56 protein-coding genes are annotated in these 56,879 nt (G+C 63.0%); 12 read left to right on the plus strand and 44 right to left on the minus strand.

Annotated elements, in window-relative coordinates; genetic code table 11:
* Nucleotides 1-203: 203 nt before the first annotated feature.
* From AAG799_RS05145 to AAG799_RS05165, 5 genes are read left to right on the plus strand one after another with little or no spacing between them, the layout of a single operon-like run.
* Complete coding sequence (locus tag AAG799_RS05145; protein WP_341894728.1) at nucleotides 204-1,250, plus strand: 2,5-dihydroxypyridine 5,6-dioxygenase; 1,047 nt, start codon at nucleotides 204-206, stop codon at nucleotides 1,248-1,250.
* Nucleotides 1,247-2,038 carry an alpha/beta fold hydrolase gene (locus AAG799_RS05150; protein WP_341894729.1) on the plus strand — a complete coding sequence of 264 codons (792 nt, stop codon included), beginning with the start codon at nucleotides 1,247-1,249 and terminating at the stop codon, nucleotides 2,036-2,038. Before AAG799_RS05145 ends, AAG799_RS05150 begins: the two co-directional genes overlap by 4 nt.
* A 13-nt stretch (nucleotides 2,039-2,051) precedes the next feature.
* The gene (locus tag AAG799_RS05155) at nucleotides 2,052-3,320 is read left to right on the plus strand and encodes an acyl-CoA dehydrogenase family protein (RefSeq protein ID WP_341894730.1); all 1,269 of its coding nucleotides are present in this window, start codon (nucleotides 2,052-2,054) and stop codon (nucleotides 3,318-3,320) included.
* Entirely contained in the window at nucleotides 3,317-4,849 is a 1,533-nt protein-coding gene (locus AAG799_RS05160) for an AMP-binding protein (protein ID WP_341894731.1), read from the plus strand. Before AAG799_RS05155 ends, AAG799_RS05160 begins: the two co-directional genes overlap by 4 nt.
* Nucleotides 4,846-5,346: a flavin reductase gene (locus tag AAG799_RS05165; protein ID WP_341894732.1), complete on the plus strand. Its 501-nt coding sequence runs from the start codon at nucleotides 4,846-4,848 to the stop codon at nucleotides 5,344-5,346. Before AAG799_RS05160 ends, AAG799_RS05165 begins: the two co-directional genes overlap by 4 nt.
* Nucleotides 5,347-5,352: 6 nt before the next feature.
* Here the strand turns inward: AAG799_RS05165 and AAG799_RS05170 are convergent, their stop codons facing one another.
* The 4 genes from AAG799_RS05170 to AAG799_RS05185 form a co-directional block, all read right to left on the minus strand.
* A complete protein-coding gene (locus tag AAG799_RS05170; RefSeq protein WP_341894733.1) occupies nucleotides 5,353-5,865 on the minus strand; it encodes a 2,4'-dihydroxyacetophenone dioxygenase family protein in 513 nt (170 codons plus the stop codon).
* Between the two features lie 11 nt (nucleotides 5,866-5,876).
* Entirely contained in the window at nucleotides 5,877-6,587 is a 711-nt protein-coding gene (locus AAG799_RS05175; RefSeq protein ID WP_341894734.1) for an SDR family oxidoreductase, read from the minus strand.
* Nucleotides 6,588-6,707: 120 nt separating this feature from the next.
* Entirely contained in the window at nucleotides 6,708-7,514 is an 807-nt protein-coding gene (locus AAG799_RS05180; RefSeq protein WP_341894735.1) for a DUF2182 domain-containing protein, read from the minus strand.
* Nucleotides 7,502-8,302 carry a DUF899 domain-containing protein gene (locus AAG799_RS05185; RefSeq protein WP_341894736.1) on the minus strand — a complete coding sequence of 267 codons (801 nt, stop codon included), beginning with the start codon at nucleotides 8,300-8,302 and terminating at the stop codon, nucleotides 7,502-7,504. Before AAG799_RS05185 ends, AAG799_RS05180 begins: the two co-directional genes overlap by 13 nt.
* A 124-nt stretch (nucleotides 8,303-8,426) precedes the next feature.
* Here AAG799_RS05185 and AAG799_RS05190 point away from each other — a divergent pair, with 124 nt between their 5' ends.
* Together AAG799_RS05190 and AAG799_RS05195 are read left to right on the plus strand one after the other, a co-directional pair.
* Complete coding sequence (locus AAG799_RS05190; RefSeq protein WP_341894737.1) at nucleotides 8,427-9,647, plus strand: hypothetical protein; 1,221 nt, start codon at nucleotides 8,427-8,429, stop codon at nucleotides 9,645-9,647.
* A 9-nt stretch (nucleotides 9,648-9,656) separates the two neighbouring features.
* A complete protein-coding gene (locus AAG799_RS05195) occupies nucleotides 9,657-10,298 on the plus strand; it encodes a hypothetical protein (protein ID WP_341894738.1) in 642 nt (213 codons plus the stop codon).
* A 121-nt stretch (nucleotides 10,299-10,419) separates the two neighbouring features.
* On the opposite strand, the gene AAG799_RS05200 is transcribed toward AAG799_RS05195, so the two are convergent.
* The 10 genes from AAG799_RS05200 to AAG799_RS05245 all read right to left on the minus strand — a co-directional run bounded on the left by AAG799_RS05200 (nucleotide 10,420) and on the right by AAG799_RS05245 (nucleotide 20,382).
* A complete protein-coding gene (locus AAG799_RS05200) occupies nucleotides 10,420-11,088 on the minus strand; it encodes an aspartate/glutamate racemase family protein (protein WP_341894739.1) in 669 nt (222 codons plus the stop codon).
* Nucleotides 11,075-11,875 carry an ABC transporter permease gene (locus AAG799_RS05205; protein ID WP_341894740.1) on the minus strand — a complete coding sequence of 267 codons (801 nt, stop codon included), beginning with the start codon at nucleotides 11,873-11,875 and terminating at the stop codon, nucleotides 11,075-11,077. Before AAG799_RS05205 ends, AAG799_RS05200 begins: the two co-directional genes overlap by 14 nt.
* Nucleotides 11,868-12,716 carry an ABC transporter permease gene (locus AAG799_RS05210; RefSeq protein ID WP_341894741.1) on the minus strand — a complete coding sequence of 283 codons (849 nt, stop codon included), beginning with the start codon at nucleotides 12,714-12,716 and terminating at the stop codon, nucleotides 11,868-11,870. Before AAG799_RS05210 ends, AAG799_RS05205 begins: the two co-directional genes overlap by 8 nt.
* Before the next feature lie 2 nt (nucleotides 12,717-12,718).
* Nucleotides 12,719-13,759: an extracellular solute-binding protein gene (locus AAG799_RS05215; protein ID WP_341894742.1), complete on the minus strand. Its 1,041-nt coding sequence runs from the start codon at nucleotides 13,757-13,759 to the stop codon at nucleotides 12,719-12,721.
* Between the two features lie 26 nt (nucleotides 13,760-13,785).
* Nucleotides 13,786-14,895, minus strand: coding sequence for an ABC transporter ATP-binding protein (locus AAG799_RS05220; RefSeq protein ID WP_341894743.1), 1,110 nt, complete (start codon nucleotides 14,893-14,895; stop codon nucleotides 13,786-13,788).
* On the minus strand, nucleotides 14,892-16,394 hold the full coding sequence (locus AAG799_RS05225; RefSeq protein ID WP_341894744.1) for an amidohydrolase family protein: 1,503 nt from the start codon (nucleotides 16,392-16,394) through the stop codon (nucleotides 14,892-14,894). The genes AAG799_RS05220 and AAG799_RS05225 overlap by 4 nt, the downstream gene beginning before the upstream one ends.
* A gap of 63 nt (nucleotides 16,395-16,457) precedes the next feature.
* The gene (locus AAG799_RS05230; protein WP_341894745.1) at nucleotides 16,458-17,468 is read right to left on the minus strand and encodes a 2-oxoglutarate and iron-dependent oxygenase domain-containing protein; all 1,011 of its coding nucleotides are present in this window, start codon (nucleotides 17,466-17,468) and stop codon (nucleotides 16,458-16,460) included.
* On the minus strand, nucleotides 17,465-18,397 hold the full coding sequence (locus AAG799_RS05235; RefSeq protein WP_341894746.1) for a polysaccharide deacetylase family protein: 933 nt from the start codon (nucleotides 18,395-18,397) through the stop codon (nucleotides 17,465-17,467). Before AAG799_RS05235 ends, AAG799_RS05230 begins: the two co-directional genes overlap by 4 nt.
* A gap of 4 nt (nucleotides 18,398-18,401) precedes the next feature.
* Entirely contained in the window at nucleotides 18,402-19,298 is an 897-nt protein-coding gene (locus AAG799_RS05240) for a phytanoyl-CoA dioxygenase family protein (RefSeq protein WP_341894747.1), read from the minus strand.
* Nucleotides 19,291-20,382 carry a ring-opening amidohydrolase gene (locus AAG799_RS05245; RefSeq protein ID WP_341894748.1) on the minus strand — a complete coding sequence of 364 codons (1,092 nt, stop codon included), beginning with the start codon at nucleotides 20,380-20,382 and terminating at the stop codon, nucleotides 19,291-19,293. Before AAG799_RS05245 ends, AAG799_RS05240 begins: the two co-directional genes overlap by 8 nt.
* Nucleotides 20,383-20,691: 309 nt before the next feature.
* Between AAG799_RS05245 and AAG799_RS05250 the strand changes: the two genes are divergently transcribed.
* On the plus strand, nucleotides 20,692-21,981 hold the full coding sequence (locus AAG799_RS05250; RefSeq protein WP_341894749.1) for a Zn-dependent hydrolase: 1,290 nt from the start codon (nucleotides 20,692-20,694) through the stop codon (nucleotides 21,979-21,981).
* Nucleotides 21,968-22,765: a GntR family transcriptional regulator gene (locus AAG799_RS05255; protein WP_341894750.1), complete on the plus strand. Its 798-nt coding sequence runs from the start codon at nucleotides 21,968-21,970 to the stop codon at nucleotides 22,763-22,765. The genes AAG799_RS05250 and AAG799_RS05255 overlap by 14 nt, the downstream gene beginning before the upstream one ends.
* Before the next feature lie 129 nt (nucleotides 22,766-22,894).
* Here AAG799_RS05255 and AAG799_RS05260 read toward each other — a convergent pair whose 3' ends face one another.
* From AAG799_RS05260 to AAG799_RS05350, 19 genes are all read right to left on the minus strand, one after another.
* On the minus strand, nucleotides 22,895-23,245 hold the full coding sequence (locus AAG799_RS05260) for a hypothetical protein (protein ID WP_341894751.1): 351 nt from the start codon (nucleotides 23,243-23,245) through the stop codon (nucleotides 22,895-22,897).
* Between the two features lie 110 nt (nucleotides 23,246-23,355).
* Nucleotides 23,356-24,381: a hypothetical protein gene (locus AAG799_RS05265; protein WP_341894752.1), complete on the minus strand. Its 1,026-nt coding sequence runs from the start codon at nucleotides 24,379-24,381 to the stop codon at nucleotides 23,356-23,358.
* 308 nt (nucleotides 24,382-24,689) lie between these two features.
* Nucleotides 24,690-25,913, minus strand: coding sequence for a beta-ketoacyl-ACP synthase (locus AAG799_RS05270; RefSeq protein ID WP_341894753.1), 1,224 nt, complete (start codon nucleotides 25,911-25,913; stop codon nucleotides 24,690-24,692).
* Nucleotides 25,913-26,638: a 3-ketoacyl-ACP reductase FabG2 gene (locus AAG799_RS05275; protein ID WP_341894754.1), complete on the minus strand. Its 726-nt coding sequence runs from the start codon at nucleotides 26,636-26,638 to the stop codon at nucleotides 25,913-25,915. Before AAG799_RS05275 ends, AAG799_RS05270 begins: the two co-directional genes overlap by 1 nt.
* A complete protein-coding gene (locus AAG799_RS05280) occupies nucleotides 26,635-27,111 on the minus strand; it encodes a hypothetical protein (protein WP_341894755.1) in 477 nt (158 codons plus the stop codon). The genes AAG799_RS05275 and AAG799_RS05280 overlap by 4 nt, the downstream gene beginning before the upstream one ends.
* The gene (locus tag AAG799_RS05285; protein WP_341894756.1) at nucleotides 27,108-28,316 is read right to left on the minus strand and encodes a beta-ketoacyl-[acyl-carrier-protein] synthase family protein; all 1,209 of its coding nucleotides are present in this window, start codon (nucleotides 28,314-28,316) and stop codon (nucleotides 27,108-27,110) included. Before AAG799_RS05285 ends, AAG799_RS05280 begins: the two co-directional genes overlap by 4 nt.
* Nucleotides 28,313-28,906 (minus strand): DUF3261 domain-containing protein, encoded by a 594-nt coding sequence (locus tag AAG799_RS05290; RefSeq protein WP_341894757.1) that lies wholly within the window; start codon nucleotides 28,904-28,906, stop codon nucleotides 28,313-28,315. The genes AAG799_RS05285 and AAG799_RS05290 overlap by 4 nt, the downstream gene beginning before the upstream one ends.
* On the minus strand, nucleotides 28,903-31,206 hold the full coding sequence (locus AAG799_RS05295; RefSeq protein WP_341894758.1) for a hypothetical protein: 2,304 nt from the start codon (nucleotides 31,204-31,206) through the stop codon (nucleotides 28,903-28,905). The genes AAG799_RS05290 and AAG799_RS05295 overlap by 4 nt, the downstream gene beginning before the upstream one ends.
* The gene (locus AAG799_RS05300; protein ID WP_341894759.1) at nucleotides 31,206-31,829 is read right to left on the minus strand and encodes a LolA-related protein; all 624 of its coding nucleotides are present in this window, start codon (nucleotides 31,827-31,829) and stop codon (nucleotides 31,206-31,208) included. The genes AAG799_RS05295 and AAG799_RS05300 overlap by 1 nt, the downstream gene beginning before the upstream one ends.
* Nucleotides 31,826-32,233 carry an acyl-CoA thioesterase gene (locus AAG799_RS05305; protein ID WP_341894760.1) on the minus strand — a complete coding sequence of 136 codons (408 nt, stop codon included), beginning with the start codon at nucleotides 32,231-32,233 and terminating at the stop codon, nucleotides 31,826-31,828. Before AAG799_RS05305 ends, AAG799_RS05300 begins: the two co-directional genes overlap by 4 nt.
* Nucleotides 32,230-33,906 (minus strand): glycosyltransferase, encoded by a 1,677-nt coding sequence (locus AAG799_RS05310; protein WP_341894761.1) that lies wholly within the window; start codon nucleotides 33,904-33,906, stop codon nucleotides 32,230-32,232. Before AAG799_RS05310 ends, AAG799_RS05305 begins: the two co-directional genes overlap by 4 nt.
* Complete coding sequence (locus tag AAG799_RS05315; RefSeq protein WP_341894762.1) at nucleotides 33,903-34,274, minus strand: hypothetical protein; 372 nt, start codon at nucleotides 34,272-34,274, stop codon at nucleotides 33,903-33,905. Before AAG799_RS05315 ends, AAG799_RS05310 begins: the two co-directional genes overlap by 4 nt.
* On the minus strand, nucleotides 34,271-35,632 hold the full coding sequence (locus AAG799_RS05320; protein WP_341894763.1) for an AMP-binding protein: 1,362 nt from the start codon (nucleotides 35,630-35,632) through the stop codon (nucleotides 34,271-34,273). The genes AAG799_RS05315 and AAG799_RS05320 overlap by 4 nt, the downstream gene beginning before the upstream one ends.
* Entirely contained in the window at nucleotides 35,632-36,222 is a 591-nt protein-coding gene (locus AAG799_RS05325; RefSeq protein WP_341894764.1) for a hypothetical protein, read from the minus strand. The genes AAG799_RS05320 and AAG799_RS05325 overlap by 1 nt, the downstream gene beginning before the upstream one ends.
* Nucleotides 36,197-36,442, minus strand: coding sequence for an acyl carrier protein (locus AAG799_RS05330; RefSeq protein ID WP_341894765.1), 246 nt, complete (start codon nucleotides 36,440-36,442; stop codon nucleotides 36,197-36,199). The genes AAG799_RS05325 and AAG799_RS05330 overlap by 26 nt, the downstream gene beginning before the upstream one ends.
* Nucleotides 36,443-36,447: 5 nt before the next feature.
* Nucleotides 36,448-36,708: a phosphopantetheine-binding protein gene (locus tag AAG799_RS05335; protein WP_341894766.1), complete on the minus strand. Its 261-nt coding sequence runs from the start codon at nucleotides 36,706-36,708 to the stop codon at nucleotides 36,448-36,450.
* Nucleotides 36,701-37,429 (minus strand): lysophospholipid acyltransferase family protein, encoded by a 729-nt coding sequence (locus tag AAG799_RS05340; protein WP_341894767.1) that lies wholly within the window; start codon nucleotides 37,427-37,429, stop codon nucleotides 36,701-36,703. Before AAG799_RS05340 ends, AAG799_RS05335 begins: the two co-directional genes overlap by 8 nt.
* A 37-nt stretch (nucleotides 37,430-37,466) precedes the next feature.
* A complete protein-coding gene (locus tag AAG799_RS05345) occupies nucleotides 37,467-38,207 on the minus strand; it encodes a beta-ketoacyl synthase chain length factor (protein ID WP_341894768.1) in 741 nt (246 codons plus the stop codon).
* A gap of 6 nt (nucleotides 38,208-38,213) precedes the next feature.
* Entirely contained in the window at nucleotides 38,214-38,621 is a 408-nt protein-coding gene (locus AAG799_RS05350; RefSeq protein WP_341894769.1) for a hypothetical protein, read from the minus strand.
* Between the two features lie 121 nt (nucleotides 38,622-38,742).
* Here AAG799_RS05350 and AAG799_RS05355 point away from each other — a divergent pair, with 121 nt between their 5' ends.
* Nucleotides 38,743-39,381 (plus strand): 4'-phosphopantetheinyl transferase superfamily protein, encoded by a 639-nt coding sequence (locus AAG799_RS05355; RefSeq protein ID WP_341894783.1) that lies wholly within the window; start codon nucleotides 38,743-38,745, stop codon nucleotides 39,379-39,381.
* A 13-nt stretch (nucleotides 39,382-39,394) separates the two neighbouring features.
* On the opposite strand, the gene AAG799_RS05360 is transcribed toward AAG799_RS05355, so the two are convergent.
* The 5 genes from AAG799_RS05360 to AAG799_RS05380 form a co-directional block, all read right to left on the minus strand.
* The gene (locus AAG799_RS05360; RefSeq protein WP_341894770.1) at nucleotides 39,395-39,928 is read right to left on the minus strand and encodes a hypothetical protein; all 534 of its coding nucleotides are present in this window, start codon (nucleotides 39,926-39,928) and stop codon (nucleotides 39,395-39,397) included.
* A gap of 485 nt (nucleotides 39,929-40,413) precedes the next feature.
* Nucleotides 40,414-48,927, minus strand: coding sequence for a glucoamylase family protein (locus AAG799_RS05365; protein ID WP_341894771.1), 8,514 nt, complete (start codon nucleotides 48,925-48,927; stop codon nucleotides 40,414-40,416).
* Nucleotides 48,928-48,987: 60 nt separating this feature from the next.
* Nucleotides 48,988-49,293: a hypothetical protein gene (locus AAG799_RS05370; protein WP_341894772.1), complete on the minus strand. Its 306-nt coding sequence runs from the start codon at nucleotides 49,291-49,293 to the stop codon at nucleotides 48,988-48,990.
* A 56-nt stretch (nucleotides 49,294-49,349) separates the two neighbouring features.
* Nucleotides 49,350-49,478 (minus strand): hypothetical protein, encoded by a 129-nt coding sequence (locus AAG799_RS05375; protein ID WP_341894773.1) that lies wholly within the window; start codon nucleotides 49,476-49,478, stop codon nucleotides 49,350-49,352.
* A gap of 152 nt (nucleotides 49,479-49,630) precedes the next feature.
* A complete protein-coding gene (locus AAG799_RS05380) occupies nucleotides 49,631-49,843 on the minus strand; it encodes a cold-shock protein (RefSeq protein WP_341894774.1) in 213 nt (70 codons plus the stop codon).
* A gap of 384 nt (nucleotides 49,844-50,227) precedes the next feature.
* Here AAG799_RS05380 and AAG799_RS05385 point away from each other — a divergent pair, with 384 nt between their 5' ends.
* Together AAG799_RS05385 and AAG799_RS05390 are read left to right on the plus strand one after the other, a co-directional pair.
* Nucleotides 50,228-51,958, plus strand: a complete 1,731-nt coding sequence (locus AAG799_RS05385) for a Na/Pi cotransporter family protein (protein WP_341894775.1) — start codon at nucleotides 50,228-50,230, stop codon at nucleotides 51,956-51,958.
* Between the two features lie 99 nt (nucleotides 51,959-52,057).
* Nucleotides 52,058-52,531, plus strand: a complete 474-nt coding sequence (locus AAG799_RS05390; RefSeq protein WP_341894776.1) for a hypothetical protein — start codon at nucleotides 52,058-52,060, stop codon at nucleotides 52,529-52,531.
* Here the strand turns inward: AAG799_RS05390 and AAG799_RS05395 are convergent.
* The 6 genes from AAG799_RS05395 to AAG799_RS05420 form a co-directional block, all read right to left on the minus strand.
* A complete protein-coding gene (locus AAG799_RS05395) occupies nucleotides 52,518-53,753 on the minus strand; it encodes an MFS transporter (protein WP_341894777.1) in 1,236 nt (411 codons plus the stop codon). The genes AAG799_RS05390 and AAG799_RS05395 overlap by 14 nt on opposite strands.
* A 43-nt stretch (nucleotides 53,754-53,796) precedes the next feature.
* A complete protein-coding gene (locus AAG799_RS05400) occupies nucleotides 53,797-54,126 on the minus strand; it encodes a DHCW motif cupin fold protein (protein ID WP_341894778.1) in 330 nt (109 codons plus the stop codon).
* 88 nt (nucleotides 54,127-54,214) lie between these two features.
* Nucleotides 54,215-54,682, minus strand: a complete 468-nt coding sequence (locus tag AAG799_RS05405) for a hypothetical protein (RefSeq protein WP_341894779.1) — start codon at nucleotides 54,680-54,682, stop codon at nucleotides 54,215-54,217.
* Nucleotides 54,683-54,684: 2 nt separating this feature from the next.
* Nucleotides 54,685-55,827, minus strand: coding sequence for an acyl-CoA dehydrogenase family protein (locus AAG799_RS05410; RefSeq protein ID WP_341894780.1), 1,143 nt, complete (start codon nucleotides 55,825-55,827; stop codon nucleotides 54,685-54,687).
* Nucleotides 55,828-55,829: 2 nt separating this feature from the next.
* A complete protein-coding gene (locus AAG799_RS05415) occupies nucleotides 55,830-56,366 on the minus strand; it encodes a GNAT family N-acetyltransferase (protein ID WP_341894781.1) in 537 nt (178 codons plus the stop codon).
* Between the two features lie 5 nt (nucleotides 56,367-56,371).
* A partial coding sequence (locus AAG799_RS05420; RefSeq protein ID WP_341894782.1) for a biotin/lipoyl-containing protein occupies nucleotides 56,372-56,879 on the minus strand: 508 nt, incomplete at its 5' end.

Here is a 56,879-nt window from a genome sequence, read left to right on the forward strand (position 1 = left end):
GATCCGTTGCCACCGCCCAGTACCGCAATCCGCATACCGCTCTCCTCTGGATGTCGCCGCTCTTTTATACTGTGGCCGGCTGTAGCTGCGGCCGGCTATAAACTCTTATATCGTATTATTTTAATCCTAAAAGAATTCTTTTTCATATAAATTTTCCATGCTATCGTGATCCCGAAAACACAGGTTCCGGGGAGACGAGCACCATGATCGCGGATCGCATCGAAGCCAAGTGGATTGCGGCTTTCGTTGAAGTCCTCAAGCTCTGCAAGGTGGCGCCGGGCGAGACCGCGGCGATCCTGTCGGAGACCCAGTCGCGCAGCCTGAATGTGCATCTCACCGAGCTGGCGCTGCTGCAGCTTGGCGCGCGCCCCTTCCATGTCATCCTGCCGACACCGGCGCAGACCGCACCGGTGCCGGTGCGCTCCACCGGCGCCAGCACGGCCATTCAGGGGCTTGAGCCCGCAGTGGCGGCACTGTCGGCCAGCGGCATCGTGCTCGACCTCACCGTCGAAGGCCTGCTGCATGCCAAGGAACTGCCGGCGATCCTGGGCAAGGGCGCCCGCGTGCTGATGATCTCGAACGAACATCCCGATGCACTGGAGCGTCTGGCGCCTGATCCGGCGCTGGAGGCCGAAGTCAAAGCCGCGGTGAAGGCCTGCAAGGCCGCGACCACCATGACGGTGCTGAGTGCCGCCGGCACCAACCTGACCGTGACCATGGCCGGCGCGCGCACCGCCGGTGTCTGGGGCTGGTGCGACCGGCCCGGCACGCTGGCGCATTGGCCCGGCGGCGTCGTGGTCGCCTTCCCCAAGGCCGGCTCGGTGAATGGCAAGCTGGTGCTCGATGCCGGCGACATCAACCTCACCTTCAAACGCTATCTCGAACGCCCGGTCGCCCTGACGCTGGAAAACGACTATGTCGTCGACATCGCCGGCGAGGGCACCGATGCCGAGCTGATGCGCCGCTACCTGGCCGCCTGGGGCGACCGCGAGGCCTATGCGGTGAGCCATGTCGGCTGGGGCCTCAATCCCAAGGCGCGCTACGAAGCTATGGCGATGTATGACCAGCGCGATTTCAACGGCACCGAGCTGCGCGCCTTTGCCGGCAACTTCCTGTTCTCGACCGGCGCCAACGAATTCGCCAACCGCTACACCGAAGGCCATTTCGACATGCCGGTGCGCAACTGCACGATTGCGCTGGATGGCCGCATTGTCGTCGACAAGGGCACTCCGGTCAGGCCGGCGGCATGACAGCCGAGATCTACCTGCGCGCCGGCAACGGCATCCCCGTCATCTTCCTGCATGGCATCGGTGGTGCCGCGCGGCTGTGGCAGGCGCAGCTGGAGAGCTTCTCTGCTGCCGGTTTCTCTGCGGTGGCACTTGATCTGCCCGGCTATGGCAGCCGCCCGCCGGTGGGCGATATCAGCTTCGATGCCTATGCCGAGGATCTGGAAGCCCTGGTCGCCCGGCTGGGTCTCGATCGCCCGGTGCTGGTCGGCCATTCGCTCGGCGGCATGATCGCGCAGACCGCACTGCGCCGCCGGCCGGACGGCTATCGCGCCGTGGCACTGTCTGGCACCAGCCCGGCCTTTGGCAATGCGGGCGGCGACTTCCAGAAGCAGTTCCTCGCCGACCGCCTCGGCCCGCTGGATGCCGGCCGCAGCATGGCGGATCTGGCGCCCAGCATCGTTGCCTCCATCATGGGGCCGCAACCCGATCCGGCCGGCCGCGCGCAGGCGATTTCTGCGATGGGCTCGACCTCGGAAGCCACCTATCGCGCCGCGATGCACTGCATCGTGAGGTTTGACGAACGCGCCAACCTGCCTGCCATCCACGTGCCCGTGCTGTGCCTGGCCGGCGAGCATGACCGCAACGCGCCTGCCGCGATGATGGAACGCATGGCGGGCAAGATTCCCGGCGCGCGCTATGTCTGCCTGCCCGGTATCGGCCATCTGCCCAATCTCGAAGCGCCGCAGGCCTTCGATCACGCTGTGCTCGGTTTCCTGAGCACCGCCTGTCCACCCACGCCCACGACCTGATGCAGGAGTCGCCATGAACATGTTGAGCCCTGATGTGAACCAGGATGCGCCGCTCTTCGATCCGGCTGCCTTTCGTCTCGACAGCCTGCAGACCGAACTGACTGCCCAGGCCCGCAGCTTCGGCCGCCGCGTGCTGGCACCGCGCGCCGCCGGCTATGATCGCGAAGCCACCTTCCCGATCGAGAATTTCCGCGACATGCACACGGAAAACCTGCTCGGCATCTGCATCCCGAAGGACAACGGCGGCACCGGCGCCGACTTCAAGACCTACTGCCTGACGGCTGCCGAACTGGGCCGCTATTGCGGCGCGACGGCGCTGTCGTGGAACATGCATGTCTGTTCGACCCTGTGGTCCGGCTCGCTGTCAGATGATCTCGATATGGATGCGGCGGCGCGCAAGCTGCATGCCGAGCGGCGCCGCGGCCATTACCAGCGCATCCTGAAAGACGGTGCGGTGTATTCGCAGCCGTTTTCCGAAGGCGGCGCAGCGGCGGCCGGCGGCGCGGCCTTTGGCACCGAGGCGCATCCGGTGGAGGGCGGCTTCAAGGTCAGCGGCAAGAAGATCTTCGCCTCGCTGTCCGGCTTTGCCGATTACTACGGCGTGCTGTGCACTGAGGTCGAGCCCGGCCAGAAAGCTAGCCGCCGCAACACGCTCTATCTCGCCATCCCCGCCAAGGCGCCGGGCGTCAAGGTGGTGGGCGACTGGGACCCGCTCGGCATGCGCGGCACGGTATCGCGCACGCTGATCTTCGAGGATGTGTTCGTGCCGCAGGATGCGCTGCTGATGCCGCGCGGCATGTATTTCCAGGCCGCCTCGCGCTGGCCGCATATGTTCATGACGCTGACGCCCACCTATATGGGCCTGGCGCAGGCCGCCTATGATTTCACCGTGGCCTATCTGCGCGGCGAGCTGCCCGGCATGCCGCCGGTGAAGCGGCGCATGTATCCGACCAAGCAGATCGCGGTGGCCGAGATGCATATCATGCTGGAGCAGACCAAGGCGCTGTGGTTCCAGGCAATCAGCGAAGCCGGACCCAATCCCAGCCGCGACCAGGTTCTGCGCGCCTATGCCGCCCAGTATACCGTGATGGAAAATGCCAACGCGCTGGCGGTGAAGGCGATCCGCACCTGCGGCGGCCAGGCGATGCTGAAGAGCCTGCCGCTGGAGCGCATCTATCGCGACAGCCGCTGCGGCTCGCTGATGCTGCCCTGGACGGCGGAAATCTGCGTCGACCGCCTGGGTCGCGAGGCGCTGTACCAGCCCGGTGAAACCGACGAATGACGCTCGACCGCATCATCGACCGCCACGCCGCCTTCCAGCCGGCCCAGCCGGCCCTGGCCGATGAACGGCTGTCGCTGACCTATGCCGAACTGGCCGCCCGCATCGACCGCATGGCCGGCGGCCTGGCCGGCCTTGGCGTGACCGCCGGCAAGCGCGTTGCGCATCTGGGCTACAATGCCGCCGATATCGTCGTGCTGCTGTTTGCCTGCGCGCGGCTCGGTGCCATGCTGGTGCCGCTGAACTGGCGGCTGGCGGCGCCGGAGCTGGTTTACGCCTTGCAGGATTGCGGCGCCGAGCTGCTGATCCATGATGCAGCCTTCGACGATACCGCCGAGGCGATCTGCACGGAGGCCGAGCTGCCGCGCCGGCTGGTGCTGGATGGCGCCAGCGGCACCGCCACCGCACTGGAAACCCTGCTGGCCAAGGCGCCTACCCTGCCGGCCAGCGGCAACACCGAAGCCGGTCTCGATCAGCCGCTGCTGATCGTCTACACCTCGGGCACCACCGGGCGGCCGAAAGGCGCGGTGTTGACCCAGGCGGCGCTGCTGGCCAATGCGCAGATGAGCCGGCATGCTTTCGACCTGCGCAGCACCGACCATGTGCTGACCTGCCTGCCGATGTTTCATGTCGGCGGCCTCAATATCCAGACCACGCCGGCGCTGCTCTGCGGTGCGCGCGTGACGCTGCAGAGCCGCTTCCATCCCGGCCGTTTCATCGAGGCCGTGGAACGGCTGCGGCCCGACCTGAGCGTGCTGGTGCCGGCCACCATCCGCGCCCTGCTTGATGACCCGGCCTATGCGGGTGCCGACCTGTCTGCCCTGCGCGCGGTCGGCGTCGGCTCCAGCGTGGTGCCGCCGCAGCTGATCGCCGCCCTGGAATCTCGCGGCATTCCGGTGCTGCAGATCTATGGCGCGACCGAAACCTGTCCGATGGCGGTCTATGAAACGATGGCCATGCGCGGCGCCTGCCCCGGCACCACCGGGCGCCCCGGCCTGCTCTGCGAGATCCGCATCGTCGACACCGCCGGCGCCGATGTGGCACCCGGCACCGCCGGTGAAATCTGGGTGAAGGGGCCGCAGGTGCTGTCGCAATACTGGAATGCGCCCGATGCCACGGCGGCAGCCCTGGTGGACGGCTGGTTCCGTACCGGCGACATCGCCATGCGCGATGCTGACTGGAATGTGGTGGTGCATGACCGCAAGAAGAATGTGATCATTTCCGGCGGCGAGAATATCTATCCCGCCGAGCTGGAGCGCGTTCTGGAGGAAGACAGCCGCATTCGCGAGGCCGCCGTGGTGGCCCGCCGCGATCCGCGCTGGGACGAAATCCCGGTTGCCGTGGTGGTGCTGGCCGAAGGTATCACGCTGCAGCGCGAGGATATCCTGGCGCTCTTCGATGGCGTCGTGGCGCGCTACAAACTGCCGCGCGATGTCGTCTTCGTGTCGGCCCTGCCGCGCAATGCCATGGGCAAGGTGCAGCACCACATCCTGCGCGAGCTGGTGGCGGCAGACCGGCAGAGTGCCGCATGAGCCCGGTCGGCAAGCAGCAGTTCCGCGATGGCATGGCCCGCCTGAGTGCGGCAGTGAATGTCGTCACCACCGCCGGGCCGGCCGGCCGCTGCGGCTTCACGGCTTCGGCGGTCTGCTCGGTCAGCGACGAACCACCGACACTGCTGGTGTGCATGAACCGCGCCAGCGCCATGAACCCGGTGTTCAAGCAGAATGCCGTGCTGTGCATCAACACGCTGTCGGCCGAGCAGCAGCATTATTCCGCGCTATTTGCCGGCCAGACCGATGTGGCCATGGCCGAGCGCTTTGATGATGAAGCCTGGACTGTGCTGCAGACCGGATCGCCGGTGCTGGAGAATGCACTGGTCTCCTTCGACTGCCAGATCGCCGATATCAAGGAAATCGGCAGCCACAGCGTGATGTTCTGCACGGTGCTCGGCGTTGCCGTGCGGCAAAGCCGCGAGGGCCTGGTGTATTTCGACCGCGGCTACCGGATGGTGCCAGCCGCCGGCAGCTGAGACGCCCTAGCGGATGAATTGGTCCAGATAGGTCCCGCCCAGGCCGCAGGACTCATAGTGCTTGCGGCACATCTCGATCTTGCTGAACACATCCTCGAAGCCGGTGACCTTGCCCCAGGGATCGACATAGATCATCGCGCCGGTGATATGGAACAGCGTGATCATCTCCTGGCAGTCTTCCGGCACCACCAGCGTATGCGTCTCGCCCGGCGGCTCGAACACGTAAGACCCGGTGGTCGCCACCCAGTCATGCTCCAGGTAATGCCATTTGCCACGCAGCACATGGCCATGCACCGGGCCGGGGTGGCGATGGCGGCTCAGCACGCCGGCACGGCGCACGCGCAGCAGGTTGACCCAGTAGCCCTGCCGCGTGTTGAGGCAGAGCGGGCGGAACCACACGCCATCCGCCTGCGGCACCCAGACCCGCTCGTCATCGGGAAGCGGTGAGGCGATGACAATCTCGGTTGCCGCCTCGGGTGGAAACGGCAGCTGATAGGGCATGCGGCTGGTATCGGTCATGTCTTTACGCCTCACATTGCGGCATAGCCGCCATCGACCGGCAGGATCACGCCGGTGATGAAATCGGCCTGATCGGATACCAGGAACAGTACGGCTTTCGCCACATCGGCCGGCGTGCCCCAGCGGGCCATCGGCGTGCGATCCAGGATCACCTGGCTGCGCGCGGTGTCGTCCTGCAACGCCTGGGTCAGCGGCGTGGCGATCCAGCCGGGCGCCACGGCATTGACGCGAACGCCCTCCTTGGCCCAGGCCACGGCGAGCGACTTGGTCAGCTGCATGACGCCGCCCTTGCTGGCGGAATAGGCCGGCACGGCGGGGCCACCGAAGAAACTGAGCATGGAGGCGGTATTGACGATGCTGCCGCGCCGCTGTGCCAGCAGAGGTTTGCAGGCAAGGCAGAGTCGCATGGTGCCGGCCAGATTGACATCCAGCACCTTCAGGAAAGTGGGCATCTCGTATTCGGCGCCACGCCGGATCATGCCGGCGCAGTTGACCAGGATATCCAGCTGCGTCAGCGAAGCGGCAAAAGCATCCACCGCCGCCTGGTCAGCCACATCGAGTGCCTTGAGCGTGATGCCCTTGAAGGCGGGATCCTGTGTCGCCGCATCAAGCTCAGGACTGGCGAGGCCAACCGCCGTCACGCTGTCACCACGATCGCGGAAAGCCTGGGCGATACCGGCGCCAATGCCGCTGGTGCCGCCCGATACAAGGATATTGCGCAAGGCGGCCCTCTCCACAGTCGTTTCCATACCCGGATTTTATGGCCGGCGGTCAGGCCGGTGATTCGTTGCGGTGATTGAACCCTCGTTCCACAGGATGCGCAAGCCCAAGGACGCGATGCGCTATCCGATGCCGCCGGCACAAACAATCAGCAGCAACCCTGCTCCCAGGATGACGGCACCGATGATGCGCGCGATCCGCAGGCCGCCCGGCGCCAGACGTTCCAGCGTGGTCGCCAGGGTGATGACCGCCATGGCGCGCAGATCCATGACGCCAACGACCAGCAGGGTCGCCGTCAGGCCGGCAGAGCCCTGGCTGCAATGCAGGCCGAGGCGAAGCCCATGGCGCCAGGCCATGCCGGCACCGGCCGGCAGTGGATAGCCGCGCACGGAATCAGCGCGGCAGCAAGCCAGGTGCCGCGCCTTCCACGGGCTGAACTGCAGCGCGCCAGCGAGTAGCACGACCGCACTGCCGGCGAGCGGAACGGCGCGGGCCAGATCCGGCGATTGTTGCGCGACTTCCGCCAGCGTGGCGCCGAGCGAGAACACGGCCAGACCCACCATGGCCCAGACGCAAAGATAGCCTGCACCCACAAGAGCCGTCAGCCGCGCCGCACCGGCAGCCTGATGATAGCGCCACAATACAGGCGCCAGCGACGGCAGCATCATCGCCACCATCATCACCATCCACATGCCAAGGAAGGATATGGTGGCGCCGGACCAGGTCTGCCCGCACATCGGCATCCACGCCATCGACAGCGTCCAGCCGCCGGGCATCGGAATCTCGCCCATGCTGTCCATCGACAGACCCCAGACCACTGTTCCCACCGCACTGGCGGCAAACAGCAGCGCCATGAAGCCATAAAAGATATCCCGCGCGGCGACGCTGCCGCGCGGGATCACGCCGGTTGCCCGGCTCAGCTGCAGCATGACGCGGCAGCACTCTTCGAGGCCGGTGCGTCATACTCGTCATGGCGCCGCCACCAGATGCCATCCTCGTTGCGGCCTTTGGGTGCACGGTCGAGCCACTGATACGAATTCCACAGGGCATCCAGCCCGCGGGCATAGGTGGAATAGGTGTGGTAGACCACGCCGTCCTCCAGCACGAAACTGCTCACGCCCGGCCGGTCGCGTGAATAGGTGGCGACATCGGTGCCGCATACGGCCGCGATCTTCACGACGGCATCGGGAATCACGGTCGCCTTCATCGTCTCGCGGCCACGAAAATAGTTGTAGTCGATGTCGTTCTTGCGCTGCTGTTCCTCGGTGAAGGAAACATTGAAATCGAAGTTGAAGTCGCTGCCCTGGGCAGACACCCAGGGGAAACTCCAACCCATCCGCTGCTTGTAGGCCTGCAGCTTGGCCAGCGGCGCGCGCGATACAGCCGTCAGCGCGACGTCATGGTTGGCCAGGTGTACCGCGATGCCGTTGAAGCTGTCGGCGATCATCGAGCAGGATGGACAGCCGGCCGTATAGTCCGGCCCGAACATGAAGTGATAGACCATCAGCTGCGAGCGGCCCTGGAACAGGTCGGCCAGCGATGCGCTGCCGGTCTCGGTCTCGAAACTATAGGCCTTGCCGACCCGCAGCCATGGCAGTTCCTGCCGCCGCCGCGCCAGCTCGTCGCTGCGCCGCGTGTGTTCCTTTTCCGCCTTCAGCAGCTCAAGCCGCGCGGCCAGCCAGTCTTCCCGTGTCACGGTCATATGCTTCGTCATCATTGTCTCTCCTGTGATGGCTCTTGGTCTGTGCAGCATTTTCGATACGACTTGCTGCCGGGGTGTCGTGCGATAGATTAGGCAGCGGCCGGCAAACGGCGGGAGTGACAAGTGTGACGGGATTCCGATGGATTCATTAATCACAGCGGCGGCGCGGGCCCTGGCAGCGGGCGACCCGCTCGGCGCGCTCAACCGCGTCGCCCTGCGCGACGATGCGCCGGCGCTGGCACTGCGCGGCATCGCCATGGCGCAGCTGGGTGATTTTGCCCGCGCAAAATCACTGCTGCGCCGCGCTGGCCGTGGCTTTGGCGTGAAGGAAGCCGTGGCCCGGGCGCGCTGCGTGGTGGCCGAAGCCGAGATCGCACTGGTCTCGCGCGAGCTGGACTGGCCCGCCAGGATGCTGGATGCCGCGCGCATGACGCTGGAGCAGCATGGCGACCAGGTGAATGCCGCCCATGCCCGCTATCTCGAAATTCGCCGCCTGCTGCTGATCGGACGGCTGGACGAGGCTGAGCGCCTGCTTGCCGGCCTCGCCCCCGCTGCCTTCCCGCCCGCCCTGCGGGCCGCCCATGAGTTGGTGGCGGCCGGCATCGCGATCCGTCGCCTGCACACCAAGGCGGCGCGCTCGGCCCTCACCCGTGCCGCCCGCGCCGCGCGGCTTGCCGGCATTCCCGGTCTGACAGCGGAGGTGGCAAGTGCGGTGCAGGTGCTGGAGACACCGGCGGCACGCCTGATTGAGCGCGGCGCGGAGCGCCCGCTGCTGCTGGCCGATGTCGAAGCGCTGCTGGTATCCAAACACTTCATCATTGATGCCTGTCGCCATGTCGTGCGCGACGCGAAAACCGTGGTCTCGCTGGCGCGGCGGCCGGTGCTGTTCGCGCTCGCACGTGCACTGGCCGAGGCCTGGCCCGGCGATGTGACACGCGACCGTCTGGTGGCGCGCGCCTTTGGTGCCAGGCATGCCGATGACTCGCATCGCGCGCGATTGCGCGTCGAGATCGGGCGGCTGCGCCGGATGCTGCGGCCACTGGCCGGCGTGAGCGCGACGCAGCAGGGCTTCGTGCTGATGCCACGCCATGCCCGCAGCGTCGTCGTGCTGGCACGGCCGGTGGAGGAGCGCCATGCCGACGTGCTCGCCTTCCTTGCCGATGGCGAGGCATGGTCAAGTTCGGCGCTGGCGCTGGCGCTGGATGCCAGCCAGCGCACCGTGCAGCGCGCGCTGGATGCACTGGCCGCCGGTGGCAAGGTACAGTCCTTCGGGCATGGCCGGGCGCGGCGCTGGATGACACCGCCGGTACCCGGTTTCACGACAACCTTGTTACTCCCCGCGCCGCTGCCGAATGGCTAGGATGACTGCATGAAACACGCACCTGCCGAAATCATCCGCGAATATGGACCCTTCCCGGGCGCTGCCAATGTGCATGGCGTGACCTTTGACGGCCAGCATGTCTGGTTCGGCGCCGGCGACACGATCGAGGCCTTCGATCCTGACAGCGGCAAGCCGGTGCGCCGGATCGATGTGGCCGCCCATGCCGGCACCGCATTTGATGGTCGGCACCTGTTCCAGATTGCCGAGAGCCGCATCCAGAAGATCGACCCCAGGACCGGCCAGGTGATCGCCACCATTCCGGCACCGGGCGGCGGCGGCGATTCAGGCCTGACCTGGGCCGAGGGCACGCTCTGGGTCGGGCAGTATCGCGAACGCAAGATCTACCAGATCGATCCCGAGACCGGCGCGACCCTGCGCACCATCGAATCCAACCGCTTTGTCACCGGAGTCACCTGGGTCGATGGCGAACTCTGGCACGGCACCTGGGAAGGCGAGCAGAGCGACCTGCGACGCATTGATCCGCAAACCGGCGAGGTGCTGGAACGGCTCGACATGCCGCCTGATACCATCGTGTCGGGGCTTGAATCCGATGGCGCCGACCGCTTCTTCTGCGGCGGTGGCAACAGCGGCAAGGTGCGCGTCGTCCGCCGGCCCAGACGGGTGAAGTAGCCAGAGCATCCGGGCGGGCATAAGCCTCCCGGCCGTCATCCCGCCTCCATCGCAGCGGATGTATCCATTTCTGAACTGCCCGAAAAGTCATCGGTGCAGGGGTAAACAGCCAGCGTGGCTGTCAATCCTGTAAACCCTGCATGAGGGCAGCTTCAACACTGTCGATGACAGCAGTGTCAGCCGGCGCATCCAGCCTGGCCGCCAGACCCCCAAGGCCAGCCCCACCAATGACGATGACATCGGCACCATCATGATGCCGGCACTCCCAAACCGCCCGATTCAAGGCCTGTATCGCAAGATCAGGCTGTTCGGCGATGGTGGTGCCGGTCGTATCGATGGTCTGGATTCCGACAAGAGCCATGTCGCTCTGTTGCAAAAGCGGCTCCACCATCGGCGGCAGCAGACTGCGCCATTGTGCGCCGGCAGTAACGATACCAAGCCGCCGTCCATGCCTGTTTGCAGCCAGCAACGAGGCACCGAGCAGGCTGCAGACCGAAAGACCCAGCATCTGCCGTAACGGTATGACCCCAAGCTCGGCAAAGCATCCCATGACAACGGCATCGAAGGTCTCGCCACGGTCGATACACAGATTGCGCGCCGTCGCGATTGCCGCCGCCTCACCGGCCCGCATGGTATCCAGGTCACCCAGATACGACGGCCCTCCGACGGCAGTCTCAACGTGAACGGCCGCTCGGCCGGCAAGACACACCTCGGCGACCTCCCGCAGCCGCTGGCTGACCGCGCCAGAACTGTTCGGATTGACGACCAGAAGGCGCTTAACGCGGAACATGACCCAGCATGCGGCGATCCAGCACCAGGATAACCACCAGGGTAATGGCAACGATAATGCCCGAGACCGATGCCACGCGCACATCCAGGTTTGAGTCGAGCAGAATCCACAGGTTCACCGGCAGGGTCTCGACCCGCGGATCCGACAGCATCAGCGAGACCGGCACATGGTCGATGGAGGTCAGAAAAGCGATCACGGCGCCGCCCAGCAGACCAGGCCGGATCAGCGGCAGCGTGACATTGAAGAAGGTAAAGGTTCGGCGCGCGCCCAGGCTGGCCGAACAATCCAGCAGAACCGGATTCAGCTGCTGTACCGCGGCCGAGACCATGCGGATGACAAAGGGTGTGACGATCACCGTATGGCCGACGGTCAGACTCCACAATGATGGCCGCAAACCCAGCATGGAGAGCAGCAGCAGCAGCGCCAGGCCGAGCGACATCGCCGGAAAGACCATCGGTGACATGAACAGTGAATCGAGCGCCACCGCCCAGGTCGATTTGCGTCCTGCAATGGCCAATGCCGCAAGAGTGCCGAGCGTGGTGGATGCCAGCGTGGAGATAAAGGCCACCTGCAGGCTGATCCAGGCCGAAGCGGCGATCTGCGGCGAATTCTCGAACAGCTCGACATACCAGCGCACCGACCAGGAGCGCGGCGGAAACCGCAGCAGGAAATCCCCGGTAAAGGACATCACCAGGATCACCAGCGTGGGAGCAACCAGCAGGATCACCGATGCGGCCGCAAGCAGGCCAACCACGGTTTCGTAACTCAGGTTCCGCAGTTTAAGCATCCATGCCCCGCAGGTATTTGCGCGAGTAACGGTTCATCGTGAACACAATGGCAAGGATGGCGATGGCGAAGACGATGGAGAGCGCCGCCGCGGCATTCCATTTTTGCACACCGATGGCCTGCTGGTAGATCAGCAGCGGCATGAAGATCTGGCGCCCGCCACCGACCAGGGTCTGGCTGACGAAAGCGGTGGACGAGCCTGCAAAGGTGAGCAGGAAACCGGCGATGGCGCCGGGCAACGACAGCGGCAGGATTACGGTGCGGAAAATGTAGAACCGGCTGGCACCCAGGCCCTCGGCCGCCTTCACCAGGTTGTCGTTGATGCGCGCCAGCGAGGCATTGATCGGCAGGGCCATCAGCGGCAAGAAAATCTGCACCAGTGCCACGATCAGGCCGGTGCGGGTGTAGAGCATCCGCATCGGTTCCTCGATCCATCCGATACTCAGCAGCGAAATGTTGATGACGCCTTCACGGCCCAGGATGATCATCCAGGCAAAGGTGCGCACCACCGTGTTGGTCAGCATCGGCAGCAGGATCAGGAAGACGATGATGGCACGGCCGCGCGGGCCGCAGCGCATGAACAGCAAGCCTATCGGATAGGCCGCGAGCATGGTGGCAAAGGACACCTGCAGGCCCAGCACCAGGGTATCGGACAGAATCCCCAGATTGAAGCCGTTGGTCAGCGCCTCAACGTAATGCGCCAGGGTAAAGTCGAATCCGCTGGTCGATGCCGACAGGCTGACAATGACCAGGATGCCCACCGGCACCAGATAGGCGACAGTGAAAAGCAGCGCGAGCGGCGCAGCCGAGAGATATCCCGATGCCGTGCCGCTCGCCCGCATGATCAGACCCGGATTTCCCGATTGAACCGTTCGACCCAGCCCGGGCGGCTGGCGATGAACTTGGTCCAGTCAAGGAAGATGCCGCGCTTCAGCACCTCGCCGACAGTGGCGCCGACATCGCGGTTGAAACCGGTCAACGCAACTTTTGGATTGGCCGGCATCATGATCCAGGGCGCTGCCTCCAGCTGCGCCTGCACAGCCGGATCGATCAGCAGGTCGACAACCTTCTGGGCCAATTCGGCGTTGCGGGCATTCTTGATCACCGCGGCCGTAACCGTCTGCAGCGGCAGGCCGCTGGACGGTACGGCAAAGGCGATATCGGCCCCACGCGCCTTCAGGGCCGCGACATTGTTGAAGAAGTTTGGTGCGATATCGACCTGACCCTGGCTGAGCGCCGTGGTCAACGCGCCTGGATTGGGCGGGATGGCGCCAACATTGGCCAGCAGTTCCTTCAGTGCGGCAAAACCAGGCTCGACATTGGTTTCCGAACCGCCGCGCAGCTTGGCCACTTCGATCAGGAAGGTTGTGCCCAGAGTGGAAGCCGGTCCGACGATGCCGACGCGGCCCTTGTATTCAGGATTCCACAGGTCATTCCACGAGGTCGGTGGGGTTTTGATTTTCTTCGGGTTATAGGCAATGCCGATCGAGGTCAGCGCCATGGCGGGGCCGAAACCGTCCGGGTCGCGCAGGTTGGCCGGCATGCTGGCATAGTTCGGGCTGTCCTTCTCGGAGAACTTCTCGAGCAATCCATCCTGTTTCGCCGTGATGATCGGCCCGTTGTCCCAGATTGCCACGTCGAAGGGCGGGTTGTTACGCGAGGCCTGGATACGGCCGATCAGATCAGTGTTCAGCATCGGCGAGAAAGCCGACGTGGCGCCGAACTTCTGCCGGATCTGCGGTCCGACGACAGCCTTGAAACCCTCGTCAACGCTGCCCGGGTAGGTGGCAATGAATACTTCCTTCGACTGTGCCATGGCGGGAAATGCTCCGGCCATGGCGCTGCCGGCGAGTATGCTCAGCATGGTACGACGATCGATCTGCATGTGATGTCCCCTTCTTGCCTGTCTGGTTAATGGTCTGTGGAGGTGGGTTGGGTACCGGCGGAGTAAATCGTGCAGGCAGCCATATCGCGGATCGCGACATGTATCCGTTCACCTGCAATGCTGCGAATGCCGCCGCGCTGGTGCGGCTGGGTGAATTTGAGCACCGTCCCGGTTGCGGTCTCGGCCTCGATCACATCGATGGAGCCAAGCGGCAGGACCTGGCGCACTGTGGCCGTGAACAGGCCACTGTCGGTGTCGGTCAGTCGCAGATTCTCCGGCCGGACCGATAAGTAGACAGCGCTACCCGGCGCCAGCTCCTTGTCACTGGGCACCGTGCAAGCGGCGCCGGTATCGAGTTCGAGTTCGACACTGTCGCCAGCGCGGCTGCGCAGGGTGGCGCGCAGCAGATTGGCATGGCCAAGGAACTGATTGACGAACAGTGTGCGCGGCCGGTCATAGAGATCCGCCGGGCTGCCCAGTTGTTCGATGCGGCCCTGATTCAGCACCACAACCTGATCGGCCATGGAAAGAGCCTCTTCCTGGTCATGGGTCACCAGGATCGAGGTCACACCGGTCCGCTGCAACAGCGCCTTCACCTCGATCTGCATGTCGAGCCGCAGGCTCTTGTCCAGCGCCGAGAAAGGCTCGTCCAGCAGCACGATCTTGGGTTCCACAGCCAGCGCGCGGGCCAGTGCGATGCGCTGCTGTTGGCCGCCGGACAGTTCGCCAGGCAGACGGTTGCCGAATTTTTCCATCTGCACGAGCCGCAGCATCTCGGCAGTGCGTTCAGCGACCATGGCGGCGGGCTTGCCGCGGGCACGCAGGCCATAACCGACATTCCGGGTGACACTCATATGCGGAAACAGCGCGTAATTCTGGAACACGATGCCGATACTGCGTTCGGCGGCAACCATGTCGTCGATGGCTGTGCCGTCCACCAGGATCGACCCGGCCGTCTGGCGGATGAAACCCGCGATCACCCGCAGCAGTGTGGTCTTGCCGCAGCCCGATGGGCCCAGCAGCGCCGTGAGGCTGCCCGGCTGGATGTCGAGCGAAATCTCGGTCAGCGCCGGCACACCCGCATAGGCATGCGAGACTCGCGACATGGTCAGCCGATGGCCACGCGTTGTCGTCATGGCACACCCCCGGTGGCGGCAATGTTGTTGCCGGTCACCATGGCTGCGTAATAGTCATGGGCGATCGGACAGCTCAGGGATTTGAGGTAAACCGCCTCGATGGCGTGCTTGAACGGCGCCGTATCGACCTGCGACGACGTCAGTTGGTCGATCAGTTCAGCATGGGCGCTTTGCGCCTCGCGCAGGATCGCTGTCTCATCGATGGTGGTCAGGCGACCGTCACGCATCACGATCCGGCCATCGACCACGACCAGGGCGATATTGCTGCCGCGCTCACTGTAGACGATCTGCCGCACCGGGTCGTTCAGTGGCGTAAAGGTGGTGGAGTCGAGCCGATACCCGACGAGGTCGGCTTTCATGCCGATGGCGATGCGGCCGATCTCGCTGCCCATGCCGAGTGCCGTCGCGCCGCCTTCGGTGGAGGCGCGCAGGATTTCCGCGGCCGTCAACCACTGCTTCATATCCGGGCTGGCCAGATTGGGCAGCACGGCGCCCACGCCCATGGCATTCAGCATGTTGACGCCGAAGGGCAGCCCGACACCGTCGGTACCCATGCTGACATTGATCCCGGCATCCAGGCAGGCGCGCACTGGCGCGATACCCGCCCCGATGATCGCGTTGCTCCAGGGGTTGTACTGCACGGTGGCGCCAAGATCAGCGATCAGGGCGATGTCGCGCTTCGACAGCCAGACACCATGAATCAGCGTGGTGTCCGGCTTGATGAAGCCGATCTCCGCCATATGGGCGACCATCGACTTGCCGTAGAATTCATGGCCCGTCACGATCTGCATGCGGGTTTCCTGGCAATGCGTCATCACCGGCAGGGCCAGATCGTCGGCCAGGCGGCGGCAGCGCCGCAAGAAGTCGTCGGTGCAGCGATGCGGTGCCGATGGTGCCACCAGCACGCCGACACGCGACGAGGCAGGATGATGGCTGCCGGCCAGATCAGTCACCAGGTCCAGCAGGGTTTCGGCCTGCGGTCGAGGCAGGGCGCGCAGCTCGGCCAGCAGGTCAGCAGGGAAGCAGTCGTCAAGATAGGGATAACTGTCGACCACGGCGCGGTCGATCATGCTGAACCCAACCAGCGCGCGCACGCCAGCGTCTTCATAGGCCTGAAATGCGGCATCCACATGATCGCGCGAAAACGTCTGGCCCAGCGACAGATCGTCTACCAGCGTGGTGGCGCCAGTGCGCAGCGATTCGATGGCGCCGATCATGGTGCGCAGATACATCTGCCGCGGCGTGATCTGCACCGGGCGGCGCGGCCGGATCAATGCCATGGCCACTTCCATGGTCAGGTTCTCCAGGCAGCCCTTCAGGTAATGATCCCAGGAATGCAGATGGCCATTGACCAGGCCGGGTGCCAGCAGCAGGCGCGAGGCATCGACCGCTATGTCGGCGGCGCTGGACGGCACCGTCCCGGCGGGTTCGATAGCGGCAATACGGCCATCCCTGATCACCAGGTCGGCAGGCCGGGCCGCACTGCGACTGTCCGGCAATACCTGCGCTCCTGAAAGTACCGTCACTGTCACTGCGTCAGCCCTCCGGGCATGGCATTCCCATCACGAGGCGATGGCTTCAATCTTCACGTTGTTGGCCTTGGCGAATTTCATGCGTTTGTGGTCGCCCGAGGTGATCGGTGCATGGCGCGCCACGCCACCCTCGGGCTGACAGCCCGGGATGCATTCGATCACCGCGTCGTAATTAGGCTGGTGGAAAAAGGCGATCGACAGGCGGCGCGAACCGGAGCGCTGGTCGACAGGCGGATTGACCACGCGATGCAAGGTCGACACCCAGCGGTCGTTGGTCCATTGCGCCATCAGGTCGCCGATATTGATCATGAAGCCGCCGGGTGGAATCGCCGCATCGATCCAGTCGCCGTCCCGGGTACGCACTTGCAGGCCTCCCGGAGAATCGTCGCCGCGCAGGATGGTCAGCGCGCCATAGTCGGAATGCGCACCGGCCCGCAGTTGTCCCGGCAGCGGCGGCGTCGGCTGATCGGGATAGTTCTGCGCCCGCAGCAGGCTGATGCATTTGTCGGTCTTGTCGGCGAACCAGGACTCCGGCAAGTCCAGCGCCACGGCGAAAATGCGCATGATATCGTCGGCCAGCCGGTGCATAGCGCGGAAATACGCCATCCAGGCCTCGCGCAGCTCCTCGGGCCGGTCAGGCCAGATGTTGGGCAGGAAATGTGGGTAGGATTTCGGCCCGACGTAATCCGGATCGGCCGGCAGGTCGACCGGCCCGATGGCGAAGGTTTCCTTCAAGTCGAAAGGCGCGGATACATCGAGGCTGTAGGCCAGCGATTCACGGCCGACGGCGTTGTAGCCGCGGCTGGCCTCCGGCGACGGGCGTTTGACCAAATCCTTTTCATCGAACGGCAGGTCGAAGAAGCGATACGCCGCGTCATAGACAGCCTTGTAGGCACTGTCTGGCACGCCATGGCCGGTGATGGCGAAAAAGCCGATGCTTTCGTTGGCCGCCGCGATGGCTGCCGCCACGCGTGCCTTGTCTGCATCCGACCCGTTCAGGAAATCCGCTATATCCACCGTGGGAATGCTCTGGCTGCTCATGCGGATTCCTCCATGATGAGGCGCGCCTGCGCCGGGAACTGTTCGGCCCAGAAGGTCGCCAGATCGATGCGGCGTGGCACCCAGATCTGGTCGCCGTAGCTATCGAGCAATTGCAGGATGCGACGGAAAGCGGCAAAGCGGGCCGGGCGACCGATGATGCGCAGGTGAAAGCCGATATTGAGCAGTTTCGGGCGTCCCGCAGCGCCTTCGGCGAGCAGCACCTCGATGGCGTCTTGCACGTAACCCACCATCTCGTCGGCGCGCACGAAGCCATTCGGATGGAAGAACTTCATGTCATTGGTGTCGAAGGCGTAGGGCACCACCAGAAGCGGCTGCGCCGGATGCGCGTGATCCCAGTAGGGCAGGTCGTCATCCAGGCCGTTGCTGGTATAGGTGAAGCCCAGTTCGCGCAGGATATCGCGCGTCCAGCGGCTTTCGCTGCCACGACAGAAGAAACCAAGCGGTCGTTCACCCGTGGCCAGCCGTATCACCTCGACGCAACGCTTGAGGTCGGCGCGTTCTGCATCCGCGCTGTCATAATGAGCATGCGGCAGCCAGCGCCAGCCATGGCAGGCTGCCTCGTGGCCCGCAGCCACGATGCGCCGCGCAATCTCCGGCGAACGCTCGACGGCGCGCCCGCACATGTAGAAGGTGGCAAGCCGGCCATGCGCCTTCAGGGCCTCCAGCACCCGCCAGATGCCCGCCCGCATGCCATAGGCGAAAATCTGTTCGGTACCCTGGTCCCAGCGGCCTTCCGGCACCACACTGGCCACTTCGGAAATGCGTTCGCTGCTGGCATCGCCATCGCCGGCGGCCAGTTCGGCGCCTTCCTCGAAATTCACCACCAGCGACACAGCCAGCTTGGCGCCGTTGGGCAGTCGCACGGCCGGCGGCTCAGACCCATAGCCATGGAGGTCGCGTATGCTCACCGGTTTATCCATTCTTTGCGGTATCGGCGCGGAAGTAGCGCTTGGTGAACTGCTGCTGCAGGTCGTAGATCATGCCCTTGGTCTGGCGCGGATACGGCATGCGGATCGGTGTATCCGACAGGCGCGGCTCCAGGCTGGATCTGCCGCGCACCATGCGGCTTTCGTATTCATCCCAGTCCACGCCATAGAACAGCGGCCAGGCATCGGCGGCGGCATACTCGAAGAATAAAATGCGGCGCGGTCCCGTGCTGGTGTTATGCCCGGAGCCATGGATGATGAGCGGATGATGAATCGACATCGTACCAGGCGGACCGATCAGGGTTTCGGCGGCGGTGGTGTCTATATTTTCTGCGACCGTATCGATGGCGCCGAAAAAATAGCCGTCGTGATGATGGTCGCGCAGACCGGTCCGATGGGTGCCCGTCAGCAGATGCAGCGGGCCATTCTCCTCCGTGCAGGCATCGATGGCGATCGAGACGAAAGCCATGGAGGGATTGGTATGCGGCACGAAAGCCCAGTCCTGATGCCATTCCAGCGGGGATCCGACCGATGGCATCTTCACGTTGATCTTGGTGTGATGCAGGCGGATATCCGGGCCGATCAGCTGTTCGACGATGTCGAGGATTTCTGGTGCGCGCGCCAGTTCGGCAAAAAAGGGGTGGATTTCATGCGGCCGCTTAATGCGCTGGATCACCGCCTGCCCGTTCAGCTTCTCTGGCTCGAAATCGTAATAGGCATCGCCCGGCCCACGACCCGCGCCTTCGGCCATCAGGATATCGGCGGCATCGCGCATGCGCCCGATCGTCGCGGCGGAAAGCTGGTCCTGCAGGATCAGGCAGCCATTGGCCTCAAAGGCCTGGCGATATCCGGTGGTGTTTTCTACAGCGACTACGTCAGGCATCGTCTGCCTCCCTTGAAAATATCGCCAACACCCCACCCCCTTCAGGCCCCTGGTGCTCGGCGCCGCCAGCACAGAAGACGCGGGTATTGCCGAGCAGGCTGGACAGCATGCCACCGACCGCGGCGCGCACATGGCGCGGCGGCTGAACATCGCTGTCACGCCAGATCACATGACGCCGGCCACGGATAACCTCGGCAGCCGGCGGATCACCCTTGAACAGCACGCCGTCGATGCGCGCGCTTTCGGCAGCCGGTAATTGCGGATCCGGCGTAAAGCCCAACCGACGCAGCAGGCCGGTGGCTGATGTCAGGTCAATCAGGTCCTGCAACGGTGCGGCACCGACGCGATGCGGCCCAGCCCAGCCGTCGGCCTGCCCGAAGACGATGATGTCGCAGCGCATATCGGTATTGCCGGGTGTGACGATGGCCCGGTCGGTTTGCAGGCTGGCATCGTCGATGGCTGCCTCGGTCAGCAGGGCCATATCCAGTTCGCCCAGCGCTGCCGCCACGCCGATCGCGCAAGCGGCGCGGGTCAGCGGCTTCGAGGCATGGGGCCGCACCGCGCGGACGGCAACCTTGCGCTTTGCGGCATCGGCAATGGCTGCATCGGTCAGCAGGGCCGCCTTAATCTGCACGAATGCCACATCCGCGGCCGTCATGCCGGCATCCTGCATGGCCTGCGCCACTGCGTCGGCGGTCGCATGAGCCTGGGCCAGCGTGCCGATCTCTTCCGCTGCCAGCAGACGGGTGCGGGCATGGCCGATGGCCAGTGCGCGGGCAGAGGCGGCACCAGGCGCATCACCGGTGCGACGCTGCACCACGATATAATGCGGCGAGAGCACGCCTTCGCAGCCGCCTGAAGCGATCAGCACCGGCGCGGCACCGTAGCGTGAAAAAATCTCCTGCAGGGTCATCGCCGCCACGTCGCGGCTGAAGTCATTGTCCTGGCCGTTGCCCTCGGTCTTCACATAGATGCAGACCACAGCAGCCGGGTCGATCTGGCCCGCGGATATGGCGGCCGTGAGGGCCGACATATCTGCCGGTGCGGCCATCCCGAAACTGAATACTTCCCCCAGGCGCGGCATTGCGACCCTCCGCAGCAGCAATTTGCAACCGCCGTGCCAGCATTGATGGCGGACCCAAAAATGGCAGGAAGTGACTGATTCACTGGAAGATTCTGAAAAACATTGCAGCGCGGCCTGCCAGTCCCGCTTCAGCAGGCAGCCTAATATGTGCACATTTACTATCAAGATGTGCACATATATGCGACAGCGACGGCGCCCGCCGCGGCGGCAGGTCGCGTAAAGCTTGGAAAATGCACCGCCGCGCTGCGGCATGGAGATTGCAACGCCCGGTATATGAAAGAGATGCAGCAGCACGCCACTGAAACCGGGATGCCCGCCGACGGCTCAGGCGCCCATCTGGCAGCGGAAATTACCCTCGCGGCAACGCTGTTTGACCAGTTGCGCGCCGGATCGCGCAGCCGGCTGGGTGTCACGCGCGCCTCCTATGGCGAAGGCGAGCAGATGGCACATGACCTGATGAGCCGGCTGGGAGAAACATTACAGCTGGAACGACGGATCGATGCGGCCGGGAACCTGTACCTGACCCTGCCCGGCCGCGACCGCAGCCTGCCGGCCATCATGACGGGCTCACATCTCGATTCCGTCCCTGAAGGTGGCAATTATGATGGCGCAGCCGGTGTGGTCGCTGGCATGGCAATGCTGGCGTACTGGCGCCGCACCGGACGACAGCCCAACCGCGACATCACCGTAATGGGTGTGCGGGCCGAGGAGTTGTCGTGGTTCCCGGCGCCCTATATCGGCAGCCGCGCCGCCTTCGGCCTGCTGGAACCCGCAGCCCTCGATACCTGCCGGCGCCCCGATACCGGAAAGACGCTCGCTGAGCATATGGCAGAGGCCGGTTTCGCGCCCGATCGGATCCGCGCCGGCGAACCGCAGATCGCCATCGATCGCATACACTGTTTCCTTGAACTGCATATTGAACAGGGACCCGTACTGGTGCAGCGCGGCCTGCCGGTCGGCATCGTCACCGGCATCCGGGGCAACCTGCGCTACCGTCATTGCCGGATCACTGGCCGCTATGGCCATGCTGGCGCGGAGCCGCGCGAGAGCCGTCAGGATGCGCTGCTGGCCGGCGTGGACTTCATCCATCGCTTGGAAACGCTGTGGCTGGAGCATGAACAGGACGGCAAGGATCTGGTCTGTACGGTTGGCCAGTTCCACACCGATACCGCCGTGCATACCATGACCAAGATTCCCGGAGAGCTATGGTTCACCATGGATATCCGCAGCGAAGACAATGCGGTTCTACTCGCCATCGACCGGCGCCTGCGCGCCCATGCCACGGAGATTGGCCGGCAGCGACGCGTCCAGATTGAGCTGGGTGAATACACCAATGCGCTGCCCGGCCCCATTGATCCAGCCCACTTGCAGAGACTGACCCGGCTGGCTAAGACCTTATCGATTCCGGCCATGACAATGGCCAGCGGCGCCGGCCATGATGCGGCCGTCTTCGGCAACAGGGGCATTCCGACCGCCATGATCTTCATCCGCAACGCGCATGGCAGCCACAATCCGGACGAAGCGATGGAGATGGCTGATTTCGCCCAGGGCCTGACTCTCATGGTGGCCGCCGTGGAGGATATCGATGCCGCCGTCTAAGACCAAACGTGCCGTGACCGAGCCACGGAAGAAGGGCGATGTCGATACTGACGAAGCGATCTATAACGCCATCCGTCAGGCCATGCTGATGGGCAAGCTGCCGGCCGGCCTCAACCTGCAGGAGCCGACACTGGCACGCGCCCTCGGCGTCAGCCGTGAACGCGTTCGCAAGGCACTGCATCGCCTGGCACATGAGCGCTGGCTCGACATGATCCCCAATCGCGGCACCTTCGTGCCAACGCCGACGATCGAGGAGCTGCACAATATCTACGAAGCGCGCAAGATCCTGGAAGTCGGGATCGCCCGCAAACTGGCGACGCGTCGGGCCTTCATCGATACCGAACGCCTGACCCAGCATGTGGCAGCGGAGAAAAAGGCGATCAAGTCGGATGACCGCGGCCGACTGTTCAAGCTGTCGGCCGAATTTCATTTTCTGCTGGCGGAATTGAGCGGCAACGATCAACTGGTCGACATGCTGCGCGGTCTGCTGACCCGATCCTCACTGCATTTCTCGCTATTCGCGCCCAAGCGACTGCATAATTGCGCTGGCCCCCATGAGCACGAAGATATCGCAGACGCCGTGCTCAAGGGCGACACCGGCCGGGCAGCGAAGCTGATGCTGGATCATCTGGCTGGACTGGAGACGATGCTGTCGGTGCGGAACCGCGTCGACAATTTCACCAGCCTGGAAGACGTCTTCCGCTGTACAGCGGTGGACCGCGGCAAGACTGCGCCGCTTACCGGCAGAAAGCAGGGCGGCAAATCGGTTGGCCAGAAGACTTGAAACGGGTCCTCCCTACAGGCGCTCAGGCCCTGAACCGCCATGACCGGTCGGTGCAGCAGGCCATCGGCTAATGAGCCGTGGATTAACAGCCCAATTCCGAACACGTTTCTCGAACAAGTGTTCATTAAATTAGACAAGAGCTGTGCAGGCCATGAGCCATTTCAGACGCGACACCCTTGTCGCGAGCCCCATAAAATGAGCCGGTGTGCAGTAAATCGTGAGATTTTGTTCGGCACCAATGCTGCCTCCAACGATCAATCGCTTGAGTGGAATCTTCGATCGGATGCCGCCGACAACTTTAGCGCTCTGCACATGTGGCTCGAACGTGCGCTTTCGTGAGATCCCGCGCACCGCTTTGCCACTGCGGCAGAAATGCTCAATGATTTTAATCAGGCCGTGTCCGAACAGAAATCTGGAAACTCTGTCTTGGAAGGGCTCGAGAGGTTCCGCCATTGGCGCTCGCAGCGTCAGCTCTTGCAAGAGCTAAGCCTGACATCAGTTAGTTAACGACGACCTCACACACCATTTACGGCGCACCGCCTATTCCAACGCCCTCAAAGCTTCAGAACCCTTCGTTTTAGATGAATGAATCAACGAGCGCTTGCCAAAGTGCGAACAAAGAAATCCGCAATCTGCTCATTCGTCTGATTTTGAATTACTCCTCTGTTCACACCCGGAGGATCCGCGCAAACCCTCGGCACGGATGCTGCCAATTCTGGTGAGCATGGCTGGATAAAAATGAAATGTCCGCCTGGAACGGTACGATAATCCGGTCGCTGCGGCAGAGAATCCCGAATCCATTCGCCATTGAAAGCATTGGGAAGCATCTCGTCGCGTTCCGGCTGGAGCATCAGCACGGGTACTTTCACACCCGCCAATCCTGCTTTGTCGAACATTACGCCGAACGGGGCGAGCAGAACGACCGATTTAATGCGGGTTTCGGGGGGCCTGTCCCAATCGTCGAGAAACCTCAATCCCAGGCTCGTGAGCCAGCCACCCAAAGGACAGGCGGCACCATGTTCCACCGGCTGCTGGCAATGCTTGATCCAGTTTTTGCGATCAGGCTTGGCGCCGGCCATGACCAGCGCGGTATAGCCGCCGGCGGAGTACCCGAGCATGCCGATCCGGCGAGGATTAATAATCTTGGATAGCTTTGGGTTCTTGAGCACTACATCCAAGCCATATGATGCCTGGTAAGGGCGTGCGCCGAACTGCCGCGACGACCCGTGCGCCGACCTATCATCATAACTATCGCCCAGATGACGCGGCGCAGCGACCACCATCCCACGCCTTGCCAAGAGCCGGGCCAAGTTGCTGAAAGCCAGCTCGCCTCCGTCGCTGCCATGGGAGATCAGGATCAGCCGGCGGCGCCCCCGCGCTGGAGCAGCGTCCACGGCCACACTAAGCTCGGCATCCCCGATGCGCAGGGTTTTCTCGGGGGCCTTCGCCGGATACCAGACAGTAACCGGAACGCCCGGGACGATCGCGCCCGGCATCTGAACCGAGGGCAACTGCATCAATCCGGCTGTATAGGATTGCGCCGCACCAATGCTTGGCGCCACTGCCAACAGCAATACACAAACAACCAGGTCTCTTATCCGGCTCGTCACGATCATTCCTGGAATGCAAACACGCAAAAAATACCGGCAAAGCCAAATCTCGCGCAAGCAGATCCTAATTGTCAAAACGACAATCAGGTTCTCAGGAAATATCTGTGACAGTGGAATTGAGGCAGTCAGAGTTGAGTATTCTTTGAACTGCCTTTTTAAGTAGCCCCAGGAGTGAAGGCAAACATCGTCATCTTATTCTTATCGGGATTATCTACGAATAGGACTTTGCCATTGCGCTGGCTATACGTTGCCCTACCCTTGCTTTTCTTGCTCGCGTTCATTTATGAGTTTTATTGGTAGGATTCGAAATATGGTCAGACTGCTCTGAAAATCAGGGATGTATTGATCCCGCCAAATGCAAAATTATTGGACATCACGTGATCATGTGCGTGACGCCGCGCCTCCCCCATCACGTAATCCAATGGCGCGCAGCGATCATCGACATTGACGAGATTCATGGTTGGATACAGCACACCATCGCGCATCATCTCGATGGCCAGCCAGGCTTCTATCGCGCCGCACGCACCAAGCGTGTGTCCAAAATAACTCTTCAGGGAATGAAGCGGCGTCTTGTCGCCGAAAACATCGAAGGTCGCCTTCGTCTCGGCGATGTCACCCCATTCCGTCGCGGTGCCATGGCCATTCACCGCACCGATGTCACCGACTTGCAATCCGGCATCCTCCAGTGCCATGCGTAGGGCCAACTCCATTGTGGAAGCCTGTGGCTGGGTAACATGGTTTCCGTCTGAATTGGTGGCGAATCCCACGGCTTCGGCATGGATGCGTGCACCACGCGCGACGGCGCGGTCATAGTCTTCCAGGATCAGGGTAGCCGCACCCTCTCCGATCACCAGGCCGTCGCGCTCGCGATCATATGGTCGCGGCGTGGTCTGCGGACGATCATTGCGCGTCGATGTCGCAAACAGGGTATCAAAAACGGCGGCCTGAGTGACATCGAGCTCTTCTCCTCCACCGGCAATCATGACATCGGCCTTGCCGCTGCGGATCGCCTCCATGGCATAACCGATGGCCTGGCTGCCGGATGTACAGGCACTTGAAGTGGGAATAATACGGCCGGTGATTTCAAAAAAGAGGCCAATATTTACCGCCGCCGTATGGCTCATGAGCTGAATGTAGGTCGTTGCGTTAAGCGTGCGCGAATGCCCTTGAGTCATCAGCTCAGCGAAGCCGATAACCGGCGCCGGACTGCCGAAGGAAGAGCCATAAGCGATACCGGTGCGGCCGTTGCGCACCACCGGATCGCCGAGGAGGCCGGCATCCTGCAATGCGCGTTCGGTGGCATAGACGCTCATGCGCGCAACAGCGCCCATGGTGCGCATTTTCTTGCGCGGATAATGGTCGGCTCCAGTAAAGCTGGGCAGCGGGGCTGCCAGCCGTGTGTTAATACCGGCATAGCGGTCCCAGTCTGCCATGGTGCGCACGGCCGTCTCACCGCGCATCATACGGTCACGGATTCCGGCCCAATCTTCGCCCAGCGCAGTGACACCGGCCATGCCGGTAATAGCGACGCGACGCATCAGATCATTCCCCCATTCACCGAAATCACCTGGCGGGTGATATAGCTGGCCTCATCCGAGCAGAGGAAGGAAACCGCAGCAGCCACCTCTTCCGGCCGGCCGGCCCGGTTCATTGGCACCAGCTTCAGGGCTTCTGCCATCGGCACATCCTTGGTCATCTGGGTTTCCACCAGACCCGGCGCCACGCAGTTCACGGTAATATTGCGCTTGGCCAGCTCCACGGCCAATGCCTTGGTCGCACCAATGATGCCGGACTTCGCCGCACTGTAGTTCACTTGCCCGCGATTGCCGATCAGACCGGAAACCGAAGACAGCGTGACGATTCGACCACCCAGCCGCGCCGACACCATCAGCATGCTCAGCGGTTTCAGGATGTTGTAGAAGCTGTCGAGATTGGTCCGCAGGACCGAATCCCAGTCATCATCGGACAATGCGGGGAATGCGGCATCGCGGGCGATGCCGGCATTGAGCACGACACCGTAATAAACGCCATGCGCCTGCGTATCCGCCTCCAGCGCCTGCTGCGTCACCGCCCGGTCGGAAATATCGAAGCCGAGCAGACGGCCCTCGCCGCCTGCAGCCTGCAGGGTCTGCAGGGTCTCTGCGGCACCAGCGTGGTCGCCGCCGTAATGCACCACGATGCGGAAACCATCCCGGGCCAGCCGCAGGGCGATGGCCCGTCCGATGCCCTTGCTGGCGCCGGTGACAAGTATGGTTCGCGTCATGTCAGTACTCCTTCCGGCCCGTCCGGTCGCGGAACAAGGCTCCCTTCGGCAGGCTGATATACGGTCAGTTGCGCCCGGGCCAATGACAGGCCGGTCGCAGCATCTGTTACGCTGCAGTCGAAAACACCCATTTCGTCGTCGCGGAACAGCAGACGAGCATGGATATGCAGGCTCTCACCGGAGGCGAACCATGCACGATCGCACTGGAAGTCGCGCGTCCCCAGCAGGTAGCCGATCCGCACTGGCTGCTTCCGGTCGAGCGCCAGAACACCGATATAGGCACCGCAGGTCTGCGCCATCCATTCGAGAGCGACATGCGCGGGCATGCCAAAACCGGGGCGGAAGAAAAGTCCTTCCCGCACCGTAACGCCGGCCTGCATGGCCTCTTCGTCCCAGGCAATGGCCTCGTCCAGCAGCAGCATCGGCGCCGCATGCGGCAGCAACCGCGCCACCGGATAGGGACAGGGCTTCACGGCAAGCCTCCACGCGCGAACAAAAGCGCCAGATTGCTGCCGCCGAAAGCAAAGGAGTTACTGATCAGCGCCGCCGGCGCGCCGTAATTTGGCAGGCTTCCACCGACCGCTGTAAGCGCCAGTCGCGGCAACGCCGGATCGGCGATGCCATCCCACAGATGCGGCGGCAGAAAGCCTTTCGGATTCCAGTCGGGATGCAGGGTCAGCCAGAGGAAGGCTGCCTCGCAGGCACCAGCCGCCCCCAGCGTATGGCCGGTCATGCCCTTGGTGGAACTGCAAGCAATGCCGTTACCGAACACGGACTGCACAGCCTTGGATTCCATGGCGTCGTTCAATGCGGTTCCGGTGCCATGCAGGTTGATATAGGCAATGTCACCAGGCGCCAGACCTGCATCGGTCAGCGCGCGGCGCATGACCATCGCGGCCCCATGGCCTTCGGGATCGGGCGCGCTGATATGATGCGCATCGGATCCCTCGCCGATACCGCATAGCTGGACTGGCGCAGAATCACGTGTGACCAGGAAGGCCGCTGCCGCTTCGCCGATATTGATACCGTCACGATGTACACTGAAAGGGTTGCAATGGCCGGTCGCCACCGCCTCCAGTGCCGAAAAGCCGCCGATGGTCATGCGGCAGAGCGTATCGGCACCGCCGACCACGGCCGCATCGATCACACCGGCCCGGATCAGCCGGCGGGCTGACGCGAAGACCTTGCCACTGGAAGAGCAGGCAGTGACCACTGTATAGGCAGGCCCAGCCAGATCGAGAGCTGTGGCAGCGAAGCGGCCCAGGCTGCCCGCTTCCTGATGACGGTAGTGGAAACCAGCCGGCCACTCGCCATTCCGCTGATACGCCGCAAAGGCCGCTTCGCCCTCGGCGATGCCACCGGTGCTGGTCCCCATGATCACGCCAATACGGTGCCGGCCATACCGCTCTGCCGCAAGCCGAACATCGTCGGCGATTTCCTGCAGCGCGACCATCATCAGGCGATTATTTCGACAGTCCCAGGATGCCAGTGCCGCCGGCAGTGATGGCAATGCTGCCGTCACTGCACCCACATGCAGGCTACGGCCCGGCAGCAGGTCGTCACGCTGTATCAGTCCAGCGCGGGAACCCGCAAACAGCGCCACTGCATTCGTGTCCTTGCCAATGCCGAGCGGAGTCGCCACGCCGATGGCAGGAATACCCAGGGATTGCGATGTCATGGGCCAGACTCCTCGGACTGGACTTCAATCTCGTAGCCCCAGGAGAAATTGGCATAGCGCAACCGGCCGCTCCAACGCCGGCCAATGTCAAAGCCGTAACGAATGTCGAGGATCGTATTGCCGTCCAGTACGATTTGGCGCCGGTTGCTGCTCTCTATCAATTCACCGCCCGGCGGCAGGCTGGCACGGATGGCCGCTGCAGGCCAGTAAAGCAGCACGATATCCGCCAGCATGCTGCCGGGACGCACTGCTGGCGGCAGCCACGGCGCCGCCTCGGCAGTCAGGCCGGTTTCTGTCCAGGTCAGCGTCATGGTGCGCCGGCCGAGGGAATCGATACCGACCAACAGCAGCCGTTCCGGCGTGATACTGAGATGGCCTTCGAAAACCAGGGTCTGGTCGTCGCGACGGAAGGTGATCAGCTGCACGGCCTGCACGCTGCGGCCCAGATCGGCAGGCCGCGGCAAGGTCAGCATCTGCTTCGGCGCGATCATCGGCCGGGCCGCTTCCTCCGGCGAGACCGGCGGGGGCGTGGTGGCGCAACCGGCCAGCAGCAAGACCAACAGCACAGGAAAAGCAACACGCCGCATCATGTCGCCTCTACAGTCCGGCGCCGCGCCAGCGGCGCCAGGAACAGCGCGATGCACATGCCGACCAGCATGGTGAGGCCGAAGCCATGCACCACGGCGACTTCGCTGAAAGCCAGCATGCCGAAAGACAACAGCGTCGTGAAGGTGACCAGCCAGATTGCCAGCATGATGATCGAATGATGGTCGGCCTCACCCTCGGCGCAGAAGATGGCGTAATCGACGCTGATCGACAGCACCAGGATCATCGCCATGGCATGGAAAAACGTGAACCGCTGACCCAGCAGAGCGAGGACCGCCGGCGTCAGCAGCAATGCCGCGGCAGGCGGCACCATCACGCGCAGACCATCGCGCAGGCCGTAGCGCCAGAACAGCGGCAGCAGCATCAGCAGTGCAGAAATGGCGATCAGTATCACCGCGCGATCGCGATAGCGGCCGAGCAAGGCGTTGAAATCCGTCACCGGATCGACCACCCACAGATCGGCAATGCCGGCGAAAGCCGTGCGCAGCACCCCGGCATCTTTCAGGCCATGCAGGGTAATGGTGTGCAGGCCGGACGCGACGACCATGTCCTTCAGGTAAGGCACCGCATCGCGCTGCAGCGCCTCGTCCAGCGTCAACACGTCCTGCGCGGGCACAGCCTCTTCTGGCGCCGGCAGTCCAAGCCGGGAATACTGCGCCTGCCGCATGGCGGCATCGAGTTGTGTGGCGCGCAGCTGCGCATTTTCGCGCTGGCGTGCGGCCGAAGGCACATAGCTGGCCGGCGCCTGATAGCTGGAAATCTGGCCGCTGTCCCTCATCGCCTCCAGCGCCGGCATGATGGCCTCCTCACGCTGCAGTGCAGCCTCGTCATCGGCCGCCTTGATCAGCAGGAACTGCGCTGCGGGTGCCGCTCCGGTCAGGCGCTGGATATCCGCCTGCTCTTTCAGCAATGCTGGCGACAGTGCCTGCATGTGACGCACATCGTCATCGACCTCCAGCTGCAGCCAACCGATAACGCCGATCAACACGAAAATGGCCAGCAGGGCATGGTGCAACGGCCGCAGGCGCGGCGTGGCCCAGAAGCGCCACAGTGCAGAAGCGGCATGCAGCATGGCTGTGCCATGCCGCAGCGTGCGGTCGCGATCGAGCAGCGGAATCCACAGGATCACCGTCAGGAAAGCGGCGATCAGTCCAACCACTGCAAAGACTGCCAACTGATGCAGGCCCGGAAACGGCGCCAGCAGCAGCGTGGCATAGCCGATCAGTGTGGTTGCCAGGCCCAACGTGATGGCCGTGCGCACATGCGCCAGCCGCTCGGCCGGGCGTCGCATCCCGGGATCAAAGAGGCTGGCACTGTAATGCAGGCCATAATCGACAGCGACGCCGATCAGACTGGTGCCGAACAGCAGAATGGCAACATGCAATTCCTCGAAAATCAGGAAACTGACCGCCAATGCCACCGCACTGCCAACTGCAAGGGCCAGCAGATTGTGCAGCAAGGGACCGATGCGCCGAAACACCACCAGGATCAGCAGGACCGTGCCGATCAGCGACATGCCGCCTAGCCAGGATGCTTCATCCAGTGCAACGGAGGCACCGGCATGACCGAAGAAGACGGCGCCCAGGCGGCGCAACTGCAGCGCTGGCTCCGCTGCCTTGAGTTTGCCTTCTGATTCGCCCACCGCATCAACCAGGTGCTGTTGCGTAGCGAGCGCCATGGATTCGCCAGTGATCAACCCAGTGAGTGCGATCCAGGTGACACCCTGGTCGACTACAGTGAGATAGCCGTCATCCACCACCAGGCGCGAGGCCGGAAACGGCAGATCGGCAATGAAGCCTGGCAGCAGCAGGAAAGGGTCCTGCCGCAACAGCGCGGCATCGGCCATGCCGACAAAACCGAAGACCTGCGAGAGGGCACTCACCGCCAGTCGCTCGCCCTGCCCCTGCAGCAGCAATGCCCGGTGTCGTTCCGACAGCAATCCATTACGATAAGGGAAATACTGCTGCCCCAACCGGACGACGCGTTCCGCATCGAACTGTGAGTCAAACCGCTCGACGACGCCACGTGACACCAGATCGGCTGAAAACTGCAGAGCAGCAGCGCGGGCTGCCGCGCGATCGCTGTGGCCAATCATGAACAGAACACGCCGGCTCAGCGCCTTGGTGACGGTGTCACTGGCCTTCTGCAGAACCGGGTTGCGCTCGTCCTGCGGCAGCAAGGCGGTCAGGTCGGTGCGAAACAGCGCCCCTTCATGAAAGCGATAGCCAAGATACAGCCCGGACAGCAGCACAACCGCCAGCCACAGTACCGCAAACATACGCATCAACGGCGTCCCGCCATGTCGAGTAGCTGCATGTCTTCGGCCGACAACGGCTGGCCGGAAAGGCGTTGATCCAGAAAAGTCAGGATGTCACGGTCGCCATCGGGCTTCACGATCTCGACCCGATCGGCAAACTGGCCGCCCTGGATCAGAATCTCACGGAACGGAATCGCCGCGTCGCCCGCCTTGCGTGGCAGCAGCCGCAGGTTCCAGGCAGTGTCGCTGCCCTCGCGGGCCACCGTGAAGGCCTCTTCAAGCCCCTGCCAGTCGCCACTCAGTGCGCCGCCCAGCATGGCGTAAAGCCGGGCAATGAAAGGCAGCCGCGCCGCCGGCAGACGCATGGTCTCGACGCCCCCCGCCTCCTGCACCAGACCGGCCGGGCTGATCACCGTGGTGACGGCGAACGGCGTTTCCGCCTGCCAGATGAGACCGCGGCCCGCCACCAGGATGAAACGCCCCTCGCTTTTCAGCGGCGCGGGAAAGCCGCTGAGCTGGCGCAACTGCACAAAGCGGCCCTGCAGGACCTGGCCATCGGTGAAGTCGCCAAGCCGCTCGGCCGCGCGTGCGTCCGGCAAGGCCACAAGAAGCAGCAGAGTGGTTAAACAGAGGCGCAGCAGGATGCTCACAGCAGGGCCCTGACCTTTTCGACAAAGGCCGGCGGCGAGACGAATTGCAGTTCACCGGTCTCGGCCGCAACGGCGAGCTGCACCGTGCGAGCCTTGGTGACGACCTCACCACTGGCCTGATCGAGAATGCGATAATCAATGCAGGCACGATTCTCGTATTCGGTCAGCGTGGCGCGCACCACTATGGCCTGGGCGAAGCGGATCGGACGGACATACTTGATCTGCATATCGACAATCGGCCAGGCAAAGCCGGATTCCAGCATCTGTTCGTAATTGTAGCCGATCCTGTCCAGCAGGACGCAGCGGGCCTGTTCGAGGAAGCGCGGATAATTGCCGTGCCAGACCACGTTCATCGGATCGAGATCGTAAAACTGCGGCTGAATGACCACCTCGGCGGAGATCATGATGTCACTGCGTCCTTTTTCATCGCCCAGAAATCGAAGAAATTATACCACTGGAAAGGATCCAGCAGCGCCTGCTCCTCCAGCTCGCGCGCAAAGGCGCCCGCATATCCATCCAGTGCCTCCATACGCTGTCCGCGTGGCAATGTCACCCGATCGGCCAACCGCCGGCCGGTCAGGTGGAAACGCCCCCCCTCGCGCCGGCAGAACAGCGTGTAGAGCGGACACTCCATGACCGCGGCAAGAATATATGGCCCCTGTGGAAAGGCTGCCGGTTGCCCCAGAAAAGGTGCAACGCTGACCCGGTCGCCGGAAACGGGTACCCGGTCGCCGGCAATGACGATCCAGTCACCTTGGTCGACCCGCTCCTTCAGCAGCACGGCTGTCGCCGCATCAAGATCGGTCACCTGGAATGTATTGAGTGCAGTTTCCGGATTGATCTCGCGCAATACACGATTGTAGTTCGCGGCATGTTGGGTATGAACGAGCACCAGCAGCCGGCGCCGGATGGCAGGATCGATCAATGCGCGTGAAACTTCGATATTGCCGACATGGGACACGATGATCACGGCGCCACGTGGGTCAGCCATCGCCAGCCGCAGACTGTCGGCGTCGTCGCCATCCATCTTGTCCGGCGACAGACTGCCCGACCAGGCCGCCAGGGAATCCAGCGTCCGGCCAGCGAAGCTGAAGAAATGACGGTAGCCGCTCCAGAAACCGGGCTGTCGCGTTTCGCCACGCGCCGCAAACGCGCGAATCAGGAACTCTCGAGAGGTACGGCGCTGTTCGTTGCCGGTGAGATAAAAGAATAGCACGATGGGCGCTATCGCAGCATGCGACAGCCTATGACCGAGCAGCCGGTAAAGCGCTGAACAGAACCGTAGACCCCAGTACAGCCCGCGCTCAGACAAGCGTGCCCAGTGAATGGGCTCCGCGGAAAGCGGTGCAGCCCGATGCTTCAGTACCTGCGGCAGGCACCACAGCATGGTGAAGAACAGCCGCGCATGCATGGCTGAGATGCGCAGATTGTCGCGTACCACATCGAAATTTGAAGTGTTGCCAGGTGGATAGGTCACACGAACCGGCAACTGCGCCACCGGCGTGCCGCGCCAGAACAGCCGCACCATGATTTCGGTATCGAAGTCCATCCGTTGACCCAGTGTCTCGCCATCCGCCTGCAGATCCCATACGGCGGCCAGCGGATAGACGCGATATCCGCACATGGAATCGCGAATCTGGAATGACAGGGTTTCAATCCAGACCCAGACATGCGTGATCCAGCGGCCGATGGCGCGGCCCAACGGGATGGTATTGTCGTAGACCGGTACACCGGTCACCAGCGCCTGCGGATACTGCCGGGCGAGCGCCAGCAGATCAGTCAGCCTGCCGAGATCATGCTGGCCATCAGCATCGACCTGCAACGCATGCGTGAAACCGGCCTCCCTGGCCAGCGCCATACCCGCCAGCACCGCGCCACCCTTGCCCTGATTGACTGCAAGGCGATGCACGATGACATCGCGGGTAGGATCGTGTCTCGTCGCGAGGGCGCTCCGGGCCGGTTCCGCGCTGCCATCATCGATGATGAAAATTGCCAGACCGGCAGCAAGCAGCGGTGTCAGGACGCCGTCCAGCGCCGTCCAGTGATTATGGCTGGGGATGATAGCGCAGATTTTCACGTCTGAACCTGCCCTGTCGGCGGCAAGGCAATGCTGCCAGACGACAGGATGTCATCCTCGTGCCGGTATTCGAAGGTCAGACGTCCGCGCGCCGCCACATGCTGAAGGCGCAGCACGACCGTCATACCCGGTTGTGTGATACGCCGGAACTTGACTTGCAGCTTTTGTGCGACATCGACGGTCAGTCCCAGATGCCTGCCCGCCAGCATCACCGCCCAATCGACCTGCACCACGCCGGGCAACACTGGCTGGCCGGGGAAATGTCCCTCGCATTGCACGAGGTCCAGCGGGATGAACAGTGTCAGTTCGGCCACACCGTCCGCGATCTGGCTGTGTCGCAGAACCGGTTCGACAGGGCGTGCGGTCACGATGCAGTCTCCGGCTGTGCAGCATCGAACAGGGCCGCAATATCCGCCTGCCTTCGCTTCCCCAAAGCGGCAATCGGCAGGCCGGCGACAAAACGCCATCGGCGAGGCAAGCCCACCGGTTCCTGCGTTGCCGATAATTGCTTCTGCAACAGGCGGCCAAAGCGGAAAGCACCCAACTGCGCCAACTGATCCCGCCCTTCCACCGTCATCGTCACAGCGGCAGCGACGCGTCGCGTCGGTTCGTGCAGAATCACGGCCGCGTCGCTAATCCACGGCAGGCTGCGTAAAGTCTGCTCAACCAGTTTCAGATCGACGCGCTTACCTTCGATCTTGACCACGCGATCAGACCTCCCAAGGAAATGGAAACCACCGCCGGGCAAAAGCTCGACAAGGTCGGCACTCGTCTGACGGCTGTCGACATAAGGCGCCTGGACCACCATGCAGCCATCGGTGTTGGCGCCAATTTTGACACCGGGCAGCGGCTGCCAGTCGGCATCAGGCCCGTGATGGTTGCGCCAAGCAATGGCACCCGTCTCGGTGCTGCCGAAAATCTCGGTTACGGGAACACCGAAAAGCTGCGCCGTCCTTATCGCGGCTTCGGCCGCCAGCGGCGCCCCGGCCGAAAGGAGTAGGCTGGGACGGCGACTGGCCGGCAGCGGCGCTATACCTTCCAGCCGCATAAGATGCGCCGGACTGGTTACCAATACACTGCGATCGTGCAGAACAGCCATGACGCTTTCCCAGATGTCATGCGTGCGCCCTTCGAAAACACGTCCTGTTGCCAGCGGCCAGCACAGTCGAAAGGCGAGGCCATAGACATGCTGATGACTGACCGTGGCATGCACGCAGGCCGCCACCGGGACTGCAGTGCCGAATGTCGCCTCAATGGCGGCAGCCTCTTGCTCCAGTTGACGCAGGCATTTGTCGACGCGCTTGCCGGTGCCGGTAGATCCAGACGTAAAGAAAGCGATCGGCGACGCCGGATCGAGTGGACGGTCGGATGGTTTATCGAGCGGCCCGCCATCCTGCAGCACAAGGCTGGGTATGTGCGGCAGTGGTTCATCACTCACCAGGCAGTCAAAACTGCCGGCCATCGCTTCCAGTGTGCCGGGCCGGCCGTTAGGCGGAAAGACAATCTCGCAGCCGGCGTCCAGCAGGGCGAACAACCCGACTGCCGCCCAGTAACTATCCTCGGTCAGCAAGAGTCCGCGACGGCAACCGTGCTGGCGCAGACGCCCCGCATTGACGGCGACATCGGCACGAAACTGTGCCTGGCTTTTACGCTGTCCGCGACAGATGGCGATGGTCGGCGCCGGAGAAGACGCATCTATTAGCAGATGGGACAGCCGGCCTTCCATCATGCCCTACCGAAAGACCGATAAATGGTCTGTCGCAGAATGTAGTCGCCGGCGAACAGCGCCCCCATCACCACATACGAGATCAATCCGGTCCACAGCGCCCAGTATTCGTCAGCACCCATTATGGCCAGCACAGCGGCAATGGCCGCATTGGCTATCAGCCAGGCGGCCCAAATCATTGTCAGCCGACGGCAGTAGACCTGTCCTTCGGGTGGCAGCGCACCATGACGCAGGCGCGCCAGCCGCTCGATCAGGCTTGGCGGTCGCCATAACGAAACGGTAAAGACGGCTGCAAACGTCAGACTGAGCAATACCGGGTAGAAACGGCTGGCCAGTTCGGCATCGAGCATGGCGAGCAATGGCAAGAGCACCAGGGCGATCAGCAGTACCGGCCGCCACTCCCTGGCTTGATGCGCCGGCAGCGTCAAAAACCGCAGCAGGAGCAATAGCTCTGCCAGGCCGATGAAGGCCAACGGTGCCACGTGATCGCGCGTGAAATACACGATAGTGGGATAGGCAAGGCTGAGTAGAAAAATGGCTGCCAGACCTGCCGGGGCAGCCTTGCTACGCAACCAGGGCATAAACAGCATCGAGGACATCGCCCACCGTTCGGACGCTCTTAAATTCCTCTGGCTTGAATTTGCGACCCGTCAGCTCCTGAAGTTTCACCACCAGATCAACGGCATCGATACTGTCGAGATCAAGGTCTTCATACAGACGTGCACTCTGCACGATTTTTTCTGGCGGCACCTCGAACATCTCTTCCAAGTGACCCTTCAGTTTCAGGAAAATCTCGTCACGAGACAGCATCGCAATCACCCCGCCTGTTGAGCGGCAATGAAGCGGGCAAGGCTGCGCACATTGGCAAAGTGCGCCTTGACCTCCTCGGTCACCGTATCGAATTTCACATTGAAAGCCTTGCGCAACGCCACACCCAACTCGAGTGCGTCGATGGAATCCAGTCCGAGCCCGTCCGAGAACAATGCCTCTTCACTGTCTATTTCTTCCGGCCGGATATCCTCCAGTTTCAGGGAGGAAACAATCAGCTTCTTCACCTCGAGTTCCAGGTCATCCATTGGCTAGCTGTTCCGCATAATAATCTTCAAGGTGACGAACGAGCTTGCGTGTCGTGAGCGAACGATGCTCCTCAACACCGATATCCGTCGCGGTGATGGTGTTGCCGATTGTAATCTGGAAGCGTGGGCGCCGTGCGGGCACCTGCCACCATTTGTCACCCTTGAGCAGCATCGGCGGGTTGCAGCGCAGGACCACAAGCTGGATTTCAGCATTCAGCAGCGTAGCGATGTGGGCAAAGCCGCGACGGAAACGCAGCGGTTCACCAGGCCTGCTACGCGTACCTTCGGGAAAGATGATCAGGTGGTTACCCGCTTCAAGGGCCTGGCGGCAGAGCAGCAGCATCTCTTCAGCAGGCAGGGCATTGCTGATATAGCCCGCCGCACGCATGAGCTGGCCGAGCATCAGACTATCCCACAACTCGGACTTGACCACGCATTGCGCACGCGGAATGAGCGCAACCAGCAGAACGACATCCAGGAGCGTAGGGTGATTGGCGACGATCAGTCGCCCGCCGCCTTCCGCCAATTTGGCAGCGCCGGCCATCTCCACGTCGATAACGCGCAGCTTGCGAAGCATGCCGATATAGTGTTGGAACAGTCGATGGATCAGGTAACGCACGCGGGCACCGCGTTCTGGTTCTTCCAGCATCATCAGTCGGACGATGCAGAAAGCGGTCAACGCCAGGATCGGACCGCCGCCGAACAACGCGACGAAGGCCAAGCCAGTAGCCAGCATACGCCAGGTCCGATCGAGGTGCCTAAGCCGCACGGGACCACTCCCATGCCATATCTACACCGGCTGCGACCTGGTGCTTGCGATCTGACAGCAGGAAATCCAGGAAATCGCAGGCCAGGCAGGGTACGCGCGCGACACCGGGTTGTGCGGGCGAGAGGTGCAGACCAAATGCATCGCCTGCAGGAGACGGCCGGTCCAGCAGCAGGGCCAGGATAAGTGGCTGACGCAATGTATCCGCATCCTCGAAGGCCGCATAAGGTTCCGGTAAAGGCTCATCGCAATACAGCAACAGGACAGGCTCGCCAGCATCCTGTGCAATGCAGCTTATCGCCTCCAGCAGCCCGTAGCCAAAGGTGTCTGGTCCTGCGGAGACTGCCGTGTGGCCGGTCTTATTCTTGGTGTGGATCGACAGCAGGCCGAGCAAGGCATGATGCACCGATACGCTGAAATCTGCCGGCGAAGGCAGTTCATGTTGCGCCACCGCCGCCAGGATACTGAGCGTACGCGTCAATTCTCCGTCGCGGGTGGCAAGCACATAGCGGATATCCTGGCGATCACCGGCACAAGACAGCGCTGCCTTCATAAGCCTCTGTCCGGACGGTGTCAGCCTGCGTCGGAGCATCGCAGGGAGCGCAACATCTGACTCGCGTTCACCAGCGATGCTTTTGTTCTGCAACACCATTGATGCCTGCTCCGCCAGGGCGGCATGCCCGGGCGACCACGCGTAACAGTCCTGCACCGTAAAAGTCAGTTGCGCGGACATGACACTTCAAGACCCTACTTTGTACAGGCGCCTTTCGATTTCCTGTTCAAGCTTGACGACAAGAGAGTTATAGCGCCGATGAATGAAATCTTGGTCCGCCTTGAGGTTCGCCGAGCCGGCATAATTGATGCTGTAGCTTTTCTGCGAATAGACGATATCCACTGTGGCCGCATGCTCACGCCATTTCTGGGTCGCGCGCATCAGGCCGGGATTGACCTTCTCAACCAGCCAGCCAGTGGACGATGCTGCTTCGTAGATGGCCGTTTCGAGGGTCACCAGATCGGCTTTCTGCGCCGCAGCTGGAACGGGATGGTCTTCCACTTTATAAATGGGCTGTACCCGATGACAGCCGCCCACTACCAGCATGACAGCGAACACCACACCGGTGACGCCGCGAATACCCCATCGCGCCATGTTTACTTCCCCCAAAAAACCAGCCCTTAATCTGGGCGCGTTCTTACAACCCCGCATACGGTTTTAGTATAATCTTTTGATTTATTCCACAACCTAGGCGTAAGCAGGACGCGAATTGAGCGTGATTATTATTCATATAACGGGATTTAAGACGGGACTGCGATTGTTGCCGTCCTGGGGACATCCGACCGATCTGGCTATGTCCCAGGCAGGACAAGTCGCACGCGCACTTTTGCGGTACGCGGCTACGGCAACAGAGAAATTTCCAGATGCGGTAAACTGGGTTTTTTCCCGTTCACCCTCGGGCCAACCTCAAGTGGAAAACGCGGAATCCCGGAGCATCTGGATTTCCTTCAGCCATTCCGGCGATTGGATCGGTTGCGGCCTGAGTACAAGAGGTCCGATCGGGATCGATATTGAAACGCATAAAAGCGACCGAAACCTGGTCGAAATAGCCAAGCTTGGTTTTGGCCCTGGCGAGCAACAGCGCAGTCAAAACGGCATTGATGAGTTCTATCGCATCTGGACAAGCCGGGAGGCCATCGCCAAGGCGACGGGTATCGGCATGGTGCAGGTCACTGATGGCCGGGACTATGCTGCTGCCGGGCCCATGTCGGGGGGCTGGCGCATTGAGACGCCCAATCAGGTCTGGAATCTCACCCACGCATTGCCTGTGGCGGGTCTCAGCTTTGCCTGCGCTACATCAGCAGACGAAACCGCAGTTCCGGAACCGCCGGTGGTGTTTCAGCTCTTTACCTAAATAGCCGCGGAACTCAGTAGTATTTGCGCCCGTAGTCGCAAGCATTTTCCACGACACGCGTCAGCATCAGACCGTCCGTGGCCCCGAATGTCCACGCACCACCCATCGCGGCCGCTTTGGCATAGAAGATGGGCTCAGCTACGACTTGCTGCGTCGACAGATCGGTATATTTGACCTTCAGCAATACAGCCGAACTGCCAGCCAGGGCCCCGGCGAAAATGCGCTCACCGGTATTGACCTTTTTAAGATCGACGATGCTTGGCTCGATCCGAAGTCTCCCGGTATCTGTGTCAGCGACAGATTTTCCCGCTTTAATCGCGGGGAAGACCATGTTCAAGCAGCCCTCCAACTCATTTGCGATTTTTTCCACGGCCTTCTGGTCGCTGGAATCGCCCTCCATTTTTTCTACAATAAGCGGCTTGAGTTCAGCGTATTTGAATTTGCCGAGCGGCACCTTGCTGGGCTGGATGGTTTCATCCTTCGCATGAATCTGCGTAGTGCACGCAGCCAGCAGCATCCCCGCCGCAGCGACAAAAATAATCTTCATTCTTAAATTCCCCCATGAACTTACCTGTCCATCTTTATATGGGGACAGGCAGATCGATCAAGACAAACTGGGTTGTGCATTCATCGGCCCAGGCAAACTATTGGCCTGCTCTTAACAAAAAGCCGACGGTATGCGTTCGCCACGTTTGCCATCCGTGCACAAAGGCATTCCTGGCTAGGCGTCACATTTCGGCCATGTCCAACTCTTAAAGTCCCGCCGCTCGCGTTTGCACCTATTGTGTCAATCAGTTGCAGGAAATGGGCGCCTTGTTGCGGGATATGGGTGTCCCGACATTCAGAACCCCCTCCGGACTGCAGCTAGCTTTGAACGCATATTCAAAGTAAGTCATTGAAATTATTATTGATAAATCTTTCCAGATTCTCGGTATGTGCAGCCGCCGTTGTCCAAAATTTTCGGGATTGCAGTCAGACGTGCACAGCTCTGCCGCTACCCGTCTCCGCGCAAATGCAGCCGCGTACAACCAGCTAAATCGAGATCAGCAAGCTGTGCTCCCCACCATCCAAGGGCAGCTCAAAGCCTTTCCCGACACACTCGATCCGCACACCGTCGAGGATGGCGTGCGCACCGTCCCAGCCATCTGACAATGACTGGGTGGTGCGAATGTTGTAGCGGCCTGAGCCAATCGACACGGTCGCTTCGAAACCGGGCCAGCTTTCTGGCAGACAGGGCTCGACGATCAGCATGGCGCCTTCGCGGCGCAGACCCAGAATGCCCTCGATGCCGGCCCGGTACATCCAGCCAGCCGCACCGGTGTACCAGGTCCAGCCGCCACGGCCGATATGCGGCGTCACGGAATAGACGTCGGCGGCAACCACATAGGGCTCGACCTTGTAGCGCTCGGCGTCATCAGGCGTGCGGGCATGATTGATGGGGTTGAGCAGGGCGAACAGCTCGGCTGCTGCCTGACCATCTCCCAGCTTCGCGAAAGCAAGAATGGCCCACATCCCGGCATGGCTGTATTGCCCGCCGTTTTCACGCAGGCCCGGCGGATAGCCCTTGATGTAACCGGGATCGAGCGACGTCTGGTCAAACGGCGGCGTGAACAGCAGCGCCAGCCCGTCCTGCTCACGGATCAGCTGCTGCTTCAGTGACGCCATCGCTGTCATCGCGCGTGTCGGGTCGGCTTTACCGGACAGAACTGCCCAGGACTGCGCGATGGAATCGATCCGGCATTCCTGGCTGCCCTGCGATCCAAGCCATGTCCCGTCGTCGAAAGTCGCACGGCGATACCAGGCACCGTCCCAGGCCTGCCGCTCCAGCGCCGTCCGCACCGTGGCGGCATGCGCCTGCCAGCGTGCCACCCGGTCCGGATCGCGCTGCACTGCCAGTGGCGCAAAGAGATCGATGGTCCGCAGCAGCAGCCAGGCCAGCCAAACGCTTTCGCCCTGTCCGTCCTGCCCGACGCGATTCATGCCGTCGTTCCAGTCGCCTGTACCCATCAACGGCAGTCCATGTCGGCCGGTCAGCGCCACGCACTGGTCGAGGCCGCGTGCGCAATGTTCAAACAGTGAGGCCGATTCATCGGCAACCATCGGCTGGAAGAAGGCATCGTGTTCGCCTGCGCCCAGAACAGGCCCCTCGATAAACGGCACGATCTCGTCGAGAACAGCCCCATCACCCGAAGTATTCACATAGGTCGCGGCGGCAAAAGCGAGCCAGACGCGGTCATCGGATATCCGCGTGCGCACGCCCTGACCGGAATACGGCAGCCACCAATGCTGGACATCGCCTTCGACGAACTGCCGGCCGGCGGCACGCAGCAGATGACGGCGCGTTTCATCCGGCATGGCAAAGGTCAGGGCCATGCCGTCCTGGAGCTGATCACGGAACCCATAGGCACCACTGGCCTGATAGAAGGCCGACCGCGCCCAGACACGACAGGCGAGCGTCTGATACAGCAGCCAGCCGTTCAGCATGATGTCCATCGCGCGATCCGGCGTCCTAACCTGAATGGCCCCCAGCAGTGTCTGCCAGTGATCGGTCACGTCACGCAGCACCGCATCGAGATCGGCCTCGCGATAGCGCAGAACCAGGGCCCGGGCTTCGTCGGCCGATCCGCATTGGCCGAGAAACCAGGCGATCTCGACCTCCTCCCCCACACCAAGCTCCACCATGCCCTGCAGGGCCGCACAGGGATCGAGTCCCGCGCCGGTGGCGCCCGACAGCGCTGCCTTCCCGGTCAGTCCCGCAGGCACGGCAACCGACCCGTTGCGGCCGAGGAATTCGGTGCGATCCGCTGTCCAGGCGGTTTGCCTGCCGCTCAAATCGGCAAAAGCGACGCGGCCGGAGAAAGCCGTACCCCAGGGATTGCGCGCCAGCATGGCGCCGGTCGCCTCGTCGATCTCCGTGATGATGAACGGGCCGGAAGCACCACGCGCCGTGCCCAATACCCATTCGGCATAGGCCGTGACGGACAGCCTCCGCGGTTTGCCAGACAGATTCCGAAGTGTCAGACGCGATATCTTTACCGGATCGGCAAGCGGCACATATTGCAGCAGGTCGAGCGCAATGCCACCAGCTTCATGCTCGAAACGGCTGTAGCCGTAACCATGACGCGCCGTGTAAACTCCGCCATCCCGGATCGGCTGGGCCGTGGCGCTCCACAGCTCGCCACTGATCTCGTCGCGCACATACAGCATGTCTCCGGCTGGATCGCGGACGGGATCGTTCGACCAGGCTGTGATCTGGTTCTCGCGACTGTTTTCAGCCCAGATGTAGCCGCTGCCTTCCGTCGAGACCTGGAACCCGAAACCGGGGTTGGCGATCACATTGATCCATGGTGCTGGCGTAACCTGCCCGGCATCGAGAACGGTTACATACTCCCGACCGTCCTTGTCGAATCCGCCCAGGCCGTTGAAGAATTCGAGCGCAGGAGGCGGCGTCAATCGAGTCGGCTGTGCAGCATCCACCAATGAAGTCTTGCGGCTCTCGGTGATGGAGCTGATAGCTGGCGCCGGCAATCGCGCCAGCTGGTCTGCGATGGGGCCACGGCGGGCGATCAGGGCGACGCGGGCAACCGACTGCAGCAGGGCCCGGGTCTCACCGCTAATGAGATCGGCACGGAGCGTGTAAACCGACCCTCGTGCCATCTCGCCGCCAAAACGCGGTCGCGCCTGGCTGCTGCGCACGGCGGTCTCGATGGCGATCTGCAGGTCCTGCGTATAGGAGGACGCACGCTCATTGACGATGACCAGGTCGACCCTGAGGCGTTTCATGCGCCAGTATTCGTGGGCCCGCAGCAGCTGCCGGACCTGGGCGATGTCCTCGATCTCGTCGATCCGCAGCAGAATGATGGGCCAATCGCCGGAAATCCCCTGCGGCCACAGGCCCGACTGCGGACCGGCGCCGCGCAGGATCGCATCAGACGGCGCCCGGAAGCGCGGATCGGCATAGAGGATCGGTGCGGCCAGGCGCTGGAAGTCGGCGGCTTCCTCCGCGTCGATATCGAGATGTCGCAACTGGACCTGGGCCTGGGTCCAGGCCAGCGTCTTGGCCCGGTCGAAGGCGCTGCGGTCATGATGCTTGTCGATAAGATGCAGAAGTTCGGTCCGCGACGATGCGACCAGAGTCCAGAACGCCAGCCGCGCCACCTGTCCGGGCGCAATCGTCACGCGATGCCGGAGCGCGAATACCGGATCCAGAACTGTGCCCGCCGTATTGGAGAGGGTGGCGTCGCCTGTCACGGCGGCAGCAGTGCCGATGGTCCGGCCCCGACCGATGAAGCGCGCGCGGTCGGACTCATACTGCGGATCGGCGGAGACCTCGCCTTCCACAACGGCGAAATGCGCCGCCCAGACCTCGGGTTCATCCTGTGCGCGCCGGCGTCGCGTTGCGATCAGCGCACCGAATTCGGCGAGATACTCGGTCTGCACAAACATCTTGGAGAAAGCCGGATGGGCGGTGTCGGCCGCCGGTGTTGCCAGAACCAGTTCGGCATAGGAGGTGATATCGATCTCGCGCGCACGCCGGCCACTGTTGGTCAGTGATACGCGACGGACTTCACCATCATCCTCGCCGGACACCAGAACATCCATGGCGGTGACCAACGTCTCGTCGCGATAGATGAACTCGGCGCAGTTCTCGGCGAAAATGACTTCATTGCCCTCGCCGCCAACGCCCGCCGGCTTTGCGGCAGGGGACCAGGCCTTGCCGCTGCGGACATCCCGCAGGAATATGAAGGTTCCCCAGTCATCGCGGGTCACGTCCTCATGCCAGCGGGTGATGGCGATGTCGCGCCAACGGCTGTAGCCCGCCCCTGTCGCGGTCAGCATCACGGCATAGCGGCCGTTCGACAGCATGTGGGTCACTGGCGCGCCGTCCACCGCTCCGATGATGCGGCGCACCGTCTCCACTTCGGCCCTGGCCTTGGTTGCAGCGACCTTGACTTCTTCGGCGCGCGGATGCGCGATGGCTATGCCGCGCGGCATGCGTTCCTGCAGCAGCAGTTCGCTGGCCTGGATTATCGGTTCGCGATGAAAGCGGCTCCGCATTTTTCCGTCATGCAGGATATTCGCGATGCCGACGATGGTCATGCCCTGGTGATGCGCCATGAAGCTGCGCACGATGGCGGCCGTCGTGTTATCCGGCAGCCGCGACCAGGTGAAATCGAGTGCCTCGTAAAAACCGTACCGTCCGCTGGCGCCCAGTTTCTCGAGATGGCTGTAGTTCCGCAGCGCGCCGCGCGGGTCGACCATGGTGGCAAGGCCCGTGGCATAGGGCGCAATCACTACATTCTCGGCCAGGCCGCGTTTCAGGCCGAGACCGGGCACGCCGAAATTGGAATACTGATAGGTGAATTCCATATCGCGCGCGTTATAGGCGGATTCAGATATGCCCCACGGAATGTCCAGTGTACGCGCATAGGATTTCTGGCGATCCACCACCAGGGTGTTGGTCCGCTCCAGCAGGCTTCCGGCCGGCGCACGCATGACAAGCGATGGCATCAGGTATTCAAACATCGACCCGGACCACGAAATCAGCGCGGCGCCATTCCCCAGCGGCGTCGAGGCGCGACCCAGGCGAAACCAGTGCTGGGTGGCGACATCGCCCTTGGCAATCGCAAACAGGCTGGCCAGTCGCGCCTCGGATGCCAGAAGATCGTAGCAGCTGGTGTCGCGGGTGTTATCGGCAACGGAATAGCCGATCGACAGCAGCTTGCGTTCCGGATCGAGCAGGAAGGCGAAGTCCATGGCGAGCGCCATCTCGCGGGCTGCCGCCGCAATCGCCTGCAACCGGTCATTCAGGTCTTGGGGCAAAACGGCCAGTTGCAGCCTGTCGCGTTCATGCTCGCCGATGACACGCCGCAACGCCTCGATCCAGAACACCAGATCCTGGAACAGGCCTGCGCCACCCGCCGGCACAATCTCGAGCGCCGCCCTTGCCGCTTTCTCGGCGAGCCGCCTCAGGGTCGGATAAACCGCGCCAGGCGTCAGCCCGCCATTCAGATGGCCATCGATCTCGGCAAGCAGTGCAGCAATCTCCTGGCCCCGCTCGCCGCCATCGGCTGGCAGCGCTGCAAGTGCGGTCTGCGCGAGCAGCAGGGTGTCGGCGATGCCGGTGCGCACCGTCGGTGCAGCGCCAGATCCCATCCACTCCTCGCAGGCATTTGCCAAGGCGAGCAGATGGCCGGCAAGATTGCCGCTGTCAACGGAAGAAACATAGGCGGGGTCAAGCACCCGCAGATCCTGTGTGCCATACCAGTTGTAGAAATGGCCTTTGAAACGCGGCAACCGGTGCAGGGTCGCCATCGTCGCGTCCAGCCGCTCGATGGTTTCCGTTGTGCCCGCCCATCCGAAATCCCGGGCCACCACGGTGGACAACAGATAAAGCCCGATATTGGTTGGCGAGGTCCGGTGTGCGACCGTCGGCTTCGGATCTTCCTGGAAATTATCCGGCGGCAGCATAGTCTCGGACGGCGTGACGAAAACCTCGAAATATCGCCAGGTCCGTCGTGCGATGAGACGCAAGTCGCGGGCTTCAGTATCCGAGACCACGAGCCGCCGTGATGTCGATGGCGACCGGCTGACCCACAGGGCCAGCGCCGGCGCCGTCAGCCACAGCACGGCAAAGGGCAGCGCGAAGGGCCATGCCATTGGCATCAGACCAACCGCGCCACCGGCCAGAAGACCGCCCAGAATCAGACCGCCGGACATTTTTCCGTAGAAGCCGCCCAGGCTCAGGCGCGGGCTCCCCGCCGACATTGCCGCCGTCGTCCATTCCAGCAGTTGGCGATGCGTCACGAATAGCCGCGTCAGAGTCCTGACGATGGCATCGCCCATCCGCCAGGCCTGATCGGGCAGGAAGGCAATCGACAGCAGTGTCTGCGTGACCGCGATTTTCACATCGCCGCCCAGCGCACCAAGGTGATTGCGCAGGCGGATTCCGGGCCGGGGTGGCAGAAGCGCGAAGAGAACCGGCAGGAATGCCGGCACGGCGATCACCGCCAGGGCCAGCAGCAGTCCCGGCAGGATGGACGGCAGCGGCAGCAGCCAGCACAGGCCAACCAGCAGCAGCGTGAAGGGCGCCAGCAGCGAGCGCCGCAGATTGTCGAGCATCTTCCAGCGCCCGAGCGTAGGCACTGCCAGATGTCCGTCGCGCGGGCCAAATATCCAGGGCAGCAGCTGCCAGTCGCCGCGCGTCCACCGGTGCTGCCGTTTGGCGATGACATCGTAGCGGGCTGGAAAATCCTCGATGACCTCGATATCGGAGGCCAGACCGGACCGCGCATACACGCCTTCCAGCAGATCATGGCTGAGCACCTTGTTTTCCGGGATACGGCCGGACAGCGCAGCCTCGAAGGCATCAACATCGTAGATGCCCTTGCCGGTATAGGATCCTTCTCCGAACAGGTCCTGATAAACATCGGATGCGGCGGCGGCATAGGGATCGATGCCACCCGGGCTGGAAAAGATCCGCTGATAGAGCGATCCCTCGCTGCCCACCGGCAGGGACGGCGTGACACGTGGCTGCAGAATCCCGTAACCGCTGACGATACGCTGCTCGATGACACTGAACCTCGGCCGGTTCAGTGGATGCGCCATCTTGCCGATCAGGCGCATCGCGGCATCCCGCGGCAGCCTCGTATCGGCATCGAGCGTGATGACATATCGCACGTCTTCCGGCAGCTGCGAGGCCTGTCCCGCAACGGGCATGAATGTGGTATCGGGTGCGCCGCGTAACAGCCGATTCAGTTCATGCAGCTTGCCGCGCTTGCGTTCCCACCCCATCCACGTGCTTTCGCTCGCATTCACGACGCGCCGGCGATGCAGAAGATGAAAGCGGGCCCCGCCGGGCGCCGGCCCGTGACGCCGGTTCAGGTCGGCAATGGCGTCTGTGGCCAGGGCGAGCAGACGCGTATCGCTCTCAAGCATTTCTTCGTTTGCATCCGCACCATCCGACAGAAGCGCAAAATACAGATCACCGTTGACGCCGGAAAGATAGTGGACCTCCAGGCGTTCGATCTGTTCCAGCAGGTCCGCTTCATCGACCAAGAGGGTCGGCACGGCCACCAGCGTGCGCAGTGACGCGGGAATACCGGCCTTGAGTTCGAGTCCGGGCAGCGCCACGGCGCCCGCGCTCCAGATGACTGCGCGATTGACCAGCGCCGTTGCAACTTCGGATGCCGGCAGAAAACCGGCCGCCAGGAACAGCGCCATCCAGCCGGCATGCAGGCCAGGCACCTCTATCGCCAGTGCGGCCAGGCCCAGAAGCAGGCCGGTGACCAGCAGGATGGCGCCAACATAGCCGGGAATACCGAGGCGGGTGTTCAGCCGGCCGACCCAAAGCCGCGGCGATGGCCTGAATCCGATCGTCCGTTCCAGCGCAGACCGTCCCTCGGCGATCAGATGATAGCCGGGATCGCCCATGCGCTCGGCATCGGCGGGATTGATCGCATCGGTTACGGCAAGACGCGCAGCCTTCAGGGTATGATCAACAACCTCGAGTTCGGAACAGGATGAGCCACGGGCGAGCTGCTCGATGGCTTTCCGGTAGAGGTCGCGGGTCGGGAAGTCCATGGCGGCGAAATCGCTGCCGGCCCGCAGACGGTGATCGACCAGGCTGACGCTTTCGACCAGATCGGCCCAGTCGATGTCGGAGATCAGGCGCATGCTGGTGATGACATTGCGCACTGTGAGATTGGAAGCACCCTGTCTTTGCTGGGCATGCTGGACGACATCGCCGATCGTGACGTCCTGCTCTCCCAGCCGGCGCTCCAGCCATCCCAGGGCCGGCATCGCCCGGGGATCCTGGTCGCGCAGCCGCTTGGCAAGCTGGGCCGCGAACCGTTCTGACAGCGGCTCGAGCGACTGCGCCGACAAGTCTGCTTCCAGTGCCGATCGGATCCTTGCAGGATCGAGCAGCCGGTCAGCCAGAGCATCGGCGCTCGCCCGGGTTTCGCGCCCCACCGTGATCTGGTCGGCCAGCCGGCGCAGGTTTTCAATCAGGACGATGCGCAGGGTGATGGCGACGGCCCAGAGTTCGCCGATGGTCAGCGGCTGCACCCGCTGATAGGCAGCGATGAACCGGCGCAATGTATCTGGATCGAAATGACTGTCTGTATGGGCGACAAAGGCCCAGGCGAGGCCGAAGACTCTGGGGTATCCGGCGAACGGGCCTTCTGCCAGCTTCGGCAGCTGGCGATAATAACCCGGTGGCAGATCATCGCGGATTTCGCGGATCTGTTCCTCCACCAGGTGATAGTTGTCGAGCAACCACTCCGCGGCCGGAACGACATCGCCGCCTTTTTCCAATTCGGCAGCATCGGCCCGGTACGCCGCCAGCAGAACCCGGGCATTGTCATCAAGCCGTGTGCGCAGGGACAACACGACAGGCGGCCTGGCTGTTACCTGCTGGGCAAGGGCAAGGCTTTCGGCATGCTGCTCCAGCCGTTCGACGCCGAACAGCTCCTCCCTGACCGGCGCTGCGTCATGCCAGGGCAATGATCGGCGACCGAGGATATGACGAAGTCTTGCGATCATGCACACCTCTCGGCTTCGCACAGGCGAGCCGCCGCATGCAAAGCGCAGGATAAATAGGTTCTAATGGCTCCAGTCGGCTGCCGACGGAAGGTCGCCGTCGATATCGACATGGGCGGCATCGCCATCGGGCGTCAGTTTCCGCTCGCTAAAGCGCAGGCTGACGATGCGTCCGCCGTCCATCAGCAGCTGCAGGTCACGGCGGCCGAACACGCTGCGCAGGATTGCGGGCGACATCCGAATTTCGCCGTTGGCCATGACCTGACCGGTCGGGCCGATAAACCCGTCGAAGTCATAGTCGGCCTGCCCGAACACCTCTACCCCACATGCAAGCGTCGCTTGGCCATGCAGTCTGCCGAGAAAGCGCATGACGCAGCCTTACGGACTAGCCATATGAGACGACGCCATGGCCAGGACTGAAAGGGTCACTTCTTTTTCTTCGCCGGCGTGGCTGAAGCCAGCAACCCCTTCATCGGCGTCGGCTCGACCACTGCGGCGACGACTTTCTTCGGCTTCTTCATTTCACGGTTGCTGCGCTTTTGTGACTTGGCCATGACGATCTCCTGTGCTGCCCGATCCGCGGGTGCGGCTGAGCTGAAAAATCAAAAGGCCCCATCACCTCGATCAGGTGCGGGGCCCATGGGCAGTGTGTTTCATGACGATTAAACCTGACGGGCCGCTTATGGTTCCCGCCAGCATCGCCATCTCAGTCAAGATTCTTGAGATTATCGGCCGACATCTTGCCGCTTTTGCGGTCGGCAGCCAGCTCGAAGCTCAGCTTCTGGCCTTCGCGCAGGTCGTTCATGCCGGCACGTTCGACCGCACTGATATGAACAAAAGCGTCGTTCCCGCCCCCGTCAGGCGCAATAAAGCCGAAGCCCTTATTGGCGTTAAACCATTTCACGGTTCCCGTCGTCATCAGGAAACCCTTTCAAATAGAGGAGCGCGCCCGTCTGGGCGCCGTCGAAATCGCATTTTCAGGTAAGAAGATGTCAGCATAGCGCTGATGCAATCAGCGGAAGGCGGCGTCGTCCGGCCATCTATCGACATTCAGGAGATGGGAACGGCACGGCGCGCAATCAAGCCGGCCGCAAAGAAACCACCCCCATTAGCCGCATTTAAACCCTTGGGCTTTATGTCATATGGGTGTAATGAATCTGTCATAATTGAGTTTTAAACCTGAAAGCCCCCCCCAGAAAATGCCTGTTTTCCGCGATCCCGACCCCGACCCCGACGGCACCCTGGACGCGTCCGCGCCCCCCGCCAGCTTTTTCCTGGCGCGCCATGACCGGGGGGCCGCGTGATGAGCAGCAGTGCAGGCGCGACCGAACTCCTTCTCCATCTCGTCGCCGGCGTGGCGCTCCTGCTCTGGGGCGTGCGCATGGTGCGCACCGGCATGACGCGCGCCTTCGGCGCGCCGCTGCGGCGCTATCTCGGCCAGGCGATGCGCAACCGCTTCCAGGCTTTCCTCGCCGGCATCGGCGTCACCGCCCTGCTGCAGTCGAGCACGGCGACAGCGATGATCGTGTCCTCCTTTGCCGGGCGCGGCCTGATCGTGGGCGGCGCCGCCATTGCCGTGCTGCTCGGTGCAGGCATCGGCACATCGATCACCGCGCAGTATCTCTCGCTCGACCTGCACTGGCTCGGGCCGCTCTGCATCATCCTCGGCGTGATCGGTTTCTTCGTCTCCGAAAGCGGCCTGCCGCGCCATGTCGGCCGCCTGCTGATCGGCATCGGCCTGATGCTGCTGTCGCTGGAGATGATCATCAGCGCCTCGGCGCCGCTGCGCGATGCGCCCGGCCTTGCCGCCATCCTCAATCCTTTGCAGCGCGAGCCGGTGCTCGGCGTGCTGCTGTTCACCCTGCTGACCTGGCTGAGCCATGCCAGCCTCGCCACCGTGCTGCTCGCCGCCTCGCTGGCCAAGGCCGGCACCGTGGATGCGACGCTGGCGGTGGCGCTGGTGATCGGCGCCAATCTCGGCACCGCGATTTCGCCGCTGGTGGCAAGCAGCGGCCAGCCGCCGGCGGCCCGCCGCGCCCAGCTGGCCAACCTGATCACCCGCGTGATCGCCACCCTGGTGGCGATTCCCTTTCTCAGCCAGATTCCGCAGCTGCTGGCCTGGGCCGGCGAAGACGGCGCCCGCATGGCGGTGAACACCCATACCGCCTTCAACATCGCCATCGCGCTGGCCTTCCTGCCGCTTGTCGCGCTGCTCGACAAGGTGACGCATCGCCTGCTGCCCGACCTGCCCGCAGCGGAATCCGCCGGCAAGCCGCGCTATCTCGACAAATCCGCGCTGGAAACGCCGACCGTGGCGCTGGCCGCCGCCGCGCGCGAAACCCTGCGGCTCAGCGATGCCGTGGCGCGCATGCTGGACGACACCATGACGGTGTTCACCCGCGATGATTCGAAACTCGCGAAAGCCGTGGAACAGGCCGACGATGCAGTGGACGGCCTCTACGAGGCGATCAAGCTGTATCTCACCGAACTCTCCAAGCATGGCCTGGATGAAGCGGAAAGCCGCCGCTATGTCGACGTGCTCACCTTCACCACCAACCTGGAGCATATCGGCGACATCATCGACAAAAACCTGATGGAGCTGGCGCAGAAGAAGATCAAGAACAAGCTGGCCTTCTCCAAGGAGGGCCTGGCCGAGCTGACCGACTTCCACCATCGCGTCGCCGCCAACCTGCAGATGGCCTGCAACCTGTTCATGTCAGGCGATGTGAAGATGGCGCGCCAGCTGCTGCAGGAAAAGGTCGACCTGCGCGTCGCCGAACAGCGCGCGGCGGAGAACCATTACCAGCGCATCCGCGACGGCCGCGCCGAAAGCATCGAGACCAGCGCCATCCATCTCGACCTGATCCGCGACCTGAAGCGGATCAACAGCCATCTCACTGCGGTCGCCTATCCGATCCTGGAACAGGCCGGCGAGCTGACCGCGACGCGGCTGCGCGCCGATGAACGGCTCGACCGCTCCTCGCAGCTCACCGCCGACACGACCGCGAAGAACAGCCGCACCAGCCTGGCGTAAGCAGGCATCTGCATACGATTGTCATCTTTGATGGCATCTGGTTGACGCCATCATCGTCAGGCCCCTAGGTTTCCATAGGGAAACGGTGGGAGCCTGACAATGAAGAATGGAATCTGCGGCATGCTGGCGGCCATGATGCTGATGGCGGCCACGCCCGCCGTGGCACAGAATGCCGCCGCCCCGAATGAGTGGGCTATCGAGTTCATCGGCCGGGCCGCACGCAATTACGACGAGGCTTTCCAGGCCTTCAAAGCCGAGACCTATCTGGGCCAGACGGTGGCACCGGTCACCGAGACCATGCGCGATGCCTTCCGCAAGAATGTGAATGCCTATGGCCCGGTGCAGACCTATGAGGTTGTTGCCGAGCATGCGATCGGCGATCGGCTGCGGCGCGTGCATATCCTCGCCTATCACCCGAAAGGCATACAGTTCTTCACCATGGACTTCTATCGGCAGACACCGACCGATGGCTGGTATCTGCATGGCATGAAGATCGACGTCAGCGTGCAGGGTCTGCCCTGGCCACCAGTGCCGGCACCTGCTGCAGCGACCGCCGGCGTCAAGCCGCGCTGACGGTCGCCCCGGCCACCCGCCTTAAGCCACTCTGTCGCGTCAGCAGCCAGACTGCGATCAGCACATTCACCAGGTTGAAGGCGATGCCATTCAGCAGGGCGGCCTGATACGAGCCGGTGAGATCGTAGATCCTGCCTGACATCCAGCCGCCCAGCGCCATGCCGGCGAGCGTGGATGAAATCGCCAGGCTGACGCGGAAGCCCGCCTGCCCGGCGGGGAACAGCTCGCGCACGATGAAGGCATAGCTGGGCACGATGCCGCCCTGCACCAGGCCGAACACCGCCGAGATGATGTAAAGCGACATCAGCCCGTCGAATGGCAGATAGAGCGCCAGCGCCAGCATCTGCAGGGTCGAGCCCAGCAGCAGCGTCTTCAGCCCGCCGATGCGGTCGAGAATATAGCCCGAGGCCAGCCGGCTGATGATGCCAAAGCCGAGCATCAAGGAGAGCATCTCGGCGCCGCGCGCCGGGCCATAGCCCAGATCGACGCAATAGGCGACGATATGCACCTGCGGCATCGACATGGCGACGCAGCAGCAAAGCCCCATGATGACGATGCAGGCCTGGATCACATTCGGATGCAGGCCGAGCGGCCGCAGGAAGCCGGCCGCAGCAGCGGCCTCCGTGGCGGGTTTCAGCAGCGGCGGCTTCGGCCGCAGGATCAGCGCCAGCGGCAGCATGGTGACCAGGCAGAACAGGCCGGTGTAGAGATGCGTCTGGCGCCAGCCCACCTCGGCGATGAAATGCTCCAGCACCGGCGGCCAGATCGTGCCGGCGACATAGTTGCCGGATGCACAGAGCGCAATCGCCAGGCCGCGCCGCTTCTCGAACCACAGCGAGGTATCGGCCAGCAAGGGCGCGAACAGCGCCGCGCTGCCCAGCATGGCGATGGCGATGCCGGAGATGATGGCGAAGATCCACACATTGCTGGCAAAGGAGGCGGCGGCATAGCCGGCCGACATCACGACGGTGGCAATCAGCAGCGGCGTGGTGATGCCGCGCTTGTCGGCCAGCCGGCCCATCAGCACGGTGCCGAAGACGAACCCGATCATGGTCAGCGTGTATGGCAGCGCCGCGTCGGCGCGGGCAATGCCGAATTCGGCCTGCACGGCCGGCACGACAACCACCGGCGACCACATGCCGACGCCGCCGATGGTGCCGATCACCATGGCGGCCACCAGCCTGACCCAGGCATATCCGGAATCGACGCGGCTCTCGGTCACGGGCAGTCCTCCGGGGTGGCGGGTCTTTTCTTGTTTTTACAGCTTAGTCGACAATGAACAGCTTGGCACCCATGCTGGTCCGCGAGCGATGCGGTTCCGCATTGTCGGCCACCTGATAGGACTGGCCGGCTTTCATGACGAATTCGCGGCCATCTTCCAGCTCGGTGACCAGCTCACCTTCCAGCACGAACAGGATATGGCCCTTCACGCACCAGTGGTCGGCCAGATAGCCCGGCGTGTAATCGACGCGGCGCACCCGGATGCCGCCAAAGGTCTGCGTGCGCCAGGTGGCGCTGCCGGTCTCGCCCTTGTGCTGGGTCGGTTCAATCTTCGACCAGTCGGTGGTGCCGAAGGGAATGTTGCTCATCTGCATGATGGTACGGGCTCCTGAAATCCATCCGCTTCTAGGCCGGGATTCCACGCAAATCCAGCGCGGAATTGTCAGGCGACAATATCGCAGCCTAATGCGCGCCGAAAACCGCGCCGCCGATGGTGATCGTGCCGGCCAGCAGCAGGATCAGGTGCAGCCGCCAGGCCCAGGCAAAGGTCGCATCGGAATCGCGGGCGGCCCAGCGCCGGAAGGCACGGTGCAGCCACAGCGGCTCGAGGACAAAGAGCACAAAAACAAACAGCAGCCACAGCACCGCCATGGCCTGCATCCACCAGTAGGTGGCGAGATGCGCCATGGTGAAGCGATGCCACAGATCAAGCCGCCACAGCAGCCAGAAGCCGCTGGCCCCGGCGATGACCACGGCCCAGCGTGCGATCTCGCCGAACGGCCGCTCCATATTTTCAAACAGCGCCAGCCGCGCCGCAGCCAGCAACCGGCGGGCCTGCGGCAGCACCACGAAGGTCACGAAAGCGATGCCGCCGAACCACACGACAATCGACAGCACATGCAGCAGGCGGGCAAGCAGCAGATCATCCATCGCTACCAGCCGAGCTGGCGGCTGGCGAGATCCTTCATGATCTCCTCGGCGCCGCCACCGATGGCATTCACCTTCACCTCGCGATAGATGCGCTCGACGCGCGCGCCGCGCATGAAACCGGCGCCGCCGAAAATCTGCACGGCCTCGGAGGCACAGAAGGCCATGGTCTGGGTCGCCTGATTCTTCAGCAGGCAGAGCGCGGCAATCGGGCTTTCGCCCTGATCCAGCGCCCAGGCGATGCGCTCCAGCATGGCCTGGCTGGCTTCGATCCGCTGCGCCATGTCGACCAGCTTGTGGCGGATCACCTGGTGGCGGATCAGCGGCTTGCCGAAGGTCTCGCGCAGCCGCGCATAATCCAGCGCATCTTCATAAGCCACCTGGGCGAAGCCGATGGCGGATGCCGCGAGCCCAAGCCGCTCGTCGTTGAAATTCAGCATGATGCCGCGGAAGCCGGCATTCTCCTCGCCGATCAGGTTCTCTGCCGGCACGCGGCAGTCGTCGAAATGCAGCGTGGCGGTATCCGATGCCCACCAGCCCATCTTTTTCAGCGGCGTGCGGGTGAAGCCCGGCGTGTCGCGCTCGACCAGCAGCAGCGAGACGCCGGCCATGCCCGGCCCGCCGGTGCGCACCGCCACGGTGTAGTAATCGGCGCGCATGCCAGAGGTGATGAAGGTCTTCTCGCCGCGCACAATGTAATCATCGCCGTCGCGTCTGGCCGTGGTCTTGAGATTCGCCACATCGGAACCGCCGCCCGGTTCGGTGATGGCCAGCGCCGCGATCTTCTCGCCCTTCAGCACGCCGGGCAGCACCTTTTGCTGCAGAGTGCCGGACCCCAGCCTGGCGATGGGCGGGCAGCCGATGGTGTGGCTCATCAGCGACGCGGCAACACCACCCGAACCGCCGCGCGCCAGCTCCTGGCCGACAATGATGCCGTAGAAACGGTCCGCCGGCACGCCGCCATGCTCTTCCGGGAAATTCAGCTGCAGCAGGCCGATATCCGCCGCCTTCCTGTAAAGCGCGCGCGGGAATTCGCCGGCCTCGTCCCAGGCATCGGCAAAGGGCGCGATCTCTTTCGCCACAAAGCGGCGCAGCTGGTCGCGGAAAGCCTCATGGTCGGGCGTGTAATAGGGCGAGGCGCCAAGCATGCTCAGCCGCCGCTCTGTGGCGGGCGCAGCCGCGCCATCATGATGATGTCGTCGTATTCGCCATCCAGCTTGCGGGCACGGCTTTTCACGCCCTCGGTGACAAAGCCGAATTTTCGATACAGCTTCACGGCCGATTCATTGCTGGCATAGACCTGCAGCTCGACCCGCTCGATGCCGACACGGCCGGCCGTGTCGAACACGGTCTGCAGCATCCGCCGCCCCAGGCCCTGGCCGCGCCAGGCGGCATCCAGCCCCATGCCGACGGTGCCGACATGGGCAAAGCCGTTGCGATGCGGCGTCTGCGGCTGCACATGGATGTTGCACCAGCCCACCACCTGGTGCTGCGGATCGACCGCGACAATGAAGGGCAGGCCGCGCTGCAACATGGCCTTGAGATAGAATTTCACCTCCGACAGCGCCGGTGCGGCGGTGAAGGCGAGATAGCGCCGCTCGGCCGCCACGCGGTCGAGACAGGCGCGATAGCCCTCGGCATCGACCTCGGTGATCGGGCGCAGGATGGCGGTCGGCCTCTCGCTCATCGCATTCACTCCGCCGCCACGGCCGGCGTCAGCGCCGCCAGCAGCTGGCGCGTCGCCACCTGGTCGCCGACCCTGACCGGCAGGCTGTCCACCGTGGCATCCACACGCGCCACCATTTCATGCTGCATCTTCATCGCTTCCATCACCACCAGGCGCTGGCCCTTTTTCACCCGATCGCCGGCAGCGGCCAGCACGGCAACGATCCTGCCATTCATCGGCGCGCGCAGCTCGCGCTCGGCCGCACCCTCGGCCTCGGCCGGCGGGGCCCAGGTGAGATCGGCGCAACTGAGATCCTGTGTACCACAGGCCAGATGCAGCAGATCGCCGGCAAAGGCATAGACCGCATCCTGCTCGATGCCGCCGACCGCGACCCGCAGCCGGTTCTCGCCACGCGCGGTCACCCTATAGTCCGCATCGCCGATGCGATAGCGGTCCGCGCCGGTCACCGCGACCGATAGCGTCATGCGGCTGTCACCGATGCCGAGCTTGACCGGCCAGCTGAAACTGCCGCCG

Origin of the sequence: Ferrovibrio terrae (assembly GCF_943371255.1) — a bacterium.
Taxonomy (GTDB): Bacteria; Pseudomonadota; Alphaproteobacteria; order Ferrovibrionales; family Ferrovibrionaceae; genus Ferrovibrio; species Ferrovibrio terrae_B.

Excerpts from the sequence above, each read along its gene's own strand:
- AAG799_RS05145 (WP_341894728.1), top strand. The coding sequence starts at position 204 with ATGATCGCGGATCGCATCGAAGCCAAGTGGATTGCGGCTTTCGTTGAA.
- AAG799_RS05150 (WP_341894729.1), top strand. The coding sequence starts at position 1,247 with ATGACAGCCGAGATCTACCTGCGCGCCGGCAACGGCATCCCCGTCATC.
- AAG799_RS05155 (WP_341894730.1), top strand. The coding sequence starts at position 2,052 with ATGAACATGTTGAGCCCTGATGTGAACCAGGATGCGCCGCTCTTCGAT.
- AAG799_RS05160 (WP_341894731.1), top strand. The coding sequence starts at position 3,317 with ATGACGCTCGACCGCATCATCGACCGCCACGCCGCCTTCCAGCCGGCC.
- AAG799_RS05165 (WP_341894732.1), top strand. The coding sequence starts at position 4,846 with ATGAGCCCGGTCGGCAAGCAGCAGTTCCGCGATGGCATGGCCCGCCTG.
- AAG799_RS05170 (WP_341894733.1), bottom strand. The coding sequence starts at position 5,865 with ATGACCGATACCAGCCGCATGCCCTATCAGCTGCCGTTTCCACCCGAG.
- AAG799_RS05180 (WP_341894735.1), bottom strand. The coding sequence starts at position 7,514 with ATGCTGCAGCTGAGCCGGGCAACCGGCGTGATCCCGCGCGGCAGCGTC.
- AAG799_RS05185 (WP_341894736.1), bottom strand. The coding sequence starts at position 8,302 with ATGATGACGAAGCATATGACCGTGACACGGGAAGACTGGCTGGCCGCG.
- AAG799_RS05190 (WP_341894737.1), top strand. The coding sequence starts at position 8,427 with ATGGATTCATTAATCACAGCGGCGGCGCGGGCCCTGGCAGCGGGCGAC.
- AAG799_RS05195 (WP_341894738.1), top strand. The coding sequence starts at position 9,657 with ATGAAACACGCACCTGCCGAAATCATCCGCGAATATGGACCCTTCCCG.
- AAG799_RS05200 (WP_341894739.1), bottom strand. The coding sequence starts at position 11,088 with ATGTTCCGCGTTAAGCGCCTTCTGGTCGTCAATCCGAACAGTTCTGGC.
- AAG799_RS05205 (WP_341894740.1), bottom strand. The coding sequence starts at position 11,875 with ATGCTTAAACTGCGGAACCTGAGTTACGAAACCGTGGTTGGCCTGCTT.
- AAG799_RS05210 (WP_341894741.1), bottom strand. The coding sequence starts at position 12,716 with ATGCGGGCGAGCGGCACGGCATCGGGATATCTCTCGGCTGCGCCGCTC.
- AAG799_RS05215 (WP_341894742.1), bottom strand. The coding sequence starts at position 13,759 with ATGCAGATCGATCGTCGTACCATGCTGAGCATACTCGCCGGCAGCGCC.
- AAG799_RS05220 (WP_341894743.1), bottom strand. The coding sequence starts at position 14,895 with ATGACGACAACGCGTGGCCATCGGCTGACCATGTCGCGAGTCTCGCAT.
- AAG799_RS05230 (WP_341894745.1), bottom strand. The coding sequence starts at position 17,468 with ATGAGCAGCCAGAGCATTCCCACGGTGGATATAGCGGATTTCCTGAAC.
- AAG799_RS05240 (WP_341894747.1), bottom strand. The coding sequence starts at position 19,298 with ATGCCTGACGTAGTCGCTGTAGAAAACACCACCGGATATCGCCAGGCC.
- AAG799_RS05245 (WP_341894748.1), bottom strand. The coding sequence starts at position 20,382 with ATGCCGCGCCTGGGGGAAGTATTCAGTTTCGGGATGGCCGCACCGGCA.
- AAG799_RS05250 (WP_341894749.1), top strand. The coding sequence starts at position 20,692 with ATGCCCGCCGACGGCTCAGGCGCCCATCTGGCAGCGGAAATTACCCTC.
- AAG799_RS05255 (WP_341894750.1), top strand. The coding sequence starts at position 21,968 with ATGCCGCCGTCTAAGACCAAACGTGCCGTGACCGAGCCACGGAAGAAG.
- AAG799_RS05265 (WP_341894752.1), bottom strand. The coding sequence starts at position 24,381 with ATGATCGTGACGAGCCGGATAAGAGACCTGGTTGTTTGTGTATTGCTG.
- AAG799_RS05270 (WP_341894753.1), bottom strand. The coding sequence starts at position 25,913 with ATGCGTCGCGTCGCTATTACCGGCATGGCCGGTGTCACTGCGCTGGGC.
- AAG799_RS05275 (WP_341894754.1), bottom strand. The coding sequence starts at position 26,638 with ATGACGCGAACCATACTTGTCACCGGCGCCAGCAAGGGCATCGGACGG.
- AAG799_RS05285 (WP_341894756.1), bottom strand. The coding sequence starts at position 28,316 with ATGACATCGCAATCCCTGGGTATTCCTGCCATCGGCGTGGCGACTCCG.
- AAG799_RS05290 (WP_341894757.1), bottom strand. The coding sequence starts at position 28,906 with ATGATGCGGCGTGTTGCTTTTCCTGTGCTGTTGGTCTTGCTGCTGGCC.
- AAG799_RS05295 (WP_341894758.1), bottom strand. The coding sequence starts at position 31,206 with ATGCGTATGTTTGCGGTACTGTGGCTGGCGGTTGTGCTGCTGTCCGGG.
- AAG799_RS05305 (WP_341894760.1), bottom strand. The coding sequence starts at position 32,233 with ATGATCTCCGCCGAGGTGGTCATTCAGCCGCAGTTTTACGATCTCGAT.
- AAG799_RS05320 (WP_341894763.1), bottom strand. The coding sequence starts at position 35,632 with ATGGAAGGCCGGCTGTCCCATCTGCTAATAGATGCGTCTTCTCCGGCG.
- AAG799_RS05325 (WP_341894764.1), bottom strand. The coding sequence starts at position 36,222 with ATGCTGTTTATGCCCTGGTTGCGTAGCAAGGCTGCCCCGGCAGGTCTG.
- AAG799_RS05330 (WP_341894765.1), bottom strand. The coding sequence starts at position 36,442 with ATGCTGTCTCGTGACGAGATTTTCCTGAAACTGAAGGGTCACTTGGAA.
- AAG799_RS05335 (WP_341894766.1), bottom strand. The coding sequence starts at position 36,708 with ATGGATGACCTGGAACTCGAGGTGAAGAAGCTGATTGTTTCCTCCCTG.
- AAG799_RS05345 (WP_341894768.1), bottom strand. The coding sequence starts at position 38,207 with ATGTCCGCGCAACTGACTTTTACGGTGCAGGACTGTTACGCGTGGTCG.
- AAG799_RS05350 (WP_341894769.1), bottom strand. The coding sequence starts at position 38,621 with ATGGCGCGATGGGGTATTCGCGGCGTCACCGGTGTGGTGTTCGCTGTC.
- AAG799_RS05360 (WP_341894770.1), bottom strand. The coding sequence starts at position 39,928 with ATGAAGATTATTTTTGTCGCTGCGGCGGGGATGCTGCTGGCTGCGTGC.
- AAG799_RS05365 (WP_341894771.1), bottom strand. The coding sequence starts at position 48,927 with ATGATCGCAAGACTTCGTCATATCCTCGGTCGCCGATCATTGCCCTGG.
- AAG799_RS05370 (WP_341894772.1), bottom strand. The coding sequence starts at position 49,293 with ATGCGCTTTCTCGGCAGACTGCATGGCCAAGCGACGCTTGCATGTGGG.
- AAG799_RS05375 (WP_341894773.1), bottom strand. The coding sequence starts at position 49,478 with ATGGCCAAGTCACAAAAGCGCAGCAACCGTGAAATGAAGAAGCCGAAG.
- AAG799_RS05380 (WP_341894774.1), bottom strand. The coding sequence starts at position 49,843 with ATGACGACGGGAACCGTGAAATGGTTTAACGCCAATAAGGGCTTCGGC.
- AAG799_RS05385 (WP_341894775.1), top strand. The coding sequence starts at position 50,228 with ATGAGCAGCAGTGCAGGCGCGACCGAACTCCTTCTCCATCTCGTCGCC.
- AAG799_RS05390 (WP_341894776.1), top strand. The coding sequence starts at position 52,058 with ATGAAGAATGGAATCTGCGGCATGCTGGCGGCCATGATGCTGATGGCG.
- AAG799_RS05400 (WP_341894778.1), bottom strand. The coding sequence starts at position 54,126 with ATGCAGATGAGCAACATTCCCTTCGGCACCACCGACTGGTCGAAGATT.
- AAG799_RS05405 (WP_341894779.1), bottom strand. The coding sequence starts at position 54,682 with ATGGATGATCTGCTGCTTGCCCGCCTGCTGCATGTGCTGTCGATTGTC.
- AAG799_RS05410 (WP_341894780.1), bottom strand. The coding sequence starts at position 55,827 with ATGCTTGGCGCCTCGCCCTATTACACGCCCGACCATGAGGCTTTCCGC.
- AAG799_RS05415 (WP_341894781.1), bottom strand. The coding sequence starts at position 56,366 with ATGAGCGAGAGGCCGACCGCCATCCTGCGCCCGATCACCGAGGTCGAT.